Below are 54,848 nucleotides of genomic sequence, written 5' to 3' on the forward strand. Positions count from 1 at the left end.
CATCCTTACTATTTCTATCATCTATTCATCTAATAGTTTTTCTTCACTTAAAATAGAAGCTTGATCTATTGTCTGTTTCCTTTCTCATCATTTATTTTCTTTTACCATCTTCTGGCAGCTTTTCTGCTATCCTACAGGGGTGAGCTGAATCGTACTGTATAATTAGAGGAAATGCGGCATGCTGCAATGGTTTGAAAAATTAGTTGATCCCTATCCAACGAAAGACTTAAACAAACCATTACCAACCACTTTTTTTGCTTTCGTTTGGCAATCAACCAAAGGCATCCGCCCTTATCTCTTTATTCTGATTGCATGTACTGCAGCCGCAGCAAGCTTCGAAGCACTATTTTTCTCTTATATAGGCAAATTGGTCGATTGGCTGACACAAAGTCACCCAAGTACATTCTTAGAAAATAACCAACAAAACCTCACCATCCTGATTAGCATCCTTTTTGCCAATATCTTCTTTGTCAGCCTGCAATCTGTAGTGAAACATCAAGTTTTGTTTAGTAATTTCCCAATGCGTATGCGTTGGCGCTTCCATAACTTGTTATTACAACAGAGTCTAGACTTCTTCCATACTGACTTCGCAGGGCGTCTTTCTGCCAAAGTGATGCAAACTGCTTTGGCTGTGCGCGAATTCTGGATGATTCTAGGTGACATGCTGGTTTATGTACTGATCTACTTCATTACGATTAGTGTGGTCTTAGGCTCCATTTCTCCTGTACTTATTATTCCTTTAATGTTGTGGCTGGTTTTTTTCATTGTGATTGCCAGCTATTTTATCCCCCGTTTAGGTAAAATTTCCAAAAAACAAGCGGATTCACGTGCTGTCATGACAGGCCGTATAACGGATGCTTATACCAACATCCAAACTGTAAAACTTTTTGCGCATGCAGGCCGTGAAAGCCAATATGCCAAAGAATCCATGCAAGAGTTTATGGTTACGGTTTATAAGCAAATGCGTTTAGGGGTCAAATACGAAATCAGCATTCGTCTACTCAGTGCATTTCTATATATTGGTGTCATTGGCACATCAGTTTGGTTATGGACACAAGGGCAAGCTGCCATTGGAGTGATTGCAGCAACCACGGCGATGGTACTGAAGCTAGACAGTATGGCTGAGTTTTTAATGTGGCATGTCACCATGCTATTTGAGAATGTCGGTACCATTCAGGATGGTATGACCACCCTAGGTAAACAGATCCAGATTCAGGATAAGAAAGATGCGACTGAATTAAAAGTTCAGCATGGTGAAATCCGATTTGAGGACGTTAGCTTTGCTTATAACCAAAAAAATGTCATCGAGCATTTTAACTTAACCATTAAACCTGGTGAAAAAATTGGCGTTGTGGGCCGTTCTGGTGCAGGTAAATCGACACTGATTCAATTACTACTTCATTTCTACGATATCAACCAAGGTCGTATTCTGATTGATGGTCAAAATATTCATGATGTTACCCAAGACAGCTTACGCGCCAATATTGCATTAGTCACGCAAGATACCTCTTTATTACACCGCACTGTTGCTGAAAATATTAAATATGGTCGCCCAAATGCGACTGAAGCGGAAGTGCAACTTGCGGTTAAAAAAGCCAGAGCAGAAGAATTCATTCCCCAACTGACAGATCAAAAAGGTCGTGTTGGATTTGATGCCTACGTTGGTGAACGTGGTGTGAAACTCTCTGGTGGACAGCGTCAACGTATTGCAATATCGCGTGTTTTCCTCAAAGATGCACCGATTCTCATCCTTGATGAAGCAACCAGTGCGCTTGATTCGGAAGTTGAAGCTGCCATTCAAAGTAGTTTAAATGACTTGATGGTTGGCAAAACAGTCATTGCAATTGCACACCGTTTATCTACTATTGCTCAAATGGATCGCCTTATTGTCCTTGATCAAGGTCGAATTGCTGAACAAGGAACACATGAGGAACTGATTGCTAATGATGGCTTGTATGCACAATTATGGAAACGCCAAACAGGTGGTTTTTTAGTTGAACAGCGAGTGACTCAGGACACAGAATAATGTTGTATTTAGAAGACTTAAATATTGGTGATCGTTTTAGCAGCCGCGAATATGAAATGACACTTGAAGAAGTGAAACAATTTGCAGGTCAATACGATCCCCAACCTTTTCATTTGGATGAGCAAGCAGCAGCAGAACATCCTATATTTCAAGGATTAGCCGCAAGTGGTTGGCATACTTCTGCAGTGACCATGCGCTTATGGACGGAATGCTTTCCTGTTGCAGGTGGCCTGTTAGGTACTGAATCAAGCTTACGCTGGCCTCGCCCAACCCGTGTTGGCGATAAAATTCACGTAGAGATTGAAATTACTGCAATTGTGCCATCTAAAACCAAAAATGATCGTGGTATCGTCAGCTACGTAACACAAGCTTTGAACCAATATGGTGATGTGCTATTAATATCAACAACCAAAATTATGGTCTTTAGAAAACCAACTTGATTCTTGAATATTCGGTGACTCTTTTGTCCAACAATTTTTATGATTGATTATTTTTTTTCATGTAAAGATGTTTAAGACTTAAATGTTTAAAAGATATTGGCAAAATTGATGAGCGCCACGGAAAGCACATGAAAACAACCTCAACTCGTCAAGATCAAGGAATACCAGGCGTCTATGGCTTATTGCTATTAGATGTCGTTTCTCGCTGGGGATATAGCGATGAAACATTGTTTGCACCGTTTCACTTAACCAGCGAACAACTGGCTGATCCGAACTATCGAATTCCAACACCGATTGCGAATGAATTGGTGAAACACTCTTTACGCCTTACCGGTGAAAGCACACTGGGCTTTCATCTAGGTACGCAGATGCGTATTTCCATTCATGGCTTTATCGGTTATGCCATTATGACGGCGCATGACATTACCGATGCGATTGCTCTGGCAAGCCGTTTCATTCAGTTACGCCTTCCCTTTTTACAGCTCTATTTCTCGACTTTCGGGCCTAAAGCAACTTTACAACTACAATGTGATATTGAAGTTGAGCCATTGCGTACTGAAATCATTTTAGGCTTAACCATTGGTATTATGACCATGGCCAAAGCCCTCACAGGCATTGATGACCTCAGCGGTGAAGTTGATCTGGACTTTCCTGAACCTGCTGGCTTTGAAAAATATAAAGATCGATTAACCAGTACAGTGCGTTTTAATCAGCCCCATCTGATTTCAAGCTTCGATAAAAAATATCTCGGCTTGAAAATGGTCAATGCAGATCCCATTGCCAGTCAAATTGCAATTAACCAATGCGAAACTGAACTTTCAGCGCTAGGCGAACGTCGTCGTTTAGCAATGCGGGTACGTGATATTTTAACCAATTCAGAACAGCACTATCTGAGTATTGAAAGTGTGGCTGAACGCTTGCATATGTCAGATCGTACCTTGAAACGCCAATTGGCTGCGGAAGGTACATCCTTCTCTACACTCGTGGATGAAGTGCGTTACCGACATGCAACCTCTTTGCTGTCTCGAACCGATTATAGTTTGGAACAAATTGCAGATGAACTCGGTTATTCCGATGTCGCGAATTTCAGCCGAGCCTTTAAGCGTTGGAGTGGTCGTAGCCCAAGTAACTGGCGTAAAGACCCTTATTTATAAGTTCACGAAAGCTTTTGTTTTTATTGAAAAGCATGTATAAACCAAATAAAAATGATACGACAGATTGTTAAGGAGTTGTCATGAATCATCCAGCAGAATTGAAATATGCACGTACGCATGAGTGGGTAAGAATTGAGGGCGACCTCGTTGTTACAGGGATTACTGATCATGCACAAGATGAGTTGGGTGATTTAGTCTATGTGGAAACCCCTGAAGTGGGTAGCCATGTCACCGCAACCGAACAAGCAGGCATTGTTGAGTCAGTTAAAACAGCCTCTGATATTCATGCGCCTGTTTCTGGAACTGTGGTTGAAGTGAATACTGACCTTGAAGATGATCCTGATTTTGTTAATGATGAGCCGTATGGCAAAGGATGGATTTACAAAATCAAGCCAGACAATATGGCTGATGTTGAAAAATTGCTTTCAAATAGCGAATACGAATCAGGTTTATAATTTTTATAAATCAGACTGATCTATTAAAAAACCGAGTTAGACCCTCGGTTTTTTATTTGTTAGAACATTGATTATTTCACTAAAAGCCAAGCATCCTGCCAGTTCGAGCCTGTGCCGGGTACGTATTGATGTGCTTGAATGCTACACCAACCACTATAAGGAAAAGGCTTGCACTGATATGTGCGTCCATCACTGCCCAATACCGTGGTCCCTGCTTTATATGTACTGATATTCTTCGGATAAACAAAATCATAAGAACCATCACCACTGATCGGGGCACGCTCAATTTTGATTTCAACACGCTGAATACCACTATTTAAACTGCTATAAACATCATTTTTGCCACTTAGAGGTACAATCTCCCCCTGTGCATTTTTAATACCTGCGCGCAAGGCACTATGTTCTCGATTAATCGCCTCCGCTAATAAACGTGGCCAAACATTTCGGCTACCATTGGCAGTACTGCTAATTCGTAATTCTGTTTTTAAATTTGGATTTTCGCCATTGGTATCAAAAACTCGTGTCGATACACGATCATTTACCGATAGGTCATCAAGCGGATTAATATCACCAATATCGTTCCAGCTTTGAACTGGTTTCGGTGGTTGCGGATCCACGGGTGTTGTTGGACGACCTGAACCGACATTTACATCAATAACATTATAAAAGGCATTACTGGTATCACCGATATCCCAAACCGCTAAAATGACATGATAACCACTTCGGTCAGCAGGTACATAACAGCGATGTGTTTCCACGCTGGCAGGTTTTTGGTACTTACCATCCACCGTACAAAAAGGATTCAGATCAAAAGAGCCACGTGCCAATGGAGCTGAAGGATTCCACCCTTGTTTAGTGATGAAATAACGCCAGCCTTGAGTCACATGTTGTGCGGTAAATTGCCAAGTAAAGTCATTTGCACCTGTGGGCAAATTTGTCTTGACCCATCGTGTCGGTGATTGGGCATTCAATTCTGAAAATTGACTCAAATTGGCATTGGCAATTTGACCATCTGGTGGTCCAGACTGCGGAAAACCTTTCGGAGCTTCTAAACTCTGCGGCTCCCATACAATGCTGCCACATTGAGTATTCTTATTTAACTTACAGGCATAGGCTCGAGATTCTGGTTTCAGTACATAGCCGTGTGCAAAAACCAATGAAGGTATAATCGGTAGTACCAATATTCCCATCGAGATTAAACTGCGTCTAATAAAGTGATGCATCATCCTTATTCTACCTTTGTCATTTAACTTATTTATTGTTGTTAAGCATTGGTGTTCTTAAGACACCTCTTAGACCATAGGTGAGCCGCCGAGACAAGACAACCACCTACTCTGTAATGATCTGTAATACGTCAGTTGACTTGATCACAGGAATAAAAGCTTATGATGACCCGATCAAATTATTGCACCAATCCATTATTTCTCAGTGCAATCAAAAAAGCCCAATTCAATTTGAACTGGGCTTTAATCACAGCTTAATTTTCAGGATTTAAGCGACATCATCTACGTGAATACCATCGACTTCAGAAACCAAGTTTTCAAAAGAGAAAATTTCATCCAGTTGCGCTTGAGTCAGTAGATCACGCTCTAAAACCACCTCTTGAATAGTTTTATGTTCAGCAATACATTGTTTACCGATTTCATCACACAATGCATGCCCCAAGAGTGGATCAAGCAAGGTAATAATCCCGACACTGCGCATCACTGCATCATGGCAAGCTTGTTCATTTGCTTTGATGCCACGTACACATTTTTCATCTAGGCTTTGAATTGCATGTGTAAGCAGTTCAATTGATTCATTCAATGAAATTGCAATCACAGGTTCCATCACATTAAGCTGTAATTGCCCTGCTTCTGCCGCAAAAGTAATGGTTAAATCGTTACCAATCACTTTAAATGCAATCTGATTCACCACTTCAGGAATCACAGGATTTACTTTTGCAGGCATAATCGAAGAACCAGCTTGCAGCTCAGGCAATTGAATTTCGCCTAAACCTGTCCGTGGTCCAGAGCTAAGTAAACGTAAATCATTACTGATCTTTGAAAGCTTACATGCTAGACGCTTCAAAGCACTCGATAAAATAATGAATACACCACAGTCACTGGTTGCTTCAACATAATCTTCTGCACCGACCAGATTCAAACCTGTAATCTCTTTTAAACAGGATACAGCTTTGATGGCATAACCTTTTGGTGTATTAACACCTGTGCCAATCGCAGTCGCACCTAAATTCACTTCAAGTAACATTTCTCGGGTACGCTTAATCAAACGCACATCTTCTTTTAATAAGGTCGCAAAAGCATGAAATTCTTGCCCGAGCGTCATCGGCACCGCATCTTGCAACTGAGTACGGCCCATCTTTAACACATAGCGGAATTCAATCGCTTTATTTTCAAATGAAGTAATCAACTTATCCATTTGCGTGAATAAAGCATCCAAAGAACAGTAAGTTGATAGGCGAATCGCTGTTGGATAGACATCATTGGTTGATTGTGACTTGTTAACATGATCATTTGGATGAATCACATCGTATTGACCTTTTTGATGGCCTAATGATTCAAGTGCAATATTAGCAATCACTTCATTGGTATTCATATTAATTGAAGTGCCTGCACCCCCCTGATAAATATCAATCGGGAATGAGTCTTGCCATTTTTCAGTTTCAGTAATTAAAGCATCACAAGCATGTTGAATCGTCAGACTTTGAGTTTCAGTGAGTTTACCAAAACTTAAATTCGCTTGAGCTGAAGCCTTCTTTACTTGCGCCAATGCACGAATAAAATAGCTATTTTGTCCAACTTTTTGCGAAGAAATCTTAAAATTTTCAATGGCGCGTAAAGTATGAATTCCATAATAACAATCAGCTGGGACTTCTTTTGCACCGAGCAAATCATGCTCTATTCTTATCGTTGCCGTGTGAACCGTTTCCACTTTCCATTTCTCTCAGACAATGCACCCTAATGGTGCAATGAAATAATATGAGAGATTCCAAGCAATTTTTCATTAGCAAAAGCGCTTAACATTATATTTTTTTATATTCAAATTTCACTGAATTGTTGCTGTTGTAACATTATATGTCAAAACTTCTGCCTAGTTTTTAACTGATTTAATTTAATCTACATCTGTACATTTTATGAATTGTAACTTTTGCATACATTTTGAGTTTTTTTTGCACGCAGACCATTCATATTTTGATGAAAAAAAATCCTATTTTTTGAATTAAAAAATTAAGATTCATACACTTATTTTAAATTACATAAAATATACAAATAAAATACACAAACATAACAGTATTTTAAAAATCATTTGTGCTTGAATCTGTGACCTTATCAATCCCAAGAATAGTAAATCATTTTTTTAGCTATTCAGGTGTGATTGCAAATTATGGATATGTAAGGACAGGCATCCATTATGAATTTTTCTAATCCCACAGTTGTTGTATTCGTGGTCTATATCCTGGCCATGCTTGGCATCGGTTTATACGCCTATTTTTCTACCAAAAACCTTGACGATTATATTCTTGGAGGCCGAAGTCTAGGCAGTTTTGTAACCGCTTTATCTGCGGGCGCATCAGACATGAGTGGTTGGTTACTCATGGGTTTACCTGGCGCAATTTACTTAACTGGCTTATCTGAATCGTGGATTGCTATCGGTTTGATTATCGGTGCTTGGTTAAACTGGTATTTGGTTGCAGGACGTTTACGTGTACACACTGAAGTACAAAACAATGCCCTCACCTTACCAGATTACTTTACTGGTCGTTTTGATGACCAGAAGAAAATCCTACGCGTCACATCTGCATTGATTATTCTTGTTTTCTTTGCGATTTATTGTGCTTCTGGCATGGTCGCTGGTGCACGATTATTCGAAACATTGTTCCACTTGCCATATAGCACAGCCTTGTGGTTAGGTGCATTCGCAACCATTGGTTATGTGTGTATTGGTGGTTTCCTTGCGATCAGCTGGACTGATACTTTCCAAGCAGGCTTAATGATTTTTGCATTATTACTGCTTCCAATCGTGACCTACATGTCTTTAGGCATTGGTATGGAAGAGTTTACTGCAGTTGTTGAAAGTGTACGTCCACATGCATTTGATTTTGCGACAAACTTAAGCGTTGTTGCGATTCTTTCTGCTGCAGCTTGGGGTCTCGGCTATTTTGGTCAACCGCATATCCTTGTCCGCTTTATGGCAGCCGACTCGGTAAAATCAATTCCAGCTGCACGCCGTATCGGTATGACATGGATGATTTTATGTTTGGCAGGTGCAGTCGGTTCAGGCTTTATCGGTATCGCTTATTTCCAAATGCACCCAGAGTTTGCAGCAGCAGTAACGGCTAACCCTGAAACTGTATTCATGGAACTTACCAAAATCTTGTTCAACCCTTGGGTTGTGGGTGTAATTCTTGCTGCGATTTTATCTGCAATCATGAGTACGTTAAGCTGTCAGCTTCTGGTATGTTCTAGTGCTTTGACAGAAGATTTGTACAAAGGCTTTATCCGTAAGAATGCATCTCAAAAAGAACTGGTTTGGATTGGTCGTGCAATGGTGATCGCGGTTGCAATGCTTGCCCTTGTTCTTGCACAAAACCCAGAAAGTAAAGTACTAGGCTTAGTTGCTTATGCTTGGGCTGGTTTTGGTGCAGCATTTGGTCCATTGATTATTCTTTCATTGTTCTGGAAACGTATGACGTTAAACGGTGCATTGGTGGGTATGGTTGTGGGTGCTTTGACAGTCATCCTATGGAAAAATTTCTTCGGTTACACCGGCATCTATGAAATTATTCCAGGCTTCGTTTTTGCATTGATCAGCATCGTTGTGGTGAGCTTACTTGGTAAAGCACCAAATGCAGCGGTGACAAGTCGCTTCGAACAAGCTGATGAAATCTATGCGCGTGAAATGAAATAATTTTGATCAAAATTTAAGGGGCTTTCGAGCCCCTTTTCTTTTATCTAAAATTTTGTTTTTGACTTAATTTTTATTTTAGAGCTGTCTTTCACCACCTGCATGACTGGATAGCTGCGTGTTTCCTTCACACCCGGGAGCTGCCATAAAATCTGCCCTGCAATACGGCGAAACTCCTCCATCCCCGCACTTCGTAGTTTAATCAGAAAATCAAAACCTCCACTGACCATATGGCATTCCACGATCTCAGGATATTGGTTCACCGCATCAATAAAATCATCTAGCACGTGCGGTGTGGTCTTATCCAATAACACTTCCACAAAGACCAAAAAATTTGCATTAAGCTTATTCGGATTGAGCTTTGCCTCATACCCTAAAATAAATTCATCCTTTGTCAGTTTCTGTACACGTGCCATCACCGCAGTCGGTGACAGGTTCACTAATTCTGCCAATTTACTATTAGAAATTCTCCCATCTGCTTGAAGAATATCCAGAATTTTTAGGTCAGTTCGATCTAGTGTATAAATAGGGCCATTCAACTGAATTTTCCTCTAAAAAATGGGTAAATTATAGTGAGTTACTCGGGATTCATTCTGTAATCATAAATTATCTAAACCTCTCTACTCAATATGTTCTAGAGATTGTTATTGGAATTTAGTATGAATACATTGGATACTCCCGCACAAATGGAAACAGCTCACATCGACGGTTATATCACCGAATTTAAAGAAAAAAGTGAGTTTGAGCAACGCATTAATACGGCTTGGCGACGTGCAGAGCCTGAAGCAGTGGCTGTACTTGCTGAAGCAGCCAACATTTCCCCAGAACTTGATCAGAAAATTTATGAACTTGCGTTTAGCCTAGCGCATAATTTACGTGAACGTAAAAGCTCGGCGGGTAAAGCAGGTATTGTTCAAGGTTTACTCCAAGAATTCTCGCTTTCTTCACAGGAAGGTGTGGCATTGATGTGTTTGGCTGAAGCTTTGCTTCGTATTCCAGATACAGCGACACGCGATTTATTGATTCGTGACAAAATCAACCAAGGTAACTGGAAAGATCACGTCGGTCAAAGTAACCTGATGTTCGTAAATGCTGCTGCATGGGGCTTAATGTTAACTGGCAAGTTAATGGAAACTCCAAAGCAAACCAGCTTATCGAGTGTTTTGACTGGTCTTTTAGCGCGTAGTGGTCGCGGTATCATCCGTAAAGCAGTTGACGTTGCCATGCGTATGATGGGTGAGCAATTCGTTACAGGTGAAACCATCGAAGAAGCGCTTGAACATGCAAAACCATTTGAACACAAAGGTTTCCGCTACTCATACGACATGTTGGGTGAAGCTGCACTGACTGAACATGATGCAGACCGCTATTACAACGACTACACGCAAGCGATCCATGCCATTGGTAAAGCATCAAATGGTCGTGGCGTTTATGATGGCCCTGGTATCTCAATCAAGCTCTCTGCTTTGCACCCACGCTACCAACGTGCACAAATTGCACGTGTTCATCATGAACTTTACAACAAAGTCTTCGAACTTGCTTGCTTGGCAAAACAATACAACATCGGTTTAAACATCGATGCTGAAGAATCTGAACGTTTAGAAATTTCCCTCGAATTGCTTGAGCGTTTATGTTTTGAACCTAAGCTTGCTGACTGGAAAGGCATTGGCTTCGTTATTCAGGCTTATCAAAAGCGTTGTTTCTACGTTGTTGATTACATCGTTGACCTTGCAAAACGCAGTAACAAGCGCCTGATGATCCGTTTGGTGAAAGGTGCATACTGGGATAGCGAAATCAAGAAAGCTCAAATTGATGGTATGACGGATTACCCTGTGTTTACCCGCAAAGTACACACTGATTTGTCATACATTGCTTGTGCGAAAAAATTACTTGCTGCACCTGATCAAGTGTATCCGCAATTTGCGACACACAATGCGCAATCACTTGCAACGATCTATACCTTGGCTGATCCAAGCAAATACTATCCTGGTCAATACGAATTCCAATGCTTGCACGGTATGGGCGAACCATTGTATGAACAAGTGGTTGGTTCTAAAGAAGATGGCAAATTAGGTGTTCCATGTCGTGTTTATGCACCTGTTGGTAACCATGAAACTTTATTGGCTTATTTAGTCCGTCGTTTACTTGAAAATGGTGCAAACACCTCATTCGTAAACCGTATTGCTGATAAGACTTTAAAAGTTGAAGACTTGATTCAGTCTCCAATCAAAGATATTCAAACTTCTGCGAAAGATGAAGGTCAGCTTGGCTTAAAACACCCTGCGATTCCACTTCCGCATGATCTTTACCCATTACGTCCAAACTCAAATGGCTTTGATCTAAATAACGATCAACCTTTAACAGACTTAGATGCAACTGCACAAAAACTTCGTAATCACGTGTGGAAAAGTGCACCATTACTTGGATTTGAATCAACAGTCCACGATCAAAGCAATGCGATTGCAATTACAAACCCAGCACAAAACAGTGAAGTTGTTGGTCATGTCAATGAAGCAACCAGCGCAGATGTACAACTGGCGCTAGAAGCAGCGGTACAAGCACAACAAAGCTGGGCTGCCACAGACAAAGTAGAACGTGCAGCTTGCTTAAAACGCGCTGCAGATTTGATGGAAACTCGCATTCAAGAGTTGATGGTCTTACTTTGCCGTGAAAGTGGTAAAACCTATGCCAATGCTATTGCAGAAGTTCGTGAAGCAGTCGATTTCTTGCGTTACTATGCAACTCAAATCGAAAACTTGCCTGCAAATGCACAAGTCAAGCCATTAGGTACCGTATTGTGTATTAGCCCATGGAACTTCCCTCTTGCGATTTTCTCTGGTCAGATTGCAGCGGCATTGGTGAGTGGTAACTGTGTGATTGCCAAACCTGCTGAACAAACACCGTTAATTGCAGCTCAAGCCGTTCAAATGCTTTGGGAAGCTGGCGTGCCACACGGCGTTGTTCAACTTCTTCCAGGTCGCGGTGAAACCGTTGGTGCGCAATTAAGCCAAGATGATCGTGTTCAAGGCATCATGTTCACAGGTTCGACTGAAGTTGCAAAAATTTTGCAAAAGACTGTCGCAAAACGCTTGTCTCCAAACGGTCAACCCATTCCGTTAATCGCGGAAACCGGTGGTCAAAATGCGATGATCGTTGATTCATCTGCGTTGACTGAACAAGTGGTTCTCGATGTTGTCAGTTCTGCATTTGACAGTGCGGGTCAACGTTGTTCTGCACTTCGTATCTTATGTGTGCAAGAAGACAGCGCTGCAACAGTCATCAAAATGTTGAAAGGTGCAATGCAACAGTTGATCGTTGGCAACCCTGCGATCTTAAAAACTGACATTGGCCCAGTAATTGATACTGAAGCAAAACAAACCATCGATACGCACATTCAAAAGATGAAATCTAAGGGCTACCCTGTTCATCAATTGATGTTTAACGATGCGGTAAGCCAACAAGCGCTTGCACAAGGTACATTTGTTCCGCCAACAGCGATTGAATTGCCAAACCTTGACGATCTAGAACGCGAAGTGTTTGGTCCTGTATTGCACATCATCACTTATAAATATGGTGAGCTTGAGCAATTGATCGACCGTATCAATGCCAAAGGCTATGGCTTAACCATGGGTCTGCATACACGTATCGATGAAACCATTAATACTGTGATCCAGCGTGCTGAAGTGGGTAACTTATATATCAACCGCAACATCGTGGGTGCAGTTGTAGGCGTTCAACCATTTGGTGGTGAAGGTTTATCGGGTACTGGTCCTAAAGCGGGTGGTCCACTTTATATGTACCGCTTGATGGAACATTGTTCAGAGAAAGTATTGGCGACCCCATTTGCGGTGAAAGCTGAAATCTCTCAGTTTGATGCAGTTTCAAATGTTGCTTATCAAAGCTTATTGTCTTGGGCAAACCAAAACATGCCGCAAGCAATCACAGCGATTCCAGCATTTGGTGTAGGTAAGTTCTACGAGTTGCAAGGCCCTACGGGTGAAAGCAACCAATACATTATCTTACCTCGTCATCGTGTGCTTTCAATTGCGAATGATGAAGCAAGCCAGCTTCAACAATTACTTGCGATTTTCTCCGTCAGCAGTACTGCGGCTGTGTTGAAAGACAATGCATTCTTAGTAAAACACAAAGCATCTTTACCAAAAGATGTCTTAGATGCAATCACTGTGATTTCAAGTGTTGAAAAAGATGCGTTTGATGCAGTGCTTCATCATGGTTCTGTTGAACAGTTGCAAGACTTGCAAACTAAAGTTGCGAATCGTTCAGGTGCGATTGTCGGGATTACCCAGTTACAAGCCAATGAACAAATTCCTTTAGAACGTCTTGTTATCGAACGTGCAATCAGTGTGAATACTGCTGCAGCTGGTGGTAACGCAAGCTTAATGACTTTATCTGAAGATTAATTTTTAAATCCCTTGCGGAGCTTCAAACGCTCCTCATCCTAGCCCGAATCATGTTTACATGGTTCGGGTTTTTTATTATTTTTTAGATCGCCTTATTCCTATTATAAAATGAGACCATTTAGATGCATTTCTTCTCAGCCCCTGAATATCAACCCAACTGCGCTCAGCATTTTGAAGATTATAAAAATAAAATCCAGCAGCTTATTCCTTTTGCAATTGTTGAGCATATTGGTTCATCCGCCATTCCCAATGCAATTTCAAAAGGTGATCTCGATATTTATATTGAAGTACCCGCCCATCAATTTTTAGATTCATTTGAAAAATTACAACAGCTTAATTTTAAAGAAAAACTTGATACACTACGTACTCATGAACTTTGTATGCTGGAATCACAACAACATGATGTGGCATTGCAAATCGTGGTGACAGGTTCAGAGTTTTGCAATTTCATCACCTTTCGGGATCTATTAAGAAACTCACCTAGCCTGACACAACAATATAATCAGCTCAAACAAAGATGTATTGGCTTATCTCAAGACCAATATCGGCAAATTAAAGCAGATTTTATCCAATCTGTACTCGCCCTAGGCTAAGCATATAAATAAGTGAATATCACAATTTCCTGCACCTTAGCGTGCTTTTTTGATACCATTCCCGTTTAGATTTCACCTGTAGTTTTCTTTTTTATGACCATATCTTACCAACAGCAACTTCAAGAGAAAGTTGAACGTATTACTACACAGTTTGCATCGTTCAATCCACCAGCTTTAGAAGTGTTTCAATCGCCCGAACAGCATTTCCGTATGCGTGCAGAATTTCGTATTTGGCATACCGAGGATGATTTGTTCTATGCCATGTTTGAACGTGCTGAAGATGGAAAACAAAAAGAAGTTATCCGCGTGGATGCGTTTCCGATTGCAGATCAAAGCATCAATGATTTGATGCCACGTTTATTAGATGAATTAAAAGCAGTCCCGATTCTATCGCAACGTGTTTTTGAAGCAGACTTTCTCTCAACCCTAAGTGGCGAGATGCTGGTCACCCTGATTTACCATCGTAAATTAGATGCTGAATGGGAAACAGCGGCCAAAGCCTTAGCTGAAAAACTGAATATTAAAATCATGGGTCGTAGCCGTGGCCAGAAAGTGATTATTGGCGATGATTATGTGGTTGAACAACTTAATGTTCACGGTCGCACCTTTAAATATAAACAAATTGAAAGTAGTTTTACCCAACCTAATGCGCAAGTGTGTCAACATATGTTGGAGTGGGCTTGTGATGCTGCACAGAAGTCCGAAAAAGACCTTTTAGAATTGTATTGTGGTAATGGTAACTTTACTTTGCCACTGTCTTTGAAATTTAAGCGTGTTCTCGCAACTGAACTTGCTAAATCTTCAGTCTACGCAGCGCAATGGAACATTGAGCAAAACCAGATTGAGAATATTCAAGTGGCGCGTTTATCTGCCGAAGAGTTTACTCAGGCATATCAAGGTGAACGTGAATTTAGACGTTTACAAGAAGCTGAAATCGACATGCAAAGCTACGACTTTGACACGGTTTTTGTTGATCCACCGCGTGCAGGCATCGATGATGAAACGCTCAAACTATTACAAGGTTTTGAACGTATTCTCTATATTTCATGTAACCCAGATACCTTGCATGACAACTTAAAAACACTTTGCCAAACCCATCGAATTGTGAAGTTCGCCATGTTCGATCAATTCCCTTTTACCCATCATGTGGAATCAGGTGTTTTGCTTGAAAAGATTTAAACAAATTATTTCAACGTAACAGTAATTTATAAAGGGTTCGAGTAACCCTTTATTTTTATTCGAAGTATATTTATAAAAAAATGATATTTTTCAAAGGTCAAGTCATTCAAATGTCATAATTTCGTTGAACTTTAAAAGACTCATCGAAAAAATTGAAGTTTAACTGCTGCTTTTATCACTTAAGCTGACTTGTATTTTATTTTAAAGCGGCTATATTTCGACCTATGTTAGGTTGTATATGAAGGCTCTATGAGTTTTTGGCAAAAACTGTTCAATGCAGATGAACAATATAACGAACACAAGAACCAAACTTCTTGCGTTGAAAATGATTGTTCATGCAAAACCAATGAACAACTGTTGGATGCTTTAGTTAAAGCAACAGATGAAGATGTCATTAAAGGCATCAAGAAAGTACTGATTTCTCGAGGTTACAGCCGCAAAGAATTACTTGCGATGATCAAGCCACCGATCCAATAAAAATAAGTCCTCCCTAATCTCTTTCTATTAAGAGATTAGGGTCTTCAGTGTTACATGCATTTCTCTCTATTCACTTCTGCAACAATTGGCCCTAAATTAAAAGTTTTATCATGGCGTTTGGTTTGTGCTGAATACACACTGGAAATCGAGCCATCTAAATACAATGCATTGTCTATTTTCAACTGCTGCTTAAAAAACTGGGCAAATTGATAAAAACTGATACGTTGCTGTGAAATCACAAAATACAACTGATTACCTTTAACACCCACCCCATTTCTAATTTTTAATGAATTCGAGTCAGCAATAAACTGGCTGTTGATTTTCCCGTGATAGACCAACATTGGCCCTGACTGTGTTGCAAATTTTGCTTTAAATTGATCATGCGTATAATCAGCAGTGGTTTTAATCACAGCCTGTTGGTCATTCCAAGCAACTACACCATTAGGCTGCATAAAGAAATTACCAAAGCCCTTCGCGACATTAAGCTTAGCCAACTCCTTGCCATTTTCGATATACAATCCTACGGGTTGAAAATCTGCATGATACATTCCTGCATTCATTGCAAAATTAAGCTCCTCACAAGCAGATAGCTCTTTTTGGATAGCTGCAAACTTCTGATAATAACGATTGCTCTGAGGTTGCTTTAAAAATAGTTGCAACTGATTTAGATGCTCAACTTTAATCACATCATATTTTTGTTGATTCAATTGCAAGGTTTCATGCTGCATTGCATACACAGACGAACTCGCTAAAAATGCAAACGATAGGAAAAACCATTTTTTCATCATAAATACGAAGTTAAGCCTAGATTTACTTCATTGTCCCATAGCAAGGCATACTGCAAAATAGCAGATACAAACACCACACATAATCATGAACTGGACACTGCAAATAGGCTCGATTGATTCACATTTTTTCACTAAAATAATAGTGTAAATACAATAACCTTGTATCAGCATGCAGCAAAAACATCCGCGTTTCCCAATTGGCGCACACCTCATCGTAAAACACTTTGGTTATAGTCACCACGGCATTTATGCAGGCCGTGGACGAGTCATTCATTATTCTGGTTTTGCCCATATTTTTAAAAAGCATCCGATTGAAATGACGTCTATCCAGCGTTTTGCACGTGATAAGCCAATTTATATCAGGAATTATCAATCTCCACGCTACCAAGCCAAAACTGTGGTACGGCGTATGCGTTCACGTATGCATGAAAATCACTACCACCTCATCATTAACAACTGTGAACACTTATGTACTTGGGCGATTACAGGAATTGAATCCAGCACTCAAGTTGAACGTATGCAGCGTCGCCTTGCGACTATAGGTTACGTCAGCTCAGTTATGAGTTATATGAATGGGTTGATGCTCACAGTAGCAACGGCATGCTTTGCAATCGTGTTATACATTAAAATGATGCTGCGTCGGCAAGCTAAGAAATCGGTACCAGCCTACTTACAACTCAAACAAAAGCATTCAAAGAAATAACCATCAACTTCTCTCAACTCAAAACCTCTTTTTAATATCATGATTGATTTTTAATTCAACTTGCATTAATATTTTCTTCGGTACATATCGTATCGCATCCATATCGAGGGTTTTATGTTGGAGATAGCAGTAATCTGGTAACTAAATTTCAATAGCACATTGAAATTGGTTATCTGCGCGATTTTTTGGGCTTTAAGCCTAACTTTGCCTCTGATTATTTCTATCTGGATAACAACATGAACTTATCTAAGTCCGAACAACGGACACTGCACGTCTTAGCAAAAGGCGGAAAAATCGTAAAACTTCGTAATGACTCAGGTCAAATCATCGCTGTAGAGTGCTATAGCCGAGAAGGTTTCTTGCTGTCCGATTGCGACCTTGCCGTTTTTAACAAGCTAAGAAAGAAAAAACTGATTAAATCCATTAATGGACAGCCCTATCAAATTAATTTACATGGGCTTAGATCAGTACGCCCACAGTTAGACAATCGTTAACACACAACCATCGGTTTGGATAAATCCTTGGTTGTACTTAGATGATGTCTATCAATCTAATCTTAGATCGGGTTTATCCAAATTACATATGGTTTATTTTGAGAAAGAAAATGGAACTAGACGTAATTCAAAACCGCTTAGCTTTTTTACGAGAAGCGGAAAAACTAAAAAATGTGCTGCGATTTTCACATACTTCCAATGGTCGCCAAGAAAGTACCGCTGAACATAGTTGGCGTTTATGCTTAATGGCGATGATTTTTGCAGATCAATTTAAAGACATTGATTTGGAGAAATTACTAAAAATGTGTTTAATTCATGATCTTGGCGAAGCCATTCATGGTGATATTCCAGCCATTCTGAAAGATCAATTTCCAACTAAGAATCAGCAGGAAAAACAGGATTTTTATCAATTAACCGAATGTTTAGATGATAAACCTCAAATATTGATTCGATCACTCTGGCAAGAATATGAAGATGCAAAAACACCAGAAGCAAAAATCGTTAAGGCACTAGATAAGCTAGAAACGATCCTTCAACACAATCAAGGAATCAACTCACCTGATTTTGATTATGAATTTAACTTAAGTTATGGAGAGAAATATACAAATGATTCTCCACTACTCAAACAAATTCGAGCAATTTTAGATCAGGAAACACAAGAGAAAATGAAGATGAATATGCACATTCGCGATGAAAACCCATCTGACATTCAAAGCATTTTTGATTTAACCCAAGCTGCTTTTGCAACAGAAGAGCATTCAAGCCATACCGAGCAATTTATTGTGAATGCTTTACGTGATTCCAATCAGCTCATGCTTTCCTTAGTCGCGGATTGTAACAATAAGATTATTGGTCATATTGCCTTTTCACCCGTGCAGATTTCTGATGGCACAACTGGTTGGTATGGACTTGGTCCGATCTCGGTACTTCCAGAATATCAAGGTCAAGGAGTAGGTTCTAAACTGATGCATGCTGGTATCGAAGCGCTTAAAGATTTGGATGCGGTTGGTTGTGTTTTATTAGGTGAACCGCAGTATTACGGCCGATTCGGTTTCAAAGCAGATTCAAGACTGGTATTAGCTGGTGTCCCTGCCGAATATTTCCAGATCTTGCCATTTACAGAAGATGTCCCGACAGGTGAAGTGGTTTATGCGGATGCATTTAATGCCACAGCATAATTCCACAGACTAAATCACATGAAAGTAGAAGTTCGTATCGAATCGATGTGAACTTCTATTCTTTCAACAAGACAAAATCGTGACTTCTGAAGCGTGCAAGACTGCCTCAAATGTCTCTGCATACCCTGCAATCAACTCAGCTTTATCCGCTCCATTAATGATTCGCCGAGCACCTATATAATCTTTCTTATTTTGGCAGATGTAATCAGACAATTTCTTACCGGTAAACATCCCTTTTTTCATTCCAACAATCATGACACGAGCTGCAATATCCGCTTGTAAAGCCAGTTTCGGATTTTTCACTAAATCAATTTTTAAGTAATCCCCCATTCGCTTATAGTTTGCCAACCATGTCAGTTGTACATAGCCATAGCCGATATAGGGATAATATTGCTTAGACTTTAGATACTTTTCTGAACCATATTCAATCACGGGTTGCATCGTTTTAGCCGTTTCGTGCCAAGCCGTTGCCAAGATATAAGCGGCTTGGGCAGATGTGATCGCCCCATCTTCATCAAGCACTGAAACCAGAAAATTGATTCCATCGACCTGCAACTGACTTAATTTTCCAAATGTGTGGCGCAAAATATCGAAACCGTCTTGTGTTATTTTCATGTCATTTTCCTCTTTATAATAAAAAACCGCCCGAAGGCGGCATTGGATTGTTTTTTCTTTAGAATTTGTCTTTAAAGTCTTTCACCTCTTTTGCTACATCCAAAATGGTTGAATCTTCTCGTGCATTAATATAATTAAAGGTCCAACGAATAATCGCCCATACTGGCAAACCACAAAGAAAGTACAGACCTCCCAAGGCAAATGCGCCATATGGGTTTTGACTCCACTCTTGCAAGCCAAAATGCTGAATCACAAAAGCACCTCCGGCAATGCTGCCAACTGCTGTTGAAATGAGTGAAACCACCCATTCACGTCGAGACTTGGGTAACCGTGTCATAATCACAACCATCCAAGCCAAAAACATAAAAGTGAGTGCCATCATGACAATAAAAAAAACTCCATAAGATTTAATTACGGCTGCAATCCCTGCACCCGTTGAAACAAACTCTGTCATTATTTTTCCTCCATAAATAGAAAGGCCCTAACTTATTCAAAGTTAAGGCCTCGATTGACATTTTAAGCAAAACCACATAACCGACTACTCTCAATTCATTTTGATCACCATTGCTTAATTATTTAATTTAAATTCATACTATTGTGGATAATGCGTCATCCAACTTTGCTGAGCATGAAACTGCACAAAATCACCTGCGTTCACTTGTAAGCCCAAGATTTCACCTTTACTGGTTAAGTGATAATAGATATTGTCTTCAAGTGCTGATGGCATTTTATAATCCAAGCTGACATAGGCCTCTCGCAGATCAAAATCCAGTTGCTTTAAATCTTCTTGTGCAACAATGTGATAATACTTCGGCAATTTTAGGGAATTGGTTGAATGCCACTCTCCAACAAGTTCATAGTCAACATAGACCTTCATCGATTGAGAGCCAGTAATCTCAAAGGTCACAATTGGGTTTTCTGAGGGGTTAGCTTCAATAAAAGTGACGTTATTCAGACTATTATATTCGCCCAAAGTCACCACAAATTTATCATCCAAAAAATAGCTATGAATGACAAATCCACGCTCAACTTGGTTTAACTTCACCTGATGTTCAGGTTGCTGATCCACACCTAAAATGACAATTGACCGTTGCGCTGTATTTGCGCTGCTAAAAGAAAATTGACCTTTCTGTGCTTGGAAATAAGCAGATAAAGATACTTGGCACGCATCCTTCACTTTGACAGAACCTAATTGAGCATTCCCTTCAATATATGCAGTCGCTGTGAGATCAGCTGTTGTTTGCATAATCGCAGGCACAATCTCGGCATAAGAAAGAATATCTAAGTGTTTAATGGAGAAAGTGCCTAGCAGCATTTTATTTGTACAATTCATTTTAATCACCTTCAGTTATTTTCGGCTTTAAGCCGCCATCAATAGACAACAACCAACAATCTGTAGATATAAAAAAACTCGGCATCAATAAGAAACCGAGTTTTTAGGCAATAAAAAAGCCCATCTATCAAATGAGCTTTTTAATTATGATCGAAAATTTTATATTACGACCAGTGTAATAAAACTATAACTTAGTTTCCTAAAAAATGGAATCATTAAATCACTAGCTCTTTGTAAATATTTCTTTCCTTAATTTTCTTAAAACTAATGTATGAATACTAAAATTAATAGACCTCAATCAAAGTTCATTCACTAAATCATTTATATACGCTTTTTGATATCATTCTTATTTAGAACTAAAAAGGTTTACACAATATTTGTAGTTTTCCTCTTTGCTTACATGCCCTCCAACATGGACACATGAGCAAAAATTTTCCATCTAATTGTATTTTATTGATTTAGAAATATCAACATCATAGCATCTAGAATCTAATCGAACAGGCTTCCTCGGAAACAATGAATTCGAGCTATATATTGAATAGAAAATTCCGCCGCAGACAATAACGATTAAAGTCAAAATGGGTGAATGTTTTTTTAACATTAATAGCCTCCTTCTTCTTAGATATATTTATATTATCCACATATTAAAAGCCCACATAAAAATGAGCTTTTAATCAAGAATATTTTAACAGCAAAATTAGAATAAATATAATTATGAAGTTGACAATTACATCTATAAAATATCATGCCTTCATTATTTTATAAGTATCATTCCTATATTTTTCTATTGCAATTTCTGCTTCTTGAATTGCATTTTCAAGCACATTTATGAGTTTAATCTCATAACATTTCCATGTCTTTCTATAACAATCAAGACTCATTTGATGGCGGCTGATCCCAGCATAAGCCAAACGTCCTTTTGCAGTATAGTTTTCCTCTAAATCAGGATCTAATACAAAATCCAATACCATCCGTGCTATCAATTCTGCCAAATGGTACATCGCAATACGTTCAGGCTCTCGTTTTTTATCTTGTACGGCTTGCTCAATAAATACTTTAGCCAAATGTTGACGGACATCGTCATAGTCTTGCTTGCTTTTATGTTCGAACACAATCAATGCCGTGACCGACTTTGCCAATTGGCTTTGCATTGAGGCAATCACACCCAAACGATCTTCATAACTCAAGGTTCTCTCACCTGTACCACGCACAAAAGGCTCTAAATTTGGTGAACGCAAGCTTAGCCCCTGCATTAACCATTCAAATTTTTCAAACTTTGCTACATTTGCATTCATAACTTCACCTCTTATTGATTTATATATTTTGTGATTTAGCGATCATTGTATTTGTTGCGTTTAGTGATACTTTTCTCTCGCTTCAACAATATTCATGGCCTGATGAATTTCTTCAAATCGAGCTTTAGTACAGGGCCGAGTTGCACTTTTGATTTGGGAAATATAACTATGTGCACAGCCCAAAATACCCACCAATGCTTTTGCCCGTCCCTTATGCGCATCCAACCACTGACTAAACATCTGAATTTGGGCATCTGTTGCCTGATTGGCGATTCTTATACTTTTCTTTAATTCTTTTTGGGTTTTTTCTGGTGATACAAATTTAGTCATATGATTTGGCCTTGCTTTCAAGCGCTGCTCATATGTATTTTGGATCTTTGTGATTACATTGCCTTGAGCCAACCATGCTTCAATTTCCGCATCAAGATTTTGCTTAATATGCATGTTTGGATTGATTGTCTTGTTCATGCCGCACCTCCAGCATTTAACCTAATGAATAAGACAATTATATTAGTAAACTAATATTTATTCAATAAGAATACTAATTTGACTTCACATTAGCTTGCTAATATTCTTAATCTATTGATTTAAGGTGCATTAAAATGCTTAAAGATCGGCTCAAAGAAGCAAGAAAAAAAGCCAAGAAGTCTCAAAAAGATGTGGTTGCTGCTGTCGGCATTACACAATCTGCACTTAGCCAGCTTGAAACAGGACTGGTAAGCTCATCATCACATTTGCCTTCGATTGCTAATTTTCTAGGTGTAGATGCTTATTGGTTACAAACGGGTCAAGGGCATGCCACACCGAAAGAATCTGGTCATGAAGATACTTCAAATATCTCCCCTGTAAAAGCCAATATGGCTCCAGTACTCTCCTGGGTCCAAGCGGGCGTTTTTACCAATGTGGAATCGGTTGATATCACACAAGTTGAAGAATGGCTGCCATTGCCAGATGATTGCGATCACTGCTTCTATTTAAAAGTACAAGGTCTCAGTAATTATCCTGTTTTTCATGAGGGTGATTACATCTTGGTTGATCCAACCGTGCAATATAGTGATATGCAGTCAGGTGACATGATTGTGGTGAGAAAGCATGAAGATGCAACATTTAAGCGCCTAGTGATCGAAACTGATAATTCAAGATATCTGCAAGCACTGAATCCAGATTTCAAACCCAACATCATTCCACTGGATGAAGAATGTATTTTTGTCGGTGAAGTGGTCGATTCCATTCGCTATATTTACCAATCCAAACGTCGATCGAAGATCAAACATAGCTAATGGATAAAGGCTTATTTATTAGTATTCTTATTCAAAGCTAATATTAGTAGGTTAATTATTTATACCATCAAACAAATTCATATAAAAAAGCCTAGATGATCTAGGCTTTTTTGTTCAACGTCATATTACTTCGCAGCAGTTGCTTCAGTTGTAATATTGACAGTGATCTTATCCCCTACGTTCGGAACGTAGTTACCGATACCGAATGCAGAACGGTTAAAGCTTGTTGTTGCATTAAAACCAATTGCAGGTACTTTCGCCATTGGATGCTCGCCTTGTTTATTCAGTACAGCATCTAATACCACAGGTTTAGTCACACCTTTAACAGTTAAATCACCCGTGATTTTGAAGTGTTTCTTGTCTTTGGTTTCTACTTTAGTACTTTTGAAGGTAATGTTTGGATATTTCGCAGCATTAAACCAAGCTTCTTCTTGGAACTCTTTATCCAAAGCAGCAACATTGGTATTTACGCTGCTTAAAGGAATAATCACTTCTACAGATGAATTTGCAGGTTTTGCATTATCAACTTTAATCGTACCTTGGATGTCAGTGAAATTTGCACTTGGTGTAGAGAAACCAAAGTGATTCCAGCTGAATACGGTCGCAGTATGCGTTGGGTCAATTTTATAGTCGACTGGCGCAGCCAACGTTACAGAACTCGCTAAAGCGACTACTAAACCGAGGCTTAATGTTTTAAATTGCATTTTTCGTATCCTTGTTTGATATAGTGATTAGTGTATAGATCATGTATTTTTATTCACTAGTCTTTATAAAACGATATGTTTCACCAGTGCAACAATAAAAGCGTTACAGCGCTTATCAAAAATCAATATCATAAGACCATTCGATACTGGACAATTGATCAGCAAGATCACATGATCAATGGGTATATTTTGATTTAGATACTTCACGATAAACAACAAGGTAAAACATGACACATACAGCACAAGCACTCAGTACAACAACACCTTATCGCGTTACATTGACAGATCCTGCTGGCCATACTTGGTATGCAGATGAGCCTGCAGATAAAGGTGGTCAAGATACTGCACCCAACCCTGTTCAGTTGGTACTTTCAGCTTTAGGGGCGTGTACAACGATTACTTTAGAAATGTATGCCAATCACAAAGGGATTAAGCTTGATCATGTTCAGGTTGATTTAGCCTTAAATCCCAATGGTGAACCAGAATCAGGTCACAACAATATTGAACGTAAAATTATCTTAAAAGGTGAATTTACCGAAGATCAGCATAAACGTTTATTAAAAGTTGCTGAAAGCTGCCCAATTCATAAATTGTTAACGTCAAATATTTCGATTCAGAGTGAATTAAGTATTGGCTAAGTAGCCCTTACACTAAATTTCAATCACATTCGTATACCATTCCAATGAGCCACTCATCGAAATATCTATTGCTCGGTCGACAATATTTGTGAGCTCATTTGGAATAAATGAATATAAATTTTCCCCATCGAAATGAATCCAAAATTCAGGTGGTGGAGTGTCAGAACCATCTATAAACCCACCTGTTTCGTTTTCACCTAAACAGTCAAACATTGATGAGTGCACATCAAATACTAATATTTTGCCCTTTAACTTTGTCCAACTTGGTAAGTGATGATATTTAACTCGAGCTTGAATAGCCTCTTCAAAATAAGTCTGCATACGATAAGCATAATCACCACCACCCAATGTTTGATCACCTTTTCCATTTTTGAAACGTTCTTGTAATGCGCGAAATAAAAAATTATATTGTGCGCACTGCCAAAACATTTCTTTTTTATTTAAATTTTTCAAATACCTATATTTAATATCATTTAATATTTCATCAAAAGCATGAAGTTCGAATTCCGTCCTCATCACAATACCTCAATCTATTAAATTTCAATAAAGTACCACTGATCAGCTATATAATTAGCTGCTTCATCATTTGGATCAATATAATGAATATGTATTCCTCATGTGATCAGGAATTTGTAGCCTCCAATTTTTGGCCAAACTTAGCCTGTCCGCTAAAAGATATTGGGGATCATAAGAACCTGCCGATAAGGTATGGGCATTAAAATAATCTTCATCTAAATATAAACAAATTTCACTAGCAAACATATCTGGTTGCACAATAACACACGCCACTTTACAGAATTTTAGTCCTTGAGGTTTTGCTTCAATTAAATACTGACAAGCATTCATAAGATATTGAGCACACTCAGCCTTTATTTCTTGTTGAGCGTGTTTTCCTTGAACCATATTCATGGGTACAGGTATCTTCCAATTATAATAATGCAAACCGCTCATTTTTATATTCCATTTAATCATCATAAAAAAAGCGCCCTTAATCAGGACGCTTTTTTATACGACTTAATTCAATTAAGCAGTCAATTCTTTAACCGCAGCAACAACCGCTTCAGTGGTGATACCGAAGAATTGGAACAAGTCTTTTGCTGGCGCAGATTCGCCGTAAGTGGTCATACCGATCACTTTGCCGTCTAAACCAACAAACTTCCACCAGTAATCCACATGAGCCGCTTCAACCGCTACACGTGCACGGATATGCGCAGGCAATACCGCTTCACGATACGCAGCATCTTGCTTCATAAACTCTTCAGCACATGGCATAGACACTACACGCACACCTTCAAGTTGTGCATATGCTTCCATTGCCAATGAAACTTCTGAACCTGTTGCAATGATGATTGCCTTCAATTCACCTTTCTCTTCAGCAAGTACATAACCACCTTTTGCAGCGTTTTGAATTTGAGCTTCATTACGTGCTTGGAATGGTAAGTTTTGACGAGAGAAAATAAGTGCAGATGGACCATCTTTACGTTGAAGAGCAGACTTCCAAGAAATTGCAGCTTCAACTGTATCACATGGACGCCATGTATTTAGGTTCGGTGTACCACGTAACGATGCAATTTGTTCAATTGGTTGATGCGTAGGACCATCTTCACCCAAACCGATCGAGTCATGCGTATAAACATGAATCACACGTTGCTTCATCAATGCAGACATACGTACTGCATTACGCGCATATTCCATAAACATCAAGAATGTTGCAACGTAAGGAACGAAACCACCGTGTAAAGCCACACCATTCGCAATTGCAGTCATACCGAATTCACGAACACCGTAATACACGTAGTTACCCGCTGGGTTTTCTTGTACGCCTTGGCAACCTTTCCAAAGCGTTAAGTTAGAACCCGCCAAGTCAGCAGAACCACCTAATAATTCAGGAAGTAATGGACCGAATGCCTGTAAAGTATTTTGGCTTGCTTTACGTGTTGCAATGGTTTCTGCTTTTGCATTTGTTTCAGCAATGAATGCATCTGCTTGTGCAGCAAATTCAACAGGTAAATCACCATTAATACGACGTAATAATTCAGCTGCGTCAGTTGGATATTTTGCTTGGTATTGAGCAAACAATTCATTCCAAGCTGCTTCAGAGGTTTGACCTTTTGCTTTTGCATCCCAAGCTGCATAAACATCTTCAGGGATAACAAATGAATCTTCTTTCCAGCCTAATGCTTCACGAGTTAAAACGATTTCGTCTTTACCCAATGGCGCACCGTGGCAATCTTCTTTACCTTGTTTATTTGGTGAACCTAGACCAATAATCGTTTTACAGATGATAATGGTTGGTTTATTAGTTTCAGCTTTTGCTTCTACAGTCGCTTGACGGATTGCATCAGCATCATGACCATCTACACGAAGAACTTGCCAGCCATAAGCTTTGAAACGTTGTTCAGTATCATCGCTGAACCAACCTTCTACTTCACCATCAATTGAAATACCATTGTCGTCATAGTACGCAACAAGTTTACCAAGACCCAAAGTACCTGCAAGTGAACATACTTCGTGAGAAATACCTTCCATCAAGCAGCCATCACCTAAGAAACAGTAAGTGAAGTGATCAACAACATTTAAACCGTCTTTGTTGAACTGCGCTGCCAAAGTTTTTTCAGCTAATGCAAAACCAACTGCATTTGCAATACCCTGACCTAATGGGCCAGTTGTTGTTTCAATACCAGGTGCATAGCCATATTCAGGGTGACCTGGTGTTTTAGAATGTAATTGACGGAATTGTTTTAAATCTTCAATAGATAACTCATAACCAGTCAAATGCAATAATGCATATTGCAACATTGAACCATGACCATTCGACAATACGAAACGGTCGCGGTTCGCCCATTGTGGGTTCGTCGGGTTATGATTTAAAAATTCACGCCAAACAACATCAGCGATATCTGCCATCCCCATTGGTGCACCTGGATGCCCTGAGTTTGCTTGTTGCACAGCATCCATTGCCAAGACACGAATTGCATTTGCAATACGACGTTCATTTAAAGGGGTTGTCATAAGTCAGAATCCGATTAAATCAAATAAGATGAGAGAAGATGAGAAATCATCTTTCAAAAGATGCGACTATTGTCTTAAAAAAACGCCAGTGGGTAAAGTCCAATACACGATATTTCTTATTTTTCACGCATTCATTTGGGATTCTGGGAGCAAATGTTCATGTGATAGACAACACACTTCTTCGCTAGACACAATTTTAGGCCCTAAATTACAGATTTATTCATATAAAAAGGCATTAATATCAGTTTCCCTGATACACATATCAATAAAAACATAATGAAAATGAAATAAATTCATGCTTTTTAGTCAGCTTATGCTAGTCCTCTGCGTCAAGTCGATGTAACATACTCTGTCTTTTTGAAAATACCAATGATAGGACGTTCATGCGCGAGTATGCTGTTTTTACTTCAGAATCTGTAAGCGAAGGTCATCCAGACAAAATGGCTGACCAAATTAGCGATGCAATTTTAGATGCAATCCTAAAAGAAGACCCGTATGCGCGTGTCGCTTGTGAAACATTAGTAAAAACAGGTGCGGTTGTTCTTGCTGGTGAAATCACAACAACAGCAAATGTGGACTTTGAAGCGATTGTACGTCAAACCGTAAATGGTATTGGCTATCACCATTCTGATTTAGGTTTTGATGGTTCTACCTGTGCCGTCATCAACATGATCGGTAAACAATCTCCTGAGATTGCACAAGGTGTTGACCGTCAAAAGCCAGAAGATCAAGGTGCTGGCGACCAAGGTTTAATGTTTGGTTATGCAAGCCGTGAGACTGATGTTCTCATGCCTGCTCCTATCTCTTATGCGCACCGTTTAATGGAGCGTCAAGCAGAATTACGTCGTTCAGGTACATTACCGTGGTTACGCCCAGATGCGAAAAGCCAAGTGACATTTGCTTATGAAAATGGCAAACCTGTTCGTTTGGATGCAGTTGTATTATCAACACAACACGATCCTGAAATCTCTCAAATTCAGCTTAAAGAAGCGATTATTGAAGAGATCGTTAAGCCAATCATCCCAGCTAAAATGTTCCATGCAGGCACTAAATTCCATATCAACCCAACAGGTATGTTTGTAATTGGCGGCCCTGTAGGTGACTGTGGTTTAACTGGTCGTAAGATTATTGTAGATACTTATGGCGGTATGGCACGTCATGGTGGTGGTGCTTTCTCTGGTAAAGATCCATCGAAAGTTGACCGTTCTGCTGCTTATGCGGGTCGTTATGTGGCAAAAAACATTGTTGCTGCTGGTTTAGCAGATAAATGTGAAATCCAAGTAAGTTATGCAATCGGTGTAGCAGAGCCAACATCGATCTCTATTAATACCTTCAATACAGGTAAAGTATCAGATGAGTTGATTATTCAACTTGTACGTGAACACTTTGACTTACGCCCGTATGGTATTACACGTATGTTGAACCTGATTCAACCGATGTATAAGCAAACTGCAGCTTATGGCCACTTTGGCCGCGAAGGTTCAGACTCTGCCTTTACTTGGGAAAAAACAGATAAAGTTGAAATCCTTAAAGATGCAGCTGGATTGTAATCCATAGTGCTCTTCTATAAAAAAGCTCGCAAATGCGAGCTTTTTTATTTACCCCAAAATTATTTAGCAGAATCTGTATTATCTTGCTTAAACATCTCAAACAGTGAATTGCTTTGAACGGGCTGATCTTCTTGATGATGTTGCGTATACAAATGCGCAAGCTTAATAACAACGACAACGGCTAGACATGCGGCAACACAGAACATCCATAGACCATACGGACTACGGATATGATGAGAGCCACAATGTGGACACTCTTTATCAGTTGATGCAACAACCTTGTCACAACATGCACAATGATATTGATATAACATCATTAATTCCTCCTACCACTTATTTTTTATTTTCTTTTTACAACAATTTCAAATGTTGCACTTTTATCCTATGAAAAAAAAACTGAGAATTCAATCTAGTTTTCTGACCTATTCATTCAAATTAACAATTTTTTATGACAATTTGATTAGAATCTCGATTTTAAACAAATCTTTAAGTTCTTAATATTATTTTGATCTTTCACATAATTTGATAAAATAATCTTTTGAAACTGTGGAATACATCATGACCGAATTAATTAATAAAGGTGGATTTCGAGAACGTGCAAATCGTAGCCGTAAATACAAACAGTCCGAAAATGAGATTACAACTCTTCAACCAAGCCACTATCAGCCACAAAACAAAGAAGCCGATCTGCCTGCCACTCCAGAACCAGCTCAGAATCCACAAGAGCAAAAAGATAAGACATAAAAAAGCACACGCTATTGGTGTGCTTTTTTAAACCAATTGAAATCAGTTTACGTCTTTAAACTCAATTTTCTTTTGATCAGGTTTTACTTCACGCGCTTCGCCATCAATAATGGTTGAGTCTCTATATTGACCACCACCTTGTTGATTCTGCATATCCTGCATCTGACGCATCAGATCAGCAAATGGGTTCTGCCCTGCAGCACTACCAGCGCCCATGCCTCCCATCATTTTATCCATCATGGCTTGCTGACGTTTTGCCATCGTTTTCATCAATGCATTACGAAACGCCGTTTGAACAGGTGGAATTAAAACCAACACTGCCAATACATCAGAAATTAAACCAGGAACCATCAATAGAAAACCAGACATCGCTAGCGCCAATTTCTTGGTGACTGCTGGATCACCGCCTAATTGGCCTGTCATCTGCATTTGCTGCAATTGAGGCATGATGCTCGATGTACTTGAACGAACCATATTCAAGCCAATGAAGAATGCGATAATGAACCAGAAAAAGACATACCACATACTTCCAACGAGGTCACCCACGCCAATCCAAACTAAAACTTCGGCAATTGTGCCAAATACCACGATAAGAAGTAGATTCATGTCAAATCTCGAAAATTAAAACCTTGTGCAATCTTGAAGAATCAATCCTGACACAACAAATAAAATAAACTCAATAATCTAATTGATGGGTACATTTCTCAATTTATCAAGTCTGATATGATAGCTTGTATAAAAAAGCTCCCAATTAAATTTGATCTAATTGAGAGCCTCAATAATCTCTATCGATTAGCCACAAGTCGCTTGGATAATCTTCTTAGACTGCGGATCAATCGTTACTGTTACACGATTTTCACGATAATCCATAGTAACAGGCTGATTTGGTCCTACACTGCGAACAATCTCAGACTTAGTTTTTTGTTTGATTTGATCTTCGCTTAATCCAGACTGACCAATTAACTTTGTCGCTTCATCTGCTAGGCATTTTGGCTGACTTGCGCGGAACAACTCCCACTCTTCAACTACTTGTCCATTTGGTAACTTACAGTACCCAACCTGACCATTGGCTTCATTTTTAATTTCCAACTGACCACCTTGCTCTACGCAATATTTGCTTGCAGGGTTCGCCATACCAATTTTTGGCGGGGTCATATCTTTATTTGGTGTTGCTGAACACGCCGCCAATGAGGCTACAATTGCACCTAAGAGTAAGATCTTTTTCATAATTTGAATTCTGATAAAGTGAAAAGGCAAAGATAACAAAATAATGTCGATTATTATGTCTATGATTTGAAACAAAAAGAACTTAGGCGAAAAAGCATGGGCTGCATAAGGATGTAACCCATACTTTTTCACTCACAAACTTATCCAATAGAATAAAGATACGCTTATTGAATAATGATGTATTCCAACCGAATAGCCTGATCAATCAAGTAATGCTCTTTGATAATATAAAAGTAAGGTCGTGTATCCACCCACTCATCCATTGCCATAATAGCTTGCGTGTACCCCGTTGCCGCTGAAAAATCTTTAACTTGTATAATATCCATGGACTTCATCCTTTTTTATTTAGCCTAACATATTATATTTATTCATATATAGAACAAATTGAAGTCGAATAAGTCATTTATACACCACTCATCTTTCAAGCTTAAGAAACATAAAAAATGTCTCACAGGGTGGAGACATTTTTTATTAGAAATGAAGAAAATCGAATATTAAAACGAAACCATTTTGCCAGGATTGAGCATTCCAGTAACACCATACCAACCTTTTGACATTGGAATCGCTAAGGGCGCCAATAAACGACCAAATAAAATATCGTTGTGCTGAATTTTAGTGAGCATTGCATAATCGGTGTTCTTAGCTGAAAAATCATCTGCAATTGCTTTACCTATACGGACGGTTTGCGCCACACCATGCCCACTCCAACCATGTACCGCATAAATTGGAAATTTATTGCCAAATTTTCGATTATCAGTTGCGCCATTCATAGTCAAATCACTGACACCACTCCAGCAAAAGTCCATTTCGACATTTTCAAGCTGCGGAAAAACTTTATTAATTCGGCCTAATAAATATTGATTCATTCTGCCTACTGCCCAACTTATGCCTGTACCTTGCCCACCAAAAAGCAATCTATTCTTAGAAACACCACGATAATAATCAATCTGTAATTGCGTATCGTAGACAGGATGATCGTGTGGTAATAATTCAGTCATTGGCATGTCTAATGGCGCCGTAACTGCAATATAAGTATGAAATGGAATTGCTGTTTGTTTCTTTTCAGGGAGTAACTTAAATGCATTGTGATGTACTGCAATCACGACACTTTTACGTGCTTTAATCACACCCGATGCCGTCTGTACATAAACTCCATCAGCTTGTTCAGCGATCGACAATACTTCCGTTTGTTCAAACACCCGCCCGCCATTCTTACAGAAGCCATGTGCCAAAGCACGGTTAAGTGCCAATGGATGAATATGGCCACCCAAGTTATCGACCAAACCACCTTTATACAGGTTGGACTTGATCAACTCTTTTAATTCATACTCACCCACCACTTTCGTGTGATCCTCACCCAAATATTTCCGAGCATCTGCACCTTGAGTCAAGGCAATCAAATGTCCCTCATGTACCGCAGCGGTAATATGTCCACGTTTACGTGCCAAATTTACAGCATACTTTTCAGCAATTTGATCAATTAAAGACATTGCTTCCGTAGAGGTAAAATGCCAAAGTCTCTTGGCATCTTCATAACTAAAGCGCTTAATCATCTCCTCAGCTTCCCAACGCGCCAAACCTGGAGTAAGCTGCCCACCATTTCGACCTGATGCTGCGGAGCCAATGCGATTCTTTTCAACCAGAATCGTATCAACACCCTGCTCAGCCAAATGCAATGCTGTTGAGGCACCTAACAATCCACCACCGATCACAACAACATCACATTCTTGATCTGCTGATAAAGCATCAAAACAATGCCAGTCCTCTAAAGAACTCTCATAATAGTTTGCAGGATGATCAAATTGACCGTGTTTCGGATTAACCCAATTCCACTCACTCGAATTTTTATATGCTTTACTTTCTTTAAAAACAACATCATCTAAATGCGCTGGTTTCTCTATGTCACCAAACATTCTAAATTCACCTAAAACAATTTTTTACCGATTAATGCAAGCAGCTTATCGCAGAAAAATTGAGTAACAAAACCAGAATCTTTCAATAATTTTGATAGGTATATCCGTAGCCGAACATTCCATCAATATACTCAGATTATGAAAACCAATTAAATTTGATGTGCCCAGATCTTCAAGCATCGACGATAAAAATGAGGTGATTCAATAAAAATCAATAATTGAAATTAAAAAAGCACCCGAAGGTGCTTTTCTCTCTTATAGGCTAGTTGCAATCAATACCACAAAGCTGAATAACAATGTACCTAAAGATCTCTTGCAATGTACATGAACTTCTTGCTCAAACCCTTGAGCATACGGCTCCAAGTTTTCCATAACTTTAACGCTCATTAAATGTACTACACTTATTAATTTGCCTAACAAATCAATAGGAATAAATTAGCAAAAAGTCGTATATCTCGCTAGTGCAATTCTTCAACCAAATGGTGAATTTATGACAAAAATCGACACTTAATACAAAATAATTTTAAAAAAGAGCCTGCTTTACATCAAGACATAAAAAAAGCCCACCAAAGTGAGCTTTTTTTTTAAATATCGCGCTTAGTTTTAAGCAACGACAGTAATACCACTTGCTTGAGGGCCTTTTTTACCTTCAGTAATTGTAAAAGACACACGTTGACCTTCATGTAGTACTTTGAAACCACTGCTTTGGATTTCGCTGAAATGAGCAAAAACGTCTTGTCCAGAGTCTGCATGAATAAAGCCAAAACCCTTAGTTTCGTTGAACCACTTAACTGTACCAGTCACAGTATTAGACATATATTTAAACCTATTTTAAAAAATTTGGGGCGCTTAGCAGCGAGCAACTTGGAATCATAAACTCTGAGAGGAAATCTGATAAAACGAAAGGTTTATCTACAACTATATGAGATGCAAGATTTTCTGAATCAACAGCGTTATTCTTCTAGTTAGCTTTCACTATACACGACTTTACATTTTTCACGCAATCTCTATCTATCAATCCTACTCCCTACGTCTTTTTTCCGCAGGTTATTCAAGACTACGAATAAACAGAAAATAATTTTTCTAATTAATTTTCATACACTTAAATTTAAATATTTTCATCTAAATTCTAAATTATGATTTTTATATAAATTTTTAACATATTATTTCATTTTCTTTTACTCTCAAATATTCGCTATCTTCACTCAGTTCAAATTGTTTTAGCCACAAAAAAAGCCCACTGTTGTGAGCTTTTTTTTCACTGGTCTAAAGTAATTAGATAACAGTAATTAGAGTTGCTTGTGGGCCTTTTTTACCTTGACCAAGAACAAACGAAACGCGTTGGCCTTCATTCAATACTTTGAAGCCCTTGCTTTGGATTTCGCTGAAATGAGCAAAAACATCTTCGCCAGAGTCAGCTTGAATAAAACCAAAACCTTTAGTTTCGTTGAACCACTTAACAGTACCAGTAACTGTATCAGACATACCTTTAAACCTTTTAAACTTTGTTCATTTATGAATTAAATCAAAATTTTTACATCATGATTTAATACAATCTATCCTTATTGAATAGATACTACAAGTATGTGAACCATTTATGTCAATCGATAAAGTTGATTAACATCGGTATAAAAGCTTTTCCCGTCCAAATTAAAGTCAATTTCTTGACCTGATTCCAACAGGATCTTCTTTCCTACTTCTACCCATTTAAAACCATTCAGCGTATTTTGCTGACGCTTTAAAGGGATGATTCTCACACAAATTTCATTGCCATTACTGGCTTTGGCTACACGCCATTCATTAATAATTTTCAACACAAAATCACTCATTTCTGAGCTCAAGTGATCGATTTTGATTTACTATAACACTAGATAGATGAGAGAGGATAGCTACATTTCTAGAATCTAATAATTTTTAGCTTTATTTAGGGTTATTTCAGCTAACTTTATTACTGTCTATTCTTTTTAGACAGTAACCTTAAATACATCACAGAGCATAACTAATTTAATTCGGTTGGTAGCGGGAGCTGGATTTGAACCAACGACCTTCGGGTTATGAGCCCGACGAGCTACCAGACTGCTCCATCCCGCACCGACGAGTTAGCTTTATACGCACATCTTCCCCACAATGCAAATTATTTTTATAAAAATCGCTTAATTTATCAATTAATGTCTAAATTACACACAAAGTGATCAAAACTCACTCTTATTCAATGGGCCTGAGTTAATCTTGCAAATGAGTTCTCAATTTTCAGATATTCAATAAATCAATTAAGATTCGTTCAATAAAACAACTATTTCTTTATAATTCAAAATTCTACAAAAATATTATGCAGTAAAAAGCCCATTATGTAACAATATCATCACCCTTTCATTTATATAGTGCTGCATGTCATTAATTATTGGTATTGACCCTGGTTCACGCTTAACAGGTTATGGAATTATCGAAAAAGATGGCAATAAGCTGCGGTTTGTTGATGCAGGAACCATTCGTACTGAAACACAAGAAATGCCTGAACGTTTGAAACGTATTTTTGCGGGTGTCGAACGTATCGTTAAATTTCATGGTCCAACAGAAGCAGCGGTCGAACAAGTATTCATGGCACAAAACCCCGATTCGGCTCTTAAGCTCGGTCAGGCCCGTGGTGCGGCAATTGCTGCACTGGTGAATCTAGATTTACAAGTCGCAGAATACACAGCACGTCAAATCAAGCAGTCTGTTGTCGGTTACGGCGCAGCAGAAAAAGAACAAGTTCAGCTCATGGTGATGCGTTTGCTTAATTTAACCATCCAACCTCAAGCGGATGCAGCAGATGCGCTTGCCGCAGCAATTTGTCATGCTCATGCGTCAGGTAGTATGAGTAAAATGGCAGTACTCAATGCTTTAGGTGGTATGGCACGCGGCCGTAGCCGTTCGAGTAGCAGACGCCGTTAAACCTTTTGATTCACGACTTTATATATCATTTTTGCCATGTCATGCGCTTGTAATCCCCTCATACCCTTTTCAGCCAGCAGATCGCCTGCCTGTGCATGTAGGCTGACGATCTCATGCAATGCAATCTGTTGATGAAATTGAGCTTTTAAACTGGCAATCATACCTGCCAGCACATCTCCCATTCCTCCAGTTCCCATTCCAGCATTACCCTGCGTACAAATAAATAATTGTTCTTCTAAAATTAAACTACCTGCACCTTTCAACACCCATTTCCCTGCATATTTTTGTTGTAACTGTTGAATGGCAGCGATACGGTCTTGTTCTATATCCGCAGCAGTACACCCCAAGAGTGTTGCTGCCTCACCTGAATGTGGCGTTGCATAGAGATGCTGGTTTAATTGTTGCGGATGCTTGGCCAGAAACCACAAGCCATCTGCATCAAGTACAACCTCTAAATGTGAGTTTAGCTTGAGTAAATCAAACCATTGTAAATATATTTGCTCTGCCCATTCATCTCGACCTAAGCCCATACCAAAACAGACTGCATCCACTTGCATTAATAGCTGCTGAATGGCTTGCTGATCTAAGGCATTAATGTCTCGCACCATAATATTTGGTGAACGTGCCAAAATGGCTTGATGATGTTTTACATGACAAATGACACTGACTTTACCAGCTCCTGCATGAAACGCCGCTTCAGCCGCCATAATCACTGCACCGCCCATGTCTGCATGACCACCAACAACAAGCACATGCCCATAATTACCTTTGTGTCCAAAGGCTTGACGCTTGGGTAAAACGATTTTTTCAGGTGACAGATAAGCAAGTGGTTTTAATTCTTGGTCAATCGGAATCAAACTCAGCAAATGTAGTTTCCCCACATATTGCTTAGCTTGACCCGTAAACAAACCTGCTTTGTAGCCTAAGATCGTAAAGGTTTGATCGGCTTGTACTGCGCAAGGCAAAGCTTGTCCTGTATTGGCCTGTAAACCACTAGGAATATCGATTGAGACTTTTAAGCCTGTTTGTGCATTATACAATTGAATAATTTCTTGCCAGTTTGGATCTAGCATTCGGTTGAGACCAATGCCAAATAAAGCATCAATATGACAATCAAAAGTGGGCAGTTCTTGATGGACAGCATTTTCAGATAAAAGATAATCAACACTTTGAATATCGACTTGATGAGACTGGGCAAAATCTGCGGCTTGTTTTAAATCCACGGATTGTCCGAGTTCTGTTGCAAATACCGTAATGCTAAATCCGTATTGCTTAAGAAACGCAGCAATATAATAGCCATCACCCGCATTATTACCCTGCCCGCACCAAACTGCGATCTTTTGAGTTTTATTTTGCTGAAATTGTTGCATTAACTGTTGTGTAATTGTCCAAGCCGCTTGCTGCATGAGCCCTAAAGATGAGTTTTGCTGAGCAAACCAACACTGCTCCCATGCTTGGATACTTCGGCTATGGTAAACTACAGCTTGCATGTTTTTCTCCTTATTATCGTTTTATGGCTTCAAGCACACCATCTCAAACACAGTCTCAGAAAACGCCTGATAAAATCAAGTTGCAACAACTTGACCCTCAAGCATTAAAAGACTGGATCAAAGCACAGGCATTAGACTTGGGCTTTGCTGATTGTGTCATTGCCAAACCAGATGCTCAAGATCAAATGCCACGTTTTAAAGAATATTTAGAACGTGGTTATCATGCAGATATGCACTATTTAGAAGAAAACTTAGACAAGCGGGCTGACCCAACCTTGCTCGTTCCTGGTACAAAAAGCATTATTTGTGTGCGAATGAACTATCTTGTGGCATCACCCAAGCCCCGTTATGTACCATTTCAACCAAATTCTGCCATTATTGCGCGTTATGCACGAGGTCGTGACTATCATAAAGTCATGCGTGGACGTCTTAAAACCTTAGCGACCCGTATTAAGGAAAAAGTCGGTGATTTTGAATCACGCCCCTTTGCTGATTCTGCCCCTATTTTTGAAAAATCGCTGGCTGAAAGTGCAGGTATGGGATGGACGGGTAAGCACACCTTATTGATTCATAAAAAATCGGGCTCTTTTTTCGTTTTAGGAGAACTGTTTACTTCTCTAGAACTGCCTTTTGACCAACCTGCGACTGCACATTGCGGTTCATGTACTGCCTGTATTGATATTTGCCCAACACAGGCGATTGTTGAACCGTATATGCTGGACGCCAGAAAGTGTATTGCTTATCTAACCATTGAATATAAAGGTATTATTCCTGAAGAATTACGCTCAGGTATTGGCAACCGTATCTTTGGCTGTGATGATTGCCAGTTGATTTGCCCTTGGAATAGCTTTGCTAAAAAAGCGTCTATTCCAGATTTTGATCCAAGACATAGCTTAGATGACATCAGCTTATTAGAGATTTGGCAATGGGATGAAGCAACGTTCTTAGCCAATACAGAAGGCAGCCCAATCCGCCGTACAGGCTACCAATCCTTTAAGCGCAATATTGCAATCGGTCTAGGAAATGCTCCATACTCGGCTGAGATCGTGACGCAATTGCAAGATGCAAAAACGCTGCACGATGAGATCGTCAATGTACATATTGATTGGGCAATTCAACAGCAATTGCAGCAAATAAAAGTACACTGAATAGAAAAATGGTGTTTTTTGCCCTTTGGCTTTGGCACGATTTCTGTATGATGAATCTCAATGTCTGTAATCAATCATCATGGATATAACAATGACTTTACGTAATGACTGGACTCGTGATGAAATCCAAGCTTTATATGACCAACCCTTTTTAGACTTAGTATTTCAAGCACAAGGCGTTCATCGTCAGCATTTCCAAGCAAATGCGATTCAGGTCAGCACGCTACTTTCAATCAAAACAGGTAAATGCCCTGAAGACTGTAAGTATTGCTCACAATCTGCTCGTTACGACTCTAAGTTAGAAGCAGAAAAACGTATTGCCGTTGATAAAGTTATTCGTGAAGCACTTGCAGCAAAAGAATCTGGTTCATCGCGTTTCTGTATGGGTGCTGCTTGGCGTAACCCGCATGAGCGTGATATGCCTTATGTGCTAGAAATGGTACGTGAAGTGAAAGCATTGGGCCTAGAGACCTGTATGACTTTAGGTATGCTCAACCAATCTCAAGCGGAACGCTTAAAAGATGCAGGTCTAGACTATTACAACCATAACCTAGACACTTCTCGTGAATACTATTCTCATATCATCAGCACACGTACTTTTGACGACCGCTTGGATACTTTAGATCATGTGCGTCAAGCAGGCATGAAAGTATGTAGTGGCGGTATTGTTGGCTTAGGTGAAAGCCGTAATGACCGTATCGGTTTATTACATGAACTTGCAACCATGCCAGTACATCCTGAATCTGTGCCAATTAACATGCTGGTTCCAATTGAAGGTACACCTTTGGCTGATGTAGAAAAACTTGATGTGACTGAATGGATCCGTACCATTGCTGTTGCACGTATTATCATGCCACACAGCTATGTTCGCCTCTCTGCTGGTCGTGAATCATTAAGTGATTCTGACCAAGCGCTTGCCTTTATGGCGGGTGCGAACTCACTCTTCTCTGGTGATAAATTACTTACGACGCCAAATGCGGGTGAAGGCAAAGATCAGGTCTTGTTTGCCAAATTAGGTTTAACTGCGGAAAAACCGAAACCAACGGTTGCAGAGCTCTCCGTCGATGCCATGAGTGCATAAATAAAAAAGCCTTGTCAGATGACAAGGCTTTTTTATTTATGATTAAATTGATGTCACCAGAATGCCGTATTTGGCATTTAAAAACATTCCAACACGGATGATATCAACACCTGCTGCATGGGTTACTGACAATTCTTGGCTATGCACATCAAAATGAAATGAATCAAAAATGTCTTGATGTTGCATCAACCATGCAATCGTATCAGCAATACGCTCATCAACAGTATATGTTTCTGATTTAAAGTCCTTACTCATAGCACTATGTTATCTTCACCTGATCTTTCCATCATAACGGATAGATAAGCTTCGTGCAGCTTGTTAAAAAAACACTTAGTAAAGGACATTACTCACTAAGTGTATTAACTTGAAATATGTTTTGAATTGCTTAAGCCGCTTGTGGACTCAGGATATTTTGGCCCGCTTTTAAGCTTGCAACTGCTTTGGCATTAAATTCTAAAGTCAGCACATGGTTATCTAAATGAACATGATAAGACTGAATCAATGACTGCTGACCCTCATCTGTTTCAAGCACATATTCATCTGCAATATTTAAAATACCTTCTAAATTGGTTGTACTAGAGGCACGATCATGACTGAATAAATCATAAATCGTCTGCAGATTAAAGCTTGTTTGCTGTTCCGTAGCATGGCTTTTTAAATAACTTTCTAGGAATAAAACAAACTTGTGTGCGAAGAAATAGTAGTTTGGTTTGTGGGTATAAAGCATGTTCATTGAAAGCTCCTTTACGGTGTTTTTTTCATCTAATCATGACTAAAAAACTAAGGATTTAACCTTAAAAGATTCTTAAAAGAACTTTGAGCTTTTTGTTAATAAACTTAATAATCACGCTAAAAACTTGATTATTCATCTAAATTATTTTTTTATTTTTGCAATACAGATCACAAAAAAATGTGAATTCCTTTATTTTTTGATCAAAAAATATTCAAATAGGCCTTTTTTATGAAAGGAAAAAACAATCAGTCTTAAGCAATATTAAACAAACAGGCTAAAAAATCTGTTTTTACCAGAAATAAAAATACTTTATATCAATAACTTATTTATGATCGGAATTTTAGATCGAAATACACCATAAAAATGTGATGCAGTTTGCATTTATAAAACCTAGTGATATATATTTCGCACATTACTTGTTCAGCGCAAAAATCCAACTGAGAAGTAATTTTAATTCAAACTTTTAGCCGATGTGTTCGAGAAATTATTATGAAAAAACTTGCTTTGATCGCTGCTCTTTCAGTTGTAGGTATTGCTAACGCTCAAGCTGCTGACGGAACGATTACAATTAATGGTCTAGTAACAGACAAAACTTGTGACATCGTGACTCCAGCTGGTAAAGACTTTACAGTAACACTTCCAACTGTTTCTAAACAAACTCTTGCTAACGCAGGTGATGTTGCTGGTCGTACTCCATTCCAAATCAACTTGGGTAACTGTTCAGAAGGTAAAGTTGCAACTTACTTCGAACCAGGTGCGACTGTTGATTTCAATACTGGCCGTTTACTTAACCAAAACGCTGGTGGCGCTAAAAACGTTGATGTTCAATTATTAGGTAACAACAACCAAGTAATCCCAGTTCTTGCTGCTGGTAGCAACGGTGCTCAAGCTAACTCGCAATGGGTTGACGTTGTAGAAGGCGGTACTGCTGACCTTAACTACTATGCTGAATACTATGCAACTGGCGCGTCTACTGCTGGTGAAGTAAACACTTCAGTTCAGTACACTATTATTTATCAATAATCTATTGATAAACTTTGCGAATTTCTAGATTTCTAGGAATTCGCAGTTGTACACTTCACGCAATCATAGAGAAAATTTAAATGGCACTGAACGGTTACAATTTTTTGCTTGGTTTAACGATGTCGTCGGCTTTGATCGCAAGTCATACACATGCGGAAATTATTTTGCATGGAACTCGCGTTATTTATCCATCTGACGCTCGTGAAGTGACTTTGCAAGTCAGTAACAATGGTTCTAAGCCATCGCTTGTTCAAGCATGGATTGATGAAGGTGATGCTAAAAGTACACCGGATCAGTCTAAAGTTCCGTTTATGATTACCCCTCCTATTTCGCGTGTAGACCCAACGAAGAGCCAATCGCTTCGTATTACTGCATTACCCAATGCGGCTCAGTTAAATCAAAAACAAGAAACTGTTTTTTGGTTGAATGTTTTGGATATTCCACCAAGACCAACCGCAAACAGTAAAGATGCTATTCCTGATAATTTTTTACAGCTCGCAATTCGTTCACGCATTAAGTTTTTCTATCGTCCAGCCAGCATCAAAGCTGATGCCAATCTCGCTGGTGAAAAATTACAATGGGCGAAAAGCGGACAAACTTTAATCGTAAAAAATCCAACACCATTTCACGTCACCATGACTGCGGTGTACCAACAAAATGCAGGAAAGCCAGTTGACCTACTGCCTAAAGGTCTAATGCTCTCACCTTTTTCAGAGGACAAAATCCAATTGAAAACTGGGAGTACTGAAAAATTGAGCTATGTAAGCATCAATGATTACGGTGGTCGTATCGAACACCAGATCAAGCTTTAATAACAAACAAATTTATTTCCAATCAATAAATGATTTTGTACCTATCATTGAATAGGCGAACCGATTATGTCAAAGAAAAATGCAACAGCTAAATTCTTGAAGCGTCGTATCTGTTATTACCTTACTTCTGGGGTAGTCACAATCACGATGCCTATGGCTGTTTATGCAGTAGAACAGACAGCAGAAAAAGCTGCACCAATGGAAGCAGAATTTGACTCTGTTTTTTTAATCGGTGACGCCCAAAAAGTAGATATTTCTCGTTTTAAATATGGGAACCCCGTTTTACCTGGGGAATATAACGTTGATGTTTATATCAATGGTAACTGGTTCGGCAAAAGAAGAATGATGTTTCGTTCGGCAGAACAAAACCAAAATGCCTTTACCTGTTTCACTTCAAGCTCATTGCTTGAATACGGCGTAAAACAAGAAGTTCTGGTTAACCGTACAGAATCTGCTGCGCCGAATGGTTGTTACAAAATCGAAGAATGGATCGAAAATGCATTTTATGATTTCGATACCTCACGCCTGCGTGTCGATATTTCGATTCCACAAATTGCATTACAAAAAAATGCGCAAGGCTATGTTGATCCAAGTATTTGGGATCGTGGAGTTAATGCTGGATTTTTATCTTATAGCGGTAGTGCCTACAAAACCTTTAATCGCTTAAATGACAATAAAGAAACCACCAATGCCTTTATGGCGATTACTGCTGGTGCAAACATTGCTGGCTGGCAATTACGCCACAACGGTCAGTGGCAATGGCAAGATGGTGCTCAAAGTGAGCTAGATCAAAATAACAAAAAGAAATCAAACTATGAGTCTACCAGTACCTATTTACAGCGTGCTTTTCCTCAATATCGTGGCGTTTTAACCTTAGGCGATAGCTTTACCAATGGTGAGTTATTTGACTCATTCGGTTACCGCGGTTTAGATTTTTCTAGCGATGATCGCATGTTGCCAAATAGTATGCTCGGCTATGCACCCCGTATTCGTGGTAATGCAAAAACCAATGCGAAAGTAGAAGTTCGCCAACAAGGTCAATTGATTTACCAAACTACGGTTGCACCGGGTAGCTTTGAAATTAATGATCTCTACCCTACAGGGTTTGGTGGTGAGCTTGAAGTTTCGATTATTGAATCGAATGGTGAAATTCAGAAGCTTGCCGTTCCTTATGCATCTGTCGTGCAAATGCTACGTCCTGGATTAAGCCGTTACTCAGTCACTGCAGGTGAATTCCGCGACCGTGATATTGATTTAACACCTTGGGTCACGCAGGGTAAATACCAACGTGGTATTAACAACTATTTGACGGGCTATACTGGCTTTCAATTGGCTGAAGACTACAGTGCCCTATTATTAGGTGCTGCCGTTGCAACGCCTATTGGTGCGGTATCTTTTGACGTTACCCAATCAAATACTGACTTTGATAAGCAAGGTTCGCAATCTGGACAAAGTTTCCGTCTAAGTTATAGCAAACTTATTTCACCAACCAATACCAACTTAACTTTGGCAGCATATCGTTATTCGACAGAAAACTATTATAAGTTACGTGATGCCCTACTTATTCGTGATCTTGAAGATAAAGGTGTGAATACTTTTGCTGTGGGCAAACAGCGTAGTGAATTCCAAATTACCTTGAACCAAGGTTTACCTGAGGGTTGGGGTAATATTTATATGGTCGGTTCATGGAACGATTACTGGAACCGTAATGAGACCAGTCGCCAATACCAAGTAGGTTATAGCAATAACTACCATGGCTTAACCTATGGCCTTTCTGCGACCAATCGTCAAATCGAATATGGTTCAAATAATCAAACCCGTGATACTGAATATTTGATGACTCTTTCGTTCCCAATGAATTTCAGAAAGAGCTCTGTCAATGTCAACGCAAACGTATCTGAAAACAACCGCACAGTGGGTATGAGCGGTATGGTCGGTGATCGCTTTAACTACGGCGCTTCTGTATCTCATCAAGACAGACAGAATCCGAGCTTTAACGTTAACAGCCGCTATCGTACCAACTTTGCGACAGTAGGTGGTTCTTATAGTATCGCTGATTCATATCAACAAGCAATGGTTAGTATGAGCGGTAGTATTGTTGCACATGATAAAGGCATCCTGTTTGGCCCAGAACAAGGTCAAACCATGGTATTGGTCTATGCCCCAGATGCGGCAGGCGCCAAAGTTAATAATACGACCGGTCTGAGTGTAAATAAATCTGGTTATGCTGTGATTCCTTATGTAACACCATACCGTCTAAATGACATCACACTTGACCCACAAGAAATGTCGACCAATGTTGAATTAGAAGAAACCAGCCAACGTATTGCGCCTTTTGCTGGCGCGATTGCTAAAGTTGATTTCTCAACTAAGAAAGGCTATGCCATCTACATCAACACCAAAACAGCAACGGGTGAAAGCTTACCGTTCGCTGCACAAGTCTTTAACACCAAAGATGAGTCTGTTGGTATTGTTGCACAAGGCAGCATGGTGTATTTACGTACGCAAGAGCCAAAAGGTGATTTGTATGTAAAATGGGGTGAAGAAGCCAATGAACAGTGCCACTTCAGTTATGATGTTACAGCACAAATTTCTAGCGACCAACAAAGCATAATCATGACTGAGGCAGTATGCAAATGAAAAAATTACTCTTAAACAGTGTTTTGCTTACCGCAGGTCTCGGTATCTATACTGAAGCAAATGCTGCTTGTACTCCAGAAATAGACAGGGGTAAAGAATTTAAAACAGTCGATATCTCAATGGCTGTGGGTCGTGTCGTTGTGAGACCAACGGATGAGGTTGGTAAAATTTTGCGTAAAGCTACTTTCCCTATTACTCCTAATGGTTCAACCTATTGGTGTGATAGAAACGGAGGAACTTTAGAAGCAAATCTTTCTCAAAGTTATGCTCTGAGTCCTTTAGGGAATAACATCTATTCTACTAATATTGAAGGTATTGGGATTCGCCTTTATCGTGAAGCTGAGAATGCGACAAATTTCTCTGGATATTATCCATATCGAGCATCAACACAAAGAAATACGAGATATACACTTGCAAATGGTTATTTTGTTGTTGAAATTATTAAAACAGCAAACCAAACTGGATCTGGTGCTCTAGTCCCTGGTCGATATAGTGCCTACCATGCTAGCGGATACGGAGTTACGCCTTGGTTAACAAGTACGGTGTATGGCAATGCCATTACCATTGCCTCTTCCTCTTGTGAACTACAGGGCAATATTAATAAAGTGGTTCAACTTCCTACTGTGATGAAAACAGGCTTTAGTGGTGTTGGTTCAACCCAAGGTGAGCAAGCCTTCGACTTAAATATCTTATGTAATGGTGGGAAAAACCCAACGGGATATGAAGAAAAGAACCAAATCAGTTTAGATTTTGATTTTCCACAAGACGGTACCAACAACCAAGTAATGTCCAATACAGCACCAAACTCAACCAAAGCCAATGGTGTTGGTGTACAACTTCTTTGGAAATATCAAAATAAAAATCAAGTGATCCGCAAAGGTGACAAGTTGGATGTTGGTACAGTCAACTCAAACCAAACTGTACAATACAATATCCCGCTGTCTGCCCGTTATTATCAAACAGCAACCAATGTTACTGCGGGTACTGTCCGTGCGATGGCAACCGTAACCATTCAATACGATTAAACTTTTTATAAGACCTCTTCCCAAACGAGAGGTCTTTTTTTATAAAAACCTTAAAAAATATAATTAAGTTATTAATTTAAAAATTAATAACTTCAAAACTTCTCACACTTAATTTTTGATAAAAACCGTAAATAACACACCAGAGGAACAATCAATGAAAAAACTGAGCATATTTGCACTTAGCCTAGCCCTAGTTGGCTGTGGAGAAAATCAAAATAGTTCACAAGATAATTCCAATGCTCAATCAACAGTAACAACATCCAGCAACTTTAACTTGCGTAGTTTTAGCCAAGCACAAACATGCCAATATAACTTCGATGCAACACAGCAAGATTATGATGCTTGGAACCTACAAAACCCAGGATACACTTCAGCCACTCAATTTCCTGAAATCAATGGTCAAAAATTTGGATTTACAGTGAAATCAACTCCTATTGAAGAAGAAGCCCACACCAGCTACACCGCAACCAGTAAAGCTGCATTAGAACCAACAAACAATAATGGTGATTTTCCTCTACCTACGACAGGTATTATTGCATTTGAAATGCAGGTAAAAATTCCAACTCCACCTCCTACAGGCGATTCCTCATATACATCTTCATTCTGGATTAGAGGCATGACTGATAATGGATATGCAATTCACTCAGATTTTGGCTTTCAGTCTGGAACTCATGATCCAGACTTTGGAGAAAATCCAGCTGCATTATTCTATTCATTAAGATATCAACTTAGTGATGGTACTGGACCTACGACAGTTGGTCATTACAAGAATACAAAAGTGACCAGTAATACAGATAATTATCAACGTTTAGGTATCTATATCAACCAGCTAACAAAACAGGTTGGATTTATCTTCAATGGTGCTGATCAAGGCTATCAATCTACCCTACCTGCAGCACTTGAAAATCTTAGTTTTAACATTAATAGCGGAGTTTCTATATATTCCAATCATTTAGATGGGCAAGAGCTATCATCTGAGCTGATCACTGACCGCAACGCTCTACAATTCAGCTACCCTCAAGGTACAACAGACATCTGTGGCAATGTGATTTAACCCAGTTAGAGTCAAAAAGCCTAATCGACGATTAGGCTTTTTTGTCTTACAAAAACAGTAATAACATAATTTCTCAAGAGTAATGATATACCTAAGTTCCATATTTGAATTTTAAAAATATGTTACAGCGACCATATAATGTACACCAGACAGGTCAGGTTTTTAAATTCGCATTAAAACAAAAATATGTGACACAATTAACAAACTCAAATAAACATATTAATTATCAATTTAAAAGCAAAATTTTAAATACATCACACTTTAAATAACTATTTAATCAATATTTAATTTTAATATTGCCTTAATAATAATACTTATGTTAATTAATACTTAATACATCATATAAAAGGCAATAAACATGTATAACAATATCTATAAATCTGCCCTACTTTTATCATTAATGGCATTTGCTTCGGTGGGTTATTCTGCAAGCACAATCCAAATGAATGGAAGTATAGTAGAAGATACTTGCTCTCAGCAGCATAACACTAGTGATTGTCAGCAGTTGAATCAAATCAGAGATAAGATTGATTCTCAATCAATTTCTCTCAGTGACTTAAGCACTCATACACAAAAAAATACAACCACCGACATTAGCTTCGAACAGCTACCAGATAAAAAGAATGCTGTTATTATCGCAAGTTACTACTAGTTACTACTAGTTACTAAAATATACATCAATATGTGAACTAATTAACATTTAAATTATTAGTTCACATTGTTCCAATCATAAAAACACTTAACAAATACTCGGCTTTATTTAGATTTTATTAAAAAATTAATTCAAAAAAACTACCCACTGTTTATTTTCAATAAAATATTCTTAATAAAAAAACTTAAAAAACAATTTAATTAAAACAGAATATGGAATTATTTTATTTATTCCATTGCATACATATTGACCACCCACAATATTTTCTATAATTTCATAAACGATGAAAATAAAAACACTTTAAAATAATAAGGACAAAAAATGGATCACTTAAAATCAGATTCGCCCAGCAATACGCCATGTGTTGATTGTACAAAAGACCCGATTGAATCTTTGAAAGCCATGTTTGTGGACATGGTACAAGCTGGGAGAATTCGCAAAGGTCAATGCCCTGCCATGCGACCAGTATTTCTTAAACCACACGGGGTAGCTGCTGCTGAATTCATTATCCGTGATGATTTACCCGAGAAGTTCCGTGTCGGATTATTTTCAAATTTAGGCAAAAGTTACCCGACCTGGGTTCGCTTCTCATCTGACACCACACCAACAAATACGGACTTCAAATCTACCCTTGGTATCGGGATCAAACTATTTGATGTTGAGGGAAAAAAAATACTCGGTAACCCTGATGCGAGTACCTTTGATTTCTTGATGCAGAATTTTGATGCTTTTTTTGTCGACACTGCAAAAGATATGTGTGAATTTACCAAAGCTGGTGTGGTCGATGGTGATTATGATCCTTATCTAAAAGCTCATCCAAAAACCTCAGAATTACTGGATGCAATGGCAAAACCCGTAGCCAGTGTTTTAGCTTCCGCTTACTGGAGTGGTTTACCCTTTCAATTTGGTCCAAATGAGTATGTAAAATATAAACTAGAACCTGTTTTTTATCTTGACCCACCGAACCATTCGCCTAATGACCCTTCTTATTTAGCCAACGACTTAATCTCGAGATTAAAAGTCTCTGAAGCACGATTCCGCTTCATGATCCAACTCAGAACAGATCCTGAACGTATGCCATTAGACGAAGCAACTGTCGTCTGGCCAGAAGATTTAAGCCCACCTATTCACGTTGCCGACATCATCATACCCATTCAAGATATTTCAGCTCGCGGGCAAGCCGAATATGGTGAAAACTTAGCAATGAATATTTGGCGTGTCACTGCTGAACATGCTCCTGTCGGTTCTATCGCAGATGCTAGACGTGTTGTTTACTCAGCTTCGGCTGAGTTACGCCGTAATGTAAATGGTGTACCTCTAGGTGAACCTGATACTCCTCGTCCTGTTATTTCCCCAGCAGCGTGTATCGATACCAAGATTGTTCGTGCAGCAATCCATCCTGCAATTGGGGTCGCTCGCGTAGGTGACAGTGAAAATGAGTTTTTTATTGGACCAGAGCTTGTTGATGCTCCAACAGACCCAACCCAGCAGCCCAATAGCTATCGAGATAAGACTGGTGCAATCAAAAGGCAAGCAGCTCGATTCCGTATCTATGGCTACAATGCTGCTGGCGACGTAGTCCGTGAGCTGAATCCAGACAATGCAGATATTGTCTGGACTGTCCATGTTGCCAACCGTAAAGCTGAATGGTATCAATTTCAGTATGCACTGGACATACCAGAAGCCGTCAATGCTCCTGATAATGCGTTCACGCTACGTAATCCCAAAGTCAAACCAGCCAATCGACATAAATTAGCCATTGATCCAGGCCCACGTAGTATTTTTGGTCGTAATGTTTCGGGTGGTGCTGAACATCGTTTTGATACTGGAACTTTCCAAGCAGCAGCGGAACAGGCTGTGACTGTGCCTTTAGGTGAAATTCAAACAGATGAAAATGGACATTTATTATTTTTAGGTGGGCATGGTAAATCAGCATCTCCAACTCATGCACCTGTTTATGATCCAGACCATCCGCCAAGCTTTAATAATGCTGATGATTGGTATGATGACACATCCGATGGCCCAGTCACTGCAACAGTTTCCATAAATGGAATCGAGATACCCGTTGAATCTGCGTGGGTTGTTGTTGCTCCACCCAACTACGCACCAGATGTTGTGAGCTGGCGAACCATGTACGACCTTATGTGCGATGTCTACGTCAATGCAGGTTGGATGGTGATGCCTGAAAAGCCATCCTTTACTAAGGACATTTGGCCACTCCTGAAACGTCTAGGCGGTTTACAGTGGGTAAATAAAGGTTTTGCAGCCTACTTTGGCAAAGGCTGTCCAATGGATTTTAATAACCCTGCACTGCTGGCTAAACTTTCATTCCAATCAAAGAATAAAAATTTGGCTGATCCATATAGTGAATTACGCCGTGCCATCTTGCATAGTTTCAGACCATCCAAACCTAGCGTAGCTGAGCCAGTACAATGGCCACATATTTGGCCTTGGATTTATGGTGATGCGTTTGGAAGCTTTCCAGAAAATGGGCCCGGCAATATGCTCACTATGACGGGTTTACAAGAAGGTCTACTCCGAAACTGGGTGGACGGAAATTTTATCGATGACTGGTCTAATGAAGAAATTAAACCTCCTTCATCTTTAGATCAAGTTCCATTACAAGATCAACCTCATACATTAGATCAGGCAGCCTTGCATTATTGTCTGGCAGATACCTTTCATCCCGGTTGTGAAATGACATGGCCGATGCGTCATGCCAGTATGTATAGTTCACCATTCAGAATCAGATTACGTGCAGCTACAAATCCCGAACCAGACTATGGCTCAACAATGACCCCCATCAAAGTTCAGCAAGTTGATGGCCCCTTATATGCTCAAGTCGCAGGCAGTATTACCCGCTGGATGGCAGTCCCATGGCAAGGAGATACTGCATTCTGCCGCTCTGGATACGATCCAGATTTCGATCCCTATCTTCCAACATTTTGGGCAGCCCGTGTTCCAAACCACGTTCTCACGGAACAAGACTATCAAAAAGTTATAAATCCCGACCTATCGAGAGAAGAACGTATCGCCGCCTTTAATCAACGCCACAGTTGGCTACGCGCAATCCAAAATGCAGATACTGCCGAAGTGATGAAGCGTATGATTGCTCAATTTAATGAACTTGGTATTGTTGAAGTCCGTGCAGGTGTAAAGGACGATCCAGATATTCCTGAATATATCTATGTTGAAACACTGATTGCTGGTCAATTAAAAACGGCTGCCGAACATGCAACCAACTTGTTAGAAAGTAAGGTTGAACCACTTACTGACTTAGAAAAAGCAGGCTGGGCAAGTCATGAACAGTTATTGGCATTCCGCTCTGTCCGTGTACAAAAACGCTAAATGAATAACTTAAAGGTAGATGTTTGTATCGCAGGTCATGGGCCTGCTGGACTTATAGCGGCAAGACAACTTGCTTTGGCTGGGTTATCGGTGTGCACCATTGATAACCCAAGCCATAAGGTACATAAATTTGGTGAAACACTCCCCGGATCAGCAATTCGTTTATTAACCAAACTCGGCCTTCAATCAATCATTAAGCATTTACAAACAGAGCAGCATGCCAATGGCTACTATTCACCTCGTGTCGGTGGAAATATGTCTTTTTGGGGAAGCGAGTCCCCCATCATTTCTGATGCCTTACATGATCCCTATGGGTTTGGACTTCGGATTGATCGGCAGAAATTCGATATGCTTTTAGCGCAGCATGCTCATGTTGAGGGAATAGTAAAATTTAGTGCAAACATTTTGGATTTAAAAAAAGATCGTAATATTTGGAACATTCAATTGGAATGTGGCAAATCCATTGCAACAAAATGGATTGTTGATGCAACAGGCCGCAGCGCAAAAATCATCCGTCTACTCGGTATTCAGCGCCATCGTGGTGTACCATTGGTTGCGCTGTATCGAACATTTAAACCAGAGAAAAGTATTTCACTCAGTAAAACCATCATTTCATCACATAAAAATGGATGGTTATATGCAGGGAAAATTTCAGAACAAAAATGGGTTCTTGGCTATCACACAATCCCCAAAACCGCAGCAGCACTTCACAACTATCCTATACACTGGGATGAAATAATTAAAACCAATGCGATCATACCTGAGCTTTTTGGTAAATTAGAATTTGGAAAAAATATCTGTTGTCATGATGTACGTAGTGTTTGGTTAAAGCAGGGTTTAGGGGAAGGCTGGATTGCTTGCGGTGATGCTTTATTGGCATTTGATCCTATCGCAGGGCAAGGTTTGTTTAATGCAATTTATACCGCAATGAAAGCAGCAGAAACGATTGTACAATATGATCAAAATAAGGATGCTCATCAACATTATTTAGCTGAAACTCATAATATTATTAGAATCTATGAAAATCGAAGATATTCATTATATAAGCAAGAACAAAGATGGTTGAACAGTCCATTTTGGAAAGCACATCAAATGACCACTGGCTAAGCTAGACCAAATGATGAACACAAGTATAAAAATCAATTAGATCAGCGTATTTCTTCTACTCACGATCTTTTAAGTTGCTAAACTGATTTATGTTATGGAGCAAATATATGTTAGGTCTGATGCCTTTAGTACGCTTCGGTTTATTTTTCACAATCACTCCTCTACTGATCAGTATAAGTGGTTGCGCTTATCAGCATCAAAAATCAAGCATTGTGGCTAATACACATAAAATCCCCTATCCAACCATTGATACGGAATTAGGTGAAAAGTTACAACCGAACGAGAGTATTTTGGCTGCACAAATTTCTGAGGAAATTGGACAAAATATCCGTAAACAGTACGCAGCAGGCCATGTGCTACGTGATGCACATCCTAAAGCACATGGCTGTGTTCGGGCAGAATTCCATGTCTCAAAATCGTTACCATCAAACCTAGCGAAAGGCATTTTTATTGCTGATAAAACATATTCAGCATGGATTCGTTTCTCCAATGCTTCAGGAGATGCCACCCAAGCCGACAATAAAAAAGATGCGCGCGGCATGGCAATCAAAATTCTAGGCGTTACTGGAAAAAAGATTATGGAGAATGATAATCAAGCAATGACTCAAGATTTTATTATGATTAATCATCCTGTATTTTTTGTAAATCAACCTGATCGCTATTTATCCATTATACGGAATATAAATAGTGAAAGTACGCTCAAAAAATTGCAGATTCCTTTTGTCCTAGGTTTGCAGGGCACTATGAATGCGCTTAAAGCGAGAAACTCAATCATTTCCAATCCAATACAAGCCCGATACTGGTCAATGGTGCCCTATCAATTAGGATTAGGCGCTGACCGTCAGGCAGTTAAATATTCAGCAAGGCCTTGTTCTCAAAATATAACACTAGTGCCAGATCACCCTAATCATGACTTCTTAAGAGAAGCGCTTCGAAATAGCTTACAAAAAGGTGATGCATGTATGGAATTTCTGATCCAACCGAGAACATCAAATAAAATGCTCGTAGAAGATTCGATGACTGAATGGAAAGAAGCTCAAGCTCCATTTTATCAAGTTGCAACGATCCATATACCACAACAAAATTTTGATACGCCTGCTCAGAATGAATTTTGTGAGAATCTTTCATTTACCCCGTGGCATTCACTGCCTGAGCATAGACCCTTAGGCGCTATAAATAGATTGCGTAAAGTGATTTACGAGAATATTAGTGCAATCCGACATGAAATGAATTCTACTCAAAGAAAAGAACCACTATAAACATTTTTGTAGATATTCAATTGAATGGGCCATTCTTGATCTTATATTAAGTTTGATAGCAACTTGACTTCGTCATAAGAATCGAGGAACAGATTAGAATTTATAATAGTATTTAATTAAGCTAGTGCAATAAATAAACATAAAAAAGCCCATCTATCGATGGGCTTTTTCACTGCTCTAACTAATTAGATTACAGTGATAAGTGTTGCTTGTGGTCCTTTTTTACCTTGTCCAGGAACATAAGAAACACGTTGGCCTTCATTCAAAACCTTGAAGCCATTGCTTTGAATTTCGCTGAAATGAGCAAATAAATCTTCGCCAGAATCAGCTTGAATAAAACCAAAACCTTTAGTTTCGTTGAACCACTTAACAGTACCAGTAGCTTTATCAGACATACTTTTAAACCTTTTAAACTTTGTTTATTTATGGATCAAAACCTTAAATTTTGATCCAATCTATCTTTACTAAAAAAGATACTACCATTGTGTGAATTATCTATGTCAAACGATAAAGCTGGTTAACATCAGTGTAGAAACTTTTTCCATCTAAATTAAAATCAATCTCTTGACCAGACTCTAGAAGTACTCTCTTTCCAACTTCAACCCATTTAAAACCTAACAACGTATTCTGTTGACGTTTAAGTGGGATAATTTGCACACAAATTTCATTGCCATTACTGGCTTTGGCCATACGCCATTCATTAATAATTTTTAACACAAAATCACTCATTTCTGAGCTCATGTGATTGATTCGATTTACTATAACGCTAGACAGATGAGAAGAAGATAACTGCATTTCTAGAATCTAATAATTTTTAGCTTTATTTAGGATTATGTAAGCTAATTCAATTGCTATTTGTTCTTTCCAGAATAGCAACTATAAATACATCACAGAGCAAAATTAATTAAGTCGGTTGGTAGCGGGAGCTGGATTTGAACCAACGACCTTCGGGTTATGAGCCCGACGAGCTACCAGACTGCTCCATCCCGCACCGACGAGTTAGCTTTATAGGCGCTTTAACTTAATTATGCAAGTTTAATATTGATTAATAGCAACAAGAGCTCAATTTACAGTCGATTTATCAATATTTTTGAGTTTAACGGCACTTTTACTTCAATTTGAGTTGTATCAGTTTTTCACTAAAGTTAGATAAAAATAAGAAGAAAGTGAAAAAAGTAATATGTAGTATTGCCTATTCAAAGTATAGCTACATAAATTCCCCCTCATTTTTAGAGGTTTAGCCCTTTTCATTTAGAGCGAATAAATTAGTATCAACTATTCAAAAATATTTACTTGAGTCTGTCCATCTATAGAAAATATACACTTCCCTTTGAATTCTTGTGCATTACCCAACTCATTTTCGGCACAGAACTCTAGGTAAATATACACATCTCCACTTTTTTGATTTATATAGT

Annotated in this window: 53 protein-coding genes, 2 tRNA genes and 1 pseudogene; 28 read left to right on the forward strand and 28 right to left on the reverse strand. The window is 39.1% G+C overall.

What is annotated here, in order from left to right; genetic code table 11:
* Positions 1–178: 178 nt before the first annotated feature.
* From WA352_RS20100 to gcvH, 4 genes are all read left to right on the forward strand, one after another.
* Positions 179–2,026: an ABC transporter ATP-binding protein gene (locus tag WA352_RS20100; RefSeq protein WP_005189223.1), complete on the forward strand. Its 1,848-nt coding sequence runs from the start codon at positions 179–181 to the stop codon at positions 2,024–2,026.
* Complete coding sequence (locus WA352_RS20105) at positions 2,026–2,466, forward strand: MaoC family dehydratase (RefSeq protein WP_004807678.1); 441 nt, start codon at positions 2,026–2,028, stop codon at positions 2,464–2,466. The genes WA352_RS20100 and WA352_RS20105 overlap by 1 nt, the downstream gene beginning before the upstream one ends.
* A gap of 128 nt (positions 2,467–2,594) precedes the next feature.
* Complete coding sequence (locus WA352_RS20110; RefSeq protein ID WP_004807680.1) at positions 2,595–3,620, forward strand: AraC family transcriptional regulator; 1,026 nt, start codon at positions 2,595–2,597, stop codon at positions 3,618–3,620.
* A gap of 80 nt (positions 3,621–3,700) precedes the next feature.
* On the forward strand, positions 3,701–4,075 hold the full coding sequence (gene gcvH, locus WA352_RS20115; protein ID WP_005211933.1) for a glycine cleavage system protein GcvH: 375 nt from the start codon (positions 3,701–3,703) through the stop codon (positions 4,073–4,075).
* A gap of 71 nt (positions 4,076–4,146) precedes the next feature.
* Here the strand turns inward: gcvH and WA352_RS20120 are convergent, their stop codons facing one another.
* Positions 4,147–5,301: a lytic polysaccharide monooxygenase gene (locus WA352_RS20120; protein ID WP_336143746.1), complete on the reverse strand. Its 1,155-nt coding sequence runs from the start codon at positions 5,299–5,301 to the stop codon at positions 4,147–4,149.
* Positions 5,302–5,566: 265 nt separating this feature from the next.
* Positions 5,567–7,009, reverse strand: coding sequence for an aspartate ammonia-lyase (aspA, locus tag WA352_RS20125; protein WP_033133295.1), 1,443 nt, complete (start codon positions 7,007–7,009; stop codon positions 5,567–5,569).
* Between the two features lie 480 nt (positions 7,010–7,489).
* On the opposite strand from aspA, the gene putP reads away from it, so the two are divergent.
* On the forward strand, positions 7,490–8,986 hold the full coding sequence (putP, locus tag WA352_RS20130) for a sodium/proline symporter PutP (RefSeq protein WP_033133296.1): 1,497 nt from the start codon (positions 7,490–7,492) through the stop codon (positions 8,984–8,986).
* Positions 8,987–9,030: 44 nt separating this feature from the next.
* On the opposite strand, the gene WA352_RS20135 is transcribed toward putP, so the two are convergent.
* Positions 9,031–9,522, reverse strand: coding sequence for an Lrp/AsnC ligand binding domain-containing protein (locus WA352_RS20135; RefSeq protein WP_033133297.1), 492 nt, complete (start codon positions 9,520–9,522; stop codon positions 9,031–9,033).
* Between the two features lie 120 nt (positions 9,523–9,642).
* On the opposite strand from WA352_RS20135, the gene putA reads away from it, so the two are divergent.
* The 4 genes from putA to WA352_RS20155 all read left to right on the forward strand — a co-directional run bounded on the left by putA (position 9,643) and on the right by WA352_RS20155 (position 15,653).
* Positions 9,643–13,404, forward strand: a complete 3,762-nt coding sequence (gene putA, locus WA352_RS20140) for a trifunctional transcriptional regulator/proline dehydrogenase/L-glutamate gamma-semialdehyde dehydrogenase (RefSeq protein WP_033133298.1) — start codon at positions 9,643–9,645, stop codon at positions 13,402–13,404.
* A 122-nt stretch (positions 13,405–13,526) separates the two neighbouring features.
* Positions 13,527–13,997, forward strand: a complete 471-nt coding sequence (locus WA352_RS20145; protein WP_336143751.1) for a GrpB family protein — start codon at positions 13,527–13,529, stop codon at positions 13,995–13,997.
* Between the two features lie 93 nt (positions 13,998–14,090).
* Entirely contained in the window at positions 14,091–15,176 is a 1,086-nt protein-coding gene (gene trmA / locus WA352_RS20150; protein WP_033133300.1) for a tRNA (uridine(54)-C5)-methyltransferase TrmA, read from the forward strand.
* Between the two features lie 249 nt (positions 15,177–15,425).
* Complete coding sequence (locus WA352_RS20155) at positions 15,426–15,653, forward strand: hypothetical protein (RefSeq protein ID WP_004653128.1); 228 nt, start codon at positions 15,426–15,428, stop codon at positions 15,651–15,653.
* A 50-nt stretch (positions 15,654–15,703) separates the two neighbouring features.
* On the opposite strand, the gene WA352_RS20160 is transcribed toward WA352_RS20155, so the two are convergent.
* A complete protein-coding gene (locus WA352_RS20160; RefSeq protein ID WP_033133301.1) occupies positions 15,704–16,441 on the reverse strand; it encodes a phosphodiester glycosidase family protein in 738 nt (245 codons plus the stop codon).
* 169 nt (positions 16,442–16,610) lie between these two features.
* Here WA352_RS20160 and WA352_RS20165 point away from each other — a divergent pair, with 169 nt between their 5' ends.
* The 3 genes from WA352_RS20165 to WA352_RS20175 all read left to right on the forward strand — a co-directional run bounded on the left by WA352_RS20165 (position 16,611) and on the right by WA352_RS20175 (position 18,816).
* Complete coding sequence (locus WA352_RS20165) at positions 16,611–17,144, forward strand: lecithin retinol acyltransferase family protein (protein ID WP_033133302.1); 534 nt, start codon at positions 16,611–16,613, stop codon at positions 17,142–17,144.
* Positions 17,145–17,380: 236 nt separating this feature from the next.
* Positions 17,381–17,638, forward strand: coding sequence for a YjhX family toxin (locus WA352_RS20170; protein WP_005285282.1), 258 nt, complete (start codon positions 17,381–17,383; stop codon positions 17,636–17,638).
* Positions 17,639–17,748: 110 nt separating this feature from the next.
* Positions 17,749–18,816 (forward strand): bifunctional HD family hydrolase/N-acetyltransferase, encoded by a 1,068-nt coding sequence (locus WA352_RS20175; protein WP_081406942.1) that lies wholly within the window; start codon positions 17,749–17,751, stop codon positions 18,814–18,816.
* Positions 18,817–18,879: 63 nt separating this feature from the next.
* Here the strand turns inward: WA352_RS20175 and WA352_RS20180 are convergent, their stop codons facing one another.
* The 5 genes from WA352_RS20180 to WA352_RS20200 all read right to left on the reverse strand — a co-directional run bounded on the left by WA352_RS20180 (position 18,880) and on the right by WA352_RS20200 (position 22,527).
* Positions 18,880–19,431, reverse strand: coding sequence for a chitinase (locus WA352_RS20180; RefSeq protein ID WP_033133303.1), 552 nt, complete (start codon positions 19,429–19,431; stop codon positions 18,880–18,882).
* 58 nt (positions 19,432–19,489) lie between these two features.
* Positions 19,490–19,885, reverse strand: a complete 396-nt coding sequence (locus tag WA352_RS20185; protein WP_004807705.1) for a hypothetical protein — start codon at positions 19,883–19,885, stop codon at positions 19,490–19,492.
* Positions 19,886–20,023: 138 nt separating this feature from the next.
* On the reverse strand, positions 20,024–20,764 hold the full coding sequence (locus tag WA352_RS20190; RefSeq protein ID WP_033133304.1) for a hypothetical protein: 741 nt from the start codon (positions 20,762–20,764) through the stop codon (positions 20,024–20,026).
* Positions 20,765–21,507: 743 nt separating this feature from the next.
* Entirely contained in the window at positions 21,508–22,059 is a 552-nt protein-coding gene (locus tag WA352_RS20195; protein ID WP_033133305.1) for a hypothetical protein, read from the reverse strand.
* Between the two features lie 60 nt (positions 22,060–22,119).
* Complete coding sequence (locus WA352_RS20200; protein WP_033133306.1) at positions 22,120–22,527, reverse strand: hypothetical protein; 408 nt, start codon at positions 22,525–22,527, stop codon at positions 22,120–22,122.
* A 134-nt stretch (positions 22,528–22,661) separates the two neighbouring features.
* On the opposite strand from WA352_RS20200, the gene WA352_RS20205 reads away from it, so the two are divergent.
* The gene (locus WA352_RS20205) at positions 22,662–23,339 is read left to right on the forward strand and encodes a LexA family protein (protein ID WP_336143758.1); all 678 of its coding nucleotides are present in this window, start codon (positions 22,662–22,664) and stop codon (positions 23,337–23,339) included.
* Between the two features lie 125 nt (positions 23,340–23,464).
* Here the strand turns inward: WA352_RS20205 and WA352_RS20210 are convergent, their stop codons facing one another.
* A complete protein-coding gene (locus WA352_RS20210; protein ID WP_033133307.1) occupies positions 23,465–24,043 on the reverse strand; it encodes a YceI family protein in 579 nt (192 codons plus the stop codon).
* Positions 24,044–24,270: 227 nt separating this feature from the next.
* Between WA352_RS20210 and WA352_RS20215 the strand changes: the two genes are divergently transcribed.
* A complete protein-coding gene (locus WA352_RS20215) occupies positions 24,271–24,681 on the forward strand; it encodes an OsmC family protein (protein ID WP_033133308.1) in 411 nt (136 codons plus the stop codon).
* Between the two features lie 12 nt (positions 24,682–24,693).
* On the opposite strand, the gene WA352_RS20220 is transcribed toward WA352_RS20215, so the two are convergent.
* The 3 genes and pseudogenes from WA352_RS20220 to tkt form a co-directional block, all read right to left on the reverse strand.
* Positions 24,694–25,197: a hypothetical protein gene (locus WA352_RS20220; RefSeq protein ID WP_033133309.1), complete on the reverse strand. Its 504-nt coding sequence runs from the start codon at positions 25,195–25,197 to the stop codon at positions 24,694–24,696.
* A gap of 17 nt (positions 25,198–25,214) precedes the next feature.
* A pseudogene (locus WA352_RS20225) lies at positions 25,215–25,617 on the reverse strand (DUF3916 domain-containing protein); the annotation flags it as partial.
* An 87-nt stretch (positions 25,618–25,704) separates the two neighbouring features.
* Positions 25,705–27,693, reverse strand: coding sequence for a transketolase (tkt, locus tag WA352_RS20230; protein WP_033133310.1), 1,989 nt, complete (start codon positions 27,691–27,693; stop codon positions 25,705–25,707).
* A 383-nt stretch (positions 27,694–28,076) separates the two neighbouring features.
* Between tkt and metK the strand changes: the two genes are divergently transcribed.
* Positions 28,077–29,243, forward strand: coding sequence for a methionine adenosyltransferase (gene metK, locus WA352_RS20235; protein WP_033133311.1), 1,167 nt, complete (start codon positions 28,077–28,079; stop codon positions 29,241–29,243).
* Positions 29,244–29,302: 59 nt separating this feature from the next.
* On the opposite strand, the gene WA352_RS20240 is transcribed toward metK, so the two are convergent.
* Positions 29,303–29,560 carry a hypothetical protein gene (locus tag WA352_RS20240; protein ID WP_004807761.1) on the reverse strand — a complete coding sequence of 86 codons (258 nt, stop codon included), beginning with the start codon at positions 29,558–29,560 and terminating at the stop codon, positions 29,303–29,305.
* Positions 29,561–29,801: 241 nt separating this feature from the next.
* Between WA352_RS20240 and WA352_RS20245 the strand changes: the two genes are divergently transcribed.
* The gene (locus WA352_RS20245) at positions 29,802–29,987 is read left to right on the forward strand and encodes a hypothetical protein (RefSeq protein ID WP_004807762.1); all 186 of its coding nucleotides are present in this window, start codon (positions 29,802–29,804) and stop codon (positions 29,985–29,987) included.
* Positions 29,988–30,029: 42 nt separating this feature from the next.
* Here the strand turns inward: WA352_RS20245 and WA352_RS20250 are convergent, their stop codons facing one another.
* The 8 genes from WA352_RS20250 to WA352_RS20285 form a co-directional block, all read right to left on the reverse strand.
* Positions 30,030–30,593: an FxsA family protein gene (locus WA352_RS20250; RefSeq protein ID WP_033133312.1), complete on the reverse strand. Its 564-nt coding sequence runs from the start codon at positions 30,591–30,593 to the stop codon at positions 30,030–30,032.
* A gap of 186 nt (positions 30,594–30,779) precedes the next feature.
* On the reverse strand, positions 30,780–31,214 hold the full coding sequence (locus WA352_RS20255) for a putative hemolysin (RefSeq protein WP_033133313.1): 435 nt from the start codon (positions 31,212–31,214) through the stop codon (positions 30,780–30,782).
* A gap of 164 nt (positions 31,215–31,378) precedes the next feature.
* Complete coding sequence (locus WA352_RS20260) at positions 31,379–31,540, reverse strand: hypothetical protein (protein WP_005316127.1); 162 nt, start codon at positions 31,538–31,540, stop codon at positions 31,379–31,381.
* Between the two features lie 168 nt (positions 31,541–31,708).
* The gene (locus tag WA352_RS20265; RefSeq protein ID WP_033133314.1) at positions 31,709–33,127 is read right to left on the reverse strand and encodes an NAD(P)/FAD-dependent oxidoreductase; all 1,419 of its coding nucleotides are present in this window, start codon (positions 33,125–33,127) and stop codon (positions 31,709–31,711) included.
* 603 nt (positions 33,128–33,730) lie between these two features.
* Positions 33,731–33,943 (reverse strand): cold-shock protein, encoded by a 213-nt coding sequence (locus tag WA352_RS20270; RefSeq protein WP_004807774.1) that lies wholly within the window; start codon positions 33,941–33,943, stop codon positions 33,731–33,733.
* A gap of 459 nt (positions 33,944–34,402) precedes the next feature.
* Positions 34,403–34,612 (reverse strand): cold-shock protein, encoded by a 210-nt coding sequence (locus tag WA352_RS20275; protein ID WP_004653101.1) that lies wholly within the window; start codon positions 34,610–34,612, stop codon positions 34,403–34,405.
* Between the two features lie 110 nt (positions 34,613–34,722).
* Entirely contained in the window at positions 34,723–34,956 is a 234-nt protein-coding gene (locus WA352_RS20280; protein ID WP_004807776.1) for a hypothetical protein, read from the reverse strand.
* A 185-nt stretch (positions 34,957–35,141) separates the two neighbouring features.
* Positions 35,142–35,218, reverse strand: a tRNA-Met gene (locus tag WA352_RS20285).
* Between the two features lie 297 nt (positions 35,219–35,515).
* Here WA352_RS20285 and ruvC point away from each other — a divergent pair.
* The gene (gene ruvC, locus WA352_RS20290; protein WP_004807778.1) at positions 35,516–36,061 is read left to right on the forward strand and encodes a crossover junction endodeoxyribonuclease RuvC; all 546 of its coding nucleotides are present in this window, start codon (positions 35,516–35,518) and stop codon (positions 36,059–36,061) included.
* On the opposite strand, the gene WA352_RS20295 is transcribed toward ruvC, so the two are convergent.
* Positions 36,058–37,551, reverse strand: coding sequence for a bifunctional ADP-dependent NAD(P)H-hydrate dehydratase/NAD(P)H-hydrate epimerase (locus WA352_RS20295; RefSeq protein ID WP_033133315.1), 1,494 nt, complete (start codon positions 37,549–37,551; stop codon positions 36,058–36,060). The two genes, ruvC and WA352_RS20295, sit on opposite strands and share 4 nt — an antisense overlap.
* 23 nt (positions 37,552–37,574) lie before the next feature.
* Between WA352_RS20295 and queG the strand changes: the two genes are divergently transcribed.
* Entirely contained in the window at positions 37,575–38,699 is a 1,125-nt protein-coding gene (gene queG, locus WA352_RS20300; protein WP_033133360.1) for a tRNA epoxyqueuosine(34) reductase QueG, read from the forward strand.
* Positions 38,700–38,790: 91 nt separating this feature from the next.
* A complete protein-coding gene (gene bioB, locus WA352_RS20305) occupies positions 38,791–39,780 on the forward strand; it encodes a biotin synthase BioB (RefSeq protein WP_033133316.1) in 990 nt (329 codons plus the stop codon).
* A gap of 42 nt (positions 39,781–39,822) precedes the next feature.
* On the opposite strand, the gene WA352_RS20310 is transcribed toward bioB, so the two are convergent.
* Both WA352_RS20310 and WA352_RS20315 read right to left on the reverse strand, forming a co-directional pair.
* Positions 39,823–40,035 carry a hypothetical protein gene (locus WA352_RS20310; RefSeq protein WP_004807783.1) on the reverse strand — a complete coding sequence of 71 codons (213 nt, stop codon included), beginning with the start codon at positions 40,033–40,035 and terminating at the stop codon, positions 39,823–39,825.
* A 130-nt stretch (positions 40,036–40,165) separates the two neighbouring features.
* Positions 40,166–40,513 (reverse strand): hypothetical protein, encoded by a 348-nt coding sequence (locus WA352_RS20315; RefSeq protein WP_004807786.1) that lies wholly within the window; start codon positions 40,511–40,513, stop codon positions 40,166–40,168.
* Between the two features lie 489 nt (positions 40,514–41,002).
* Between WA352_RS20315 and WA352_RS20320 the strand changes: the two genes are divergently transcribed.
* The 9 genes from WA352_RS20320 (at position 41,003) to WA352_RS20360 (ending at position 53,433) form a co-directional block, all read left to right on the forward strand.
* The gene (locus WA352_RS20320; protein WP_004653088.1) at positions 41,003–41,536 is read left to right on the forward strand and encodes a fimbrial protein; all 534 of its coding nucleotides are present in this window, start codon (positions 41,003–41,005) and stop codon (positions 41,534–41,536) included.
* Positions 41,537–41,616: 80 nt separating this feature from the next.
* Positions 41,617–42,348 carry a fimbrial biogenesis chaperone gene (locus tag WA352_RS20325; protein WP_004807790.1) on the forward strand — a complete coding sequence of 244 codons (732 nt, stop codon included), beginning with the start codon at positions 41,617–41,619 and terminating at the stop codon, positions 42,346–42,348.
* 66 nt (positions 42,349–42,414) lie between these two features.
* The gene (locus tag WA352_RS20330) at positions 42,415–44,988 is read left to right on the forward strand and encodes a fimbria/pilus outer membrane usher protein (protein WP_033133317.1); all 2,574 of its coding nucleotides are present in this window, start codon (positions 42,415–42,417) and stop codon (positions 44,986–44,988) included.
* Positions 44,985–46,013: a fimbrial protein gene (locus tag WA352_RS20335; RefSeq protein WP_033133361.1), complete on the forward strand. Its 1,029-nt coding sequence runs from the start codon at positions 44,985–44,987 to the stop codon at positions 46,011–46,013. Before WA352_RS20330 ends, WA352_RS20335 begins: the two co-directional genes overlap by 4 nt.
* 154 nt (positions 46,014–46,167) lie before the next feature.
* Complete coding sequence (locus WA352_RS20340; protein WP_005316156.1) at positions 46,168–47,067, forward strand: DUF4882 family protein; 900 nt, start codon at positions 46,168–46,170, stop codon at positions 47,065–47,067.
* A 358-nt stretch (positions 47,068–47,425) separates the two neighbouring features.
* A complete protein-coding gene (locus tag WA352_RS20345) occupies positions 47,426–47,719 on the forward strand; it encodes a hypothetical protein (protein WP_005203129.1) in 294 nt (97 codons plus the stop codon).
* Between the two features lie 321 nt (positions 47,720–48,040).
* Positions 48,041–51,067: a LodA/GoxA family CTQ-dependent oxidase gene (locus tag WA352_RS20350; protein WP_033133318.1), complete on the forward strand. Its 3,027-nt coding sequence runs from the start codon at positions 48,041–48,043 to the stop codon at positions 51,065–51,067.
* A complete protein-coding gene (locus WA352_RS20355) occupies positions 51,068–52,174 on the forward strand; it encodes an FAD-dependent monooxygenase (RefSeq protein WP_033133319.1) in 1,107 nt (368 codons plus the stop codon).
* 107 nt (positions 52,175–52,281) lie between these two features.
* Positions 52,282–53,433 carry a catalase family protein gene (locus WA352_RS20360; RefSeq protein WP_033133320.1) on the forward strand — a complete coding sequence of 384 codons (1,152 nt, stop codon included), beginning with the start codon at positions 52,282–52,284 and terminating at the stop codon, positions 53,431–53,433.
* A 185-nt stretch (positions 53,434–53,618) separates the two neighbouring features.
* Here WA352_RS20360 and WA352_RS20365 read toward each other — a convergent pair whose 3' ends face one another.
* The 3 genes from WA352_RS20365 to WA352_RS20375 all read right to left on the reverse strand — a co-directional run bounded on the left by WA352_RS20365 (position 53,619) and on the right by WA352_RS20375 (position 54,424).
* Positions 53,619–53,828 (reverse strand): cold-shock protein, encoded by a 210-nt coding sequence (locus WA352_RS20365; protein WP_004807805.1) that lies wholly within the window; start codon positions 53,826–53,828, stop codon positions 53,619–53,621.
* A 100-nt stretch (positions 53,829–53,928) separates the two neighbouring features.
* A complete protein-coding gene (locus tag WA352_RS20370; protein WP_004807806.1) occupies positions 53,929–54,162 on the reverse strand; it encodes a hypothetical protein in 234 nt (77 codons plus the stop codon).
* 185 nt (positions 54,163–54,347) lie between these two features.
* A tRNA-Met gene (locus WA352_RS20375) sits at positions 54,348–54,424 on the reverse strand.
* Positions 54,425–54,848 lie beyond the last annotated feature (424 nt).

The sequence above is a fragment of the Acinetobacter sp. 102 genome (assembly GCF_037028485.1).
Lineage (GTDB): Bacteria > Pseudomonadota > Gammaproteobacteria > Pseudomonadales > Moraxellaceae > Acinetobacter > Acinetobacter higginsii.

Coding starts and splice junctions, on each gene's coding strand:
- WA352_RS20165 (WP_033133302.1), top strand. CDS start 16,611: ATGCAGCAAAAACATCCGCGTTTCCCAATTGGCGCACACCTCATCGTA.
- WA352_RS20210 (WP_033133307.1), bottom strand. CDS start 24,043: ATGCAATTTAAAACATTAAGCCTCGGTTTAGTAGTCGCTTTAGCGAGT.
- WA352_RS20320 (WP_004653088.1), top strand. CDS start 41,003: ATGAAAAAACTTGCTTTGATCGCTGCTCTTTCAGTTGTAGGTATTGCT.
- WA352_RS20180 (WP_033133303.1), bottom strand. CDS start 19,431: ATGAAAATAACACAAGACGGTTTCGATATTTTGCGCCACACATTTGGA.
- WA352_RS20110 (WP_004807680.1), top strand. CDS start 2,595: ATGAAAACAACCTCAACTCGTCAAGATCAAGGAATACCAGGCGTCTAT.
- queG (WP_033133360.1), top strand. CDS start 37,575: ATGGCTTCAAGCACACCATCTCAAACACAGTCTCAGAAAACGCCTGAT.
- WA352_RS20310 (WP_004807783.1), bottom strand. CDS start 40,035: ATGAGTAAGGACTTTAAATCAGAAACATATACTGTTGATGAGCGTATT.
- WA352_RS20315 (WP_004807786.1), bottom strand. CDS start 40,513: ATGAACATGCTTTATACCCACAAACCAAACTACTATTTCTTCGCACAC.
- gcvH (WP_005211933.1), top strand. CDS start 3,701: ATGAATCATCCAGCAGAATTGAAATATGCACGTACGCATGAGTGGGTA.
- WA352_RS20185 (WP_004807705.1), bottom strand. CDS start 19,885: ATGACAGAGTTTGTTTCAACGGGTGCAGGGATTGCAGCCGTAATTAAA.
- WA352_RS20175 (WP_081406942.1), top strand. CDS start 17,749: ATGGAACTAGACGTAATTCAAAACCGCTTAGCTTTTTTACGAGAAGCG.
- WA352_RS20345 (WP_005203129.1), top strand. CDS start 47,426: ATGTATAACAATATCTATAAATCTGCCCTACTTTTATCATTAATGGCA.
- WA352_RS20120 (WP_336143746.1), bottom strand. CDS start 5,301: ATGATGCATCACTTTATTAGACGCAGTTTAATCTCGATGGGAATATTG.
- WA352_RS20340 (WP_005316156.1), top strand. CDS start 46,168: ATGAAAAAACTGAGCATATTTGCACTTAGCCTAGCCCTAGTTGGCTGT.
- WA352_RS20255 (WP_033133313.1), bottom strand. CDS start 31,214: ATGAAAAAGATCTTACTCTTAGGTGCAATTGTAGCCTCATTGGCGGCG.
- ruvC (WP_004807778.1), top strand. CDS start 35,516: ATGTCATTAATTATTGGTATTGACCCTGGTTCACGCTTAACAGGTTAT.
- WA352_RS20280 (WP_004807776.1), bottom strand. CDS start 34,956: ATGAGTGATTTTGTGTTGAAAATTATTAATGAATGGCGTGTAGCCAAA.
- WA352_RS20170 (WP_005285282.1), top strand. CDS start 17,381: ATGAACTTATCTAAGTCCGAACAACGGACACTGCACGTCTTAGCAAAA.
- WA352_RS20325 (WP_004807790.1), top strand. CDS start 41,617: ATGGCACTGAACGGTTACAATTTTTTGCTTGGTTTAACGATGTCGTCG.
- WA352_RS20360 (WP_033133320.1), top strand. CDS start 52,282: ATGTTAGGTCTGATGCCTTTAGTACGCTTCGGTTTATTTTTCACAATC.
- trmA (WP_033133300.1), top strand. CDS start 14,091: ATGACCATATCTTACCAACAGCAACTTCAAGAGAAAGTTGAACGTATT.
- WA352_RS20365 (WP_004807805.1), bottom strand. CDS start 53,828: ATGTCTGATAAAGCTACTGGTACTGTTAAGTGGTTCAACGAAACTAAA.
- WA352_RS20270 (WP_004807774.1), bottom strand. CDS start 33,943: ATGTCTAATACTGTGACTGGTACAGTTAAGTGGTTCAACGAAACTAAG.
- putA (WP_033133298.1), top strand. CDS start 9,643: ATGAATACATTGGATACTCCCGCACAAATGGAAACAGCTCACATCGAC.
- WA352_RS20245 (WP_004807762.1), top strand. CDS start 29,802: ATGACCGAATTAATTAATAAAGGTGGATTTCGAGAACGTGCAAATCGT.
- WA352_RS20330 (WP_033133317.1), top strand. CDS start 42,415: ATGTCAAAGAAAAATGCAACAGCTAAATTCTTGAAGCGTCGTATCTGT.
- WA352_RS20190 (WP_033133304.1), bottom strand. CDS start 20,764: ATGAATTGTACAAATAAAATGCTGCTAGGCACTTTCTCCATTAAACAC.
- WA352_RS20100 (WP_005189223.1), top strand. CDS start 179: ATGCTGCAATGGTTTGAAAAATTAGTTGATCCCTATCCAACGAAAGAC.
- WA352_RS20350 (WP_033133318.1), top strand. CDS start 48,041: ATGGATCACTTAAAATCAGATTCGCCCAGCAATACGCCATGTGTTGAT.
- metK (WP_033133311.1), top strand. CDS start 28,077: ATGCGCGAGTATGCTGTTTTTACTTCAGAATCTGTAAGCGAAGGTCAT.
- WA352_RS20355 (WP_033133319.1), top strand. CDS start 51,068: ATGAATAACTTAAAGGTAGATGTTTGTATCGCAGGTCATGGGCCTGCT.
- tkt (WP_033133310.1), bottom strand. CDS start 27,693: ATGACAACCCCTTTAAATGAACGTCGTATTGCAAATGCAATTCGTGTC.
- WA352_RS20205 (WP_336143758.1), top strand. CDS start 22,662: ATGCTTAAAGATCGGCTCAAAGAAGCAAGAAAAAAAGCCAAGAAGTCT.
- WA352_RS20240 (WP_004807761.1), bottom strand. CDS start 29,560: ATGATGTTATATCAATATCATTGTGCATGTTGTGACAAGGTTGTTGCA.
- WA352_RS20195 (WP_033133305.1), bottom strand. CDS start 22,059: ATGAATGCAAATGTAGCAAAGTTTGAAAAATTTGAATGGTTAATGCAG.
- WA352_RS20260 (WP_005316127.1), bottom strand. CDS start 31,540: ATGGATATTATACAAGTTAAAGATTTTTCAGCGGCAACGGGGTACACG.
- WA352_RS20200 (WP_033133306.1), bottom strand. CDS start 22,527: ATGAACAAGACAATCAATCCAAACATGCATATTAAGCAAAATCTTGAT.
- WA352_RS20155 (WP_004653128.1), top strand. CDS start 15,426: ATGAGTTTTTGGCAAAAACTGTTCAATGCAGATGAACAATATAACGAA.
- WA352_RS20145 (WP_336143751.1), top strand. CDS start 13,527: ATGCATTTCTTCTCAGCCCCTGAATATCAACCCAACTGCGCTCAGCAT.
- WA352_RS20250 (WP_033133312.1), bottom strand. CDS start 30,593: ATGAATCTACTTCTTATCGTGGTATTTGGCACAATTGCCGAAGTTTTA.
- WA352_RS20105 (WP_004807678.1), top strand. CDS start 2,026: ATGTTGTATTTAGAAGACTTAAATATTGGTGATCGTTTTAGCAGCCGC.
- WA352_RS20335 (WP_033133361.1), top strand. CDS start 44,985: ATGAAAAAATTACTCTTAAACAGTGTTTTGCTTACCGCAGGTCTCGGT.
- WA352_RS20215 (WP_033133308.1), top strand. CDS start 24,271: ATGACACATACAGCACAAGCACTCAGTACAACAACACCTTATCGCGTT.
- WA352_RS20275 (WP_004653101.1), bottom strand. CDS start 34,612: ATGTCTGATACAGTTACTGGTACTGTTAAGTGGTTCAACGAAACTAAA.
- WA352_RS20370 (WP_004807806.1), bottom strand. CDS start 54,162: ATGAGTGATTTTGTGTTAAAAATTATTAATGAATGGCGTATGGCCAAA.
- WA352_RS20295 (WP_033133315.1), bottom strand. CDS start 37,551: ATGCAAGCTGTAGTTTACCATAGCCGAAGTATCCAAGCATGGGAGCAG.
- WA352_RS20265 (WP_033133314.1), bottom strand. CDS start 33,127: ATGTTTGGTGACATAGAGAAACCAGCGCATTTAGATGATGTTGTTTTT.
- WA352_RS20160 (WP_033133301.1), bottom strand. CDS start 16,441: ATGATGAAAAAATGGTTTTTCCTATCGTTTGCATTTTTAGCGAGTTCG.
- putP (WP_033133296.1), top strand. CDS start 7,490: ATGAATTTTTCTAATCCCACAGTTGTTGTATTCGTGGTCTATATCCTG.
- bioB (WP_033133316.1), top strand. CDS start 38,791: ATGACTTTACGTAATGACTGGACTCGTGATGAAATCCAAGCTTTATAT.
- WA352_RS20220 (WP_033133309.1), bottom strand. CDS start 25,197: ATGAGGACGGAATTCGAACTTCATGCTTTTGATGAAATATTAAATGAT.